The following is a 55,740-nucleotide window of genomic DNA, read 5'->3' as shown; positions in this document are numbered from 1 at the left end:
CAAGTTGCGCCGCCAGGAAGGTGACTGGTACGTCATCCACTCCTACGCCGGCTACGAAAACCGCGTGAAGGCCAACCTGGAGACCCGCATCCAGACCCTGGACATGGAAGATTACATCTTCGAAATCCAGGTGCCCATGGAAGAAGTCGTGGAGATCAAGAACGCCCAGCGCAAGGTGATCAACCGCGTCCGCATCCCCGGCTACGTCCTGGTCCGCATGGACCTGACGGACGCCTCCTGGGGCGCCGTCCGCCACACCCCCGGCGTCACCGGCTTCGTGGGCAATGCCCACAACCCGGTCCCGCTGCGTTTGGATGAAGTCTTCTCCATGCTCGCCCCCGTCTTCGAAGAGGAGCAGGCCGAGAAGGGCAAGCCGGTCAACAAGCAGAACCAGGTTCCCGTGGCTGTTGACTTCGAGGTCGGCGAGTCCGTCATCGTCAAGGAAGGCCCGTTCGAGACCCTTCCCGCCACGATCTCCGAGATCAAGCCCGAGTCCCAGACTCTCGTGGTGCTGGTCTCCATCTTCGAGCGCGAAACGCCCGTCACCCTGGCGTTCAACCAGGTCACCAAGATCTGAGATTCCTAGAATTCGTTCCGGCGCCGCCCGCTTAGCTGCACCGGAACGGCCGGCCGCCTTGCCATGGCGGCCAAAAACCTGAGGCACGCTCCTGTGCCCCAGGACGTTATTGAGAGAAGGACCCTACATTGGCTCCCAAGAAGAAGGTCACCGGCCTCATCAAGCTGCAGATCCAGGCAGGTGCCGCCAACCCGGCCCCGCCGATCGGTCCTGCACTTGGCCAGCACGGTGTCAACATCATGGAATTCTGCAAGGCGTACAACGCTGCGACGGAAGCCCAGCGCGGAAACGTCATCCCCGTGGAAATCACGGTCTACGAGGACCGTTCCTTCACGTTCATCACCAAGACCCCGCCGGCTGCAGAGCTCATCAAGAAGGCTGCAGGCGTTGCCAAGGGTTCATCCACTCCGCACACCGTCAAGGTTGCCAAGCTGACCCAGGCCCAGGTCAACGAGATCGCCTCCACCAAGATGGAAGACCTCAACGCCACCAGCCTCGAAGGCGCAGCGAAGATCATCGCCGGCACCGCCCGCTCCATGGGCATCACCGTCGAGGGCTAATACCCTTTACCGCTGTCCAGCGTCAGTGCAATTGACGACGACGGGCGGCACCGCCGGGACACCGGCACCAAAATAATTGAAATGTTGGTCATCCGGCCCGGATAACGAACCGGATCACCGACTGTGGCAGGGCCCAGCGCGGTCCGCAGACCACAACTGCACAAGGAGAAATAAGCAGCATGGCAAAGCGCAGCAAAGCATATGAGGCAGCAGCCGCCAAGATCGATGCGACCAAGCACTACGCACCGTTCGAGGCAGTAACGCTGGCCAAGGACACCAGCCCGTCCAAGTTCGACGCCACCGTTGAGGTTGCTTTCCGCCTCGGCGTGGACCCCCGCAAGGCTGACCAGATGGTCCGCGGCACGGTCAACCTGCCCCACGGCACCGGTAAGACCGCCCGCGTCCTGGTCTTCGCCACGGGTGACAAGGCTGAGGCTGCAATCGCAGCCGGCGCCGACTTCGTTGGTTCCGACGACCTGATCGAAAAGATCGCCGGCGGCTGGACCGACTTCGACGCCGCCGTTGCCACCCCTGACCTCATGGGCAAGGTTGGCCGCCTCGGCAAGGTCCTGGGTCCGCGTAACCTGATGCCGAACCCGAAGACGGGCACCGTGACCCCCGATGTCACCAAGGCCGTCAACGACATCAAGGGTGGCAAGATCGACTTCCGCGTCGACAAGCACTCCAACCTGCACTTCATCATCGGCAAGGTTTCCTTCGACGCCGTGAAGCTGGCCGAGAACTACGCAGCAGCACTGGAAGAGGTCCTTCGCCTCAAGCCGTCCGCTGCGAAGGGCCGCTACATCCAGAAGGCCACCGTCGCCACCACGTTCGGCCCGGGCATCTCCGTTGACCCCAACGTCACCAAGGTGCTCACCGAGGCGTAGTCCTCAATGAAGTCCCTGCCCGGGAATTGATTCCCGGAGCACCCGAAGACCGTCCCTGCGCCACCGCGCCGGGGCGGTCTTCTTTTCGTCCCACTGGCGCCGCCGCGCTCGGTTTTGACATGGAATGCCAGCGGAAACCAGCATATGCTGGCCCTAAATACCGCACTCGGATTCAGGCCCGCCGGCTTTGAAGGTGAGCGGCAGAAACAGCTGGGATGATGCCCGAATGGCAATAGACGTGAAGATCGAGCAGCTCTGGATTCCCGACTCACTGGACACCCCGGACGCTGCGGACTTCCTGGCCGCCGTCGAGGTGGGCCGCAAAGTGCGGATGCAGACCTGGGGGAGTGACGACCTCGCTTACGGTCCCATGGAAAAGCTCCTGGAGTTCGAGGACCCGTATGAGCGGCAGCTGATCCTGGTGGCCAAGGTGGACGGCGCCATCGTGGGTACTGTGGACATCGCGTTGCCCCTCACCGATCACCTGGATCTCGCCGAGCTCACCCTGGACATCCTGCCCGAGTTCCAGCGGCAGGGAGTGGGGCGGCGCTTGCTCGAGGCCGCCGAGCAGCTGGCCAGGGGCGAAGGCCGGACCATGATCCTGGTGGACACGAACCATCCCGGCGCCTCGCTGCACGAGTTTGAACAGGCCCAGTTGGTTCCCGGCTCGGGGCAGGGGTTCGTGCCGCTGGAAAGCCGTGAGGTGGAGTTCGCACAGAAGACCGGATACACGCTTCAGCACATTGAGCAGTTCAGTTCATGCCTCCTGCCGCTGGACACCAAGCTGGTGGCCGACCTCCAGGCCGAAGCGGAGGAAGCGAACAACGGCCGGTACCGGCTCCACCACTGGACGGACCGGTGCCCCGACCGGTGGCTGGAAGCCGTGGCCGTCCTCGAGAACCAGGCGGGGGCGGACGTGGATCCGTCCCTGGATGTGCCGGTTGAGCAGGACATGGTGTTCGACGGCGGCATCCTGCGCGAGGCCGAGGACGTCGCCATTGCGCAGGGCAGGAGAACGGTGGTCACCGCCGTCGAGCACATTGCCACGGGGTCCCTGGTGGGACTGACCACGATTACGGTGCTGGCGCACCGTGCGGACGTTGTATTCCAGGACGACACGCTGGTGCTGCAGGAGCACCGCGGCAACAAACTGGGGCTGCTGATCAAGGTGGCGAACATGGTGCGGCTCAGCGAGCAGTTTCCGGACGCCCGCATTATCTACACCTGGAACGCACCTGAGAACCGTTACCTCCTGACGGTCAACAGGCAGCTTGGGTTCCAGACAGCCGGAGTGACGGGCATCTGGCAGAAGGAACTGCCAACGCTGCACACGAGCACCAGCTGAACCCCGATTTGGCGCAGTGGCAACGCCTCGCGTAAGCTGGGACTACCAAAGACCGTCGGTTGTTGGAAATCCACTCTCCTGAGCATGGCTCAACTCTGCAGATGTGCGCGGGGGATTCCAGTGGTTTTCCGGACGAAGGACCCTCAACGCAGGGCGGCCGGCGCAGGTGAACGAAGCAAAGCTCCACGGTAAAGCCGTGTTGAGCCAAGCCCCGTGCATCTGCGCGGGGCGTTTTTAGTTTTAGCTCTCTTGAGCGGGGACCGTCGAATACCGGCACTATCCCCGGAAGGAGGGTTATGGCAACGCCTACCAAGGTTTCAGCAGTAGCTGAGATCACTAACGATTTCAAGGAATCGAACGCCGCTGTCCTGACCGAATACCGCGGGCTCACCGTTGCACAGCTCAAGCAGCTGCGTGTTTCTCTCGGCCAGGACACCAAGTTCGCGGTCGTCAAGAACACCCTGACCGCCATTGCAGCCAAGGAAGCCGGCGTCGAAGCATTCGACGGCCAGCTTGCCGGCCCCACTGCAATCGCGTTCATCAAGGGTGACGCAGTTGCCGCTGCCAAGAGCCTGACGGATTTTGCCAAGGCCAACAAGCAGCTGGTCATCAAGACCGGTTACTTCGAGGGCAAGGCGCTGGACGCCACCGAGGTTGCAGCCCTGGCTGCCCTCGAGTCCCGTGAGCTGCAGCTCGCCAAGGTTGCAGGTGTCCTCAAGGCGCCCGCCGCCGCAGCTGCCCGCATCATCGACGCACTGCGCCTCAAGCTTGAAGAAGAGAACGGTGCACCGGCAGCTGCCGAAGCGCCTGCCGCTGAAGAAGCTCCCGCCGCTGAAGCCGAGGCACCCGCCGAAGCTCCGGCTGCCGAAGAGAACTAATTCTCTTACCCCCACCAGACTCCGGTGCCGGAACAGCCACGCGCCGTTCGGACACCAACAACAGGAAGGACGCCTACCATGGCGAAGCTCAGCAACGAAGAGCTCATTGAAGCTTTCAAGGAACTGACCATCATCGAGCTCTCCGAGTTCGTCAAGCTCTTCGAAGAGACCTTCGAAGTTACCGCTGCTGCTGTAGCTGTTGCCGGCCCCGCTGCCGGTGGCGCTGCTGAAGAGGCTGAAGAGAAGACCGACTTCGACGTCATCCTCGAATCTGCCGGCGACAAGAAGATCGCGGTCATCAAGGAAGTTCGCGCCATCACCTCCCTCGGCCTCAAGGAAGCCAAGGACCTGGTTGACAGCGCCCCCAAGGCTGTTCTCGAAGGCGCCAACAAGGAAGCTGCCGAGAAGGCCAAGGAGCAGCTCGAGGCTGCAGGCGCCACCGTTACCCTCAAGTAACAACGCCTTTTCCTCAGGAAACCCCGTCCACTTCGGTGGGCGGGGTTTCCTGCTTTTAAGGCGCTTGGGGGATTCAGGAGGGTTCGCTGATGTCCGCCACCACGGCGTCCAGGGCTGCGGTCAGTGCGTCAGCGTCGACGAAGGCGCTGTAGCCGTGGGCACCGGCGCCCATGGAGATGCGGCGCCCGGTGATGGTGGCGTCGGCGTAGACCGGCCAACTGGTCGTGCTGCCGAGAGGGGTGATGGTGCCCCGCTCATAGCCTGTCGCTTCAAGGGCGGTCCCGGCGGCCGGGAGGGAGAGCTTGTTCACGCCCACCAGGGCACGGAGCTTTGGCCAGGAGATCTGCCGGTCGCCGGGGATCAGGGCGAACAGGAAGGTCCCGTCCTTGTGCTTGACCACGAGGGACTTTACGATGTCCGCCGGCCTGATGCCCAGGATCTCGGCAGCCTCGTCAAGGCTTCGCGCAGGGGGCCGCTCCACTACCTCCACCTTCAGCCCGCGTGCCTGGGCGTCGGCCAGGAACCGTTCCCGACCGGCGCCCCCCGTGCCGTTTCCGGCTGGTCCCGCCATCAGTCGCGGTACAGCAGGAGGGCCTCGCCCTGCCCGCCCCCGCCGCAGAGGGACACCGCCGCCTTACCGGTTCCCCGCCGCTTTAGCTCGTGGGCCGCATGCGCGGCCAGGCGGGCCCCCGAAGCTCCAATGGGATGCCCCAGGGCGATGGCACCGCCGTGGATGTTGCACTTCTCCAGCGGGTAGTCGAGGTCCTTGAGGGACTGCACGGCAACGGACCCGAAGGCCTCGTTGATTTCGACGAAGTCCAGGTCCCCCGTGCTCCAGCCGGCCTTGCCGAGGGCATTCATGATCGCGTTCGACGGCTGCGAATGGAGGGTGTTGTCCGGTCCCGCCACCTGCCCGGGCTTGCCCACCACAGCCAGGTATTCCAGGCCATGCTCTTCCGCATAGCCGCGTGAGGCGAGGACCAGTGCGGCGGCGCCGTCGGACAGGGGAGAGGAGTTGCCGGCAGTGATGGTGCCGTCGGTGACGAACGCTGCACGCAGGCCTGCCAGTGATTCAACTGACGTGTTGGGACGGACCCCCTCGTCGGTGTCGACCACCAGGGGCTCACCCTTCCGCTGCTTGACGCTGATAGGTGCGATCTCGCCGTCGAACGTTCCGTTCTTTGCCGCCAGCGCAGCCCGCTGGTGCGACTGGGCCGCAACGTTGTCCTGGGACGCGCGGTCGATACCCAGGGTGAGGTTCCGTGTCTCCGTGGACAGGCCCATGGACTGCCCGTCGAAGGCATCGGTCAGGCCGTCATGGGCCGCCGCGTCCAGCGCCTGAATGGATCCATAGGCCCAGCCTTGGCGCGATCCCGGGAGCAGGTGCGGCGCGCGGCTCATCGACTCCTGGCCGCCCGCAACCACCACCGAAGCCTCTCCGGCGCGGATCATCCGGGCGGCGTCAATCACCGCCGTCAGGCCGGAAAGGCACACCTTGTTGATTGTCACCGCAGGGACGTTCCAGCCGATGCCTGCGCCGATGGCGCTTTGCCGTGCGGGATTCTGCCCCGCGCCCGCCTGGAGCACCTGGCCCATGATCACCGCCTCGACGTCGGAGGCGTCCACACCACTGCCCGCCAATGCGGCCTTGATGGCGTGGGCCCCCAGGTCCACTGCCGTGAGGCTGGAAAGTTGGCCGTTGATCCGGCCCTGCGGAGTCCGCGCGGCCCCGACGATGACAACGTCATTGCTGTCTGGAGAGTTGGCCATGGTTCCCACTTTCAGTCCGGTTCCGTTGTAAGCCACCAAGGCTATCGTGAGCCCGGTCACCCAACTATTCAAACGCTGGAACGGCTATGTGCATTCCATGGCGATGGGGGGCAAGCCGGCACAGGCTTGCCAGGACGCGGTCCGGGATGCGGTGTTGGCGAATGCCGGCGCCTGCACTGCAGCGGGCGTGACGCTTCGGCTCTAGGATGCGGCGGGTCTCTGCCGCCCAAAATCAGCTGCTTGCAATCCGGCCGGTTGTGGGGTAGACACGTAGGTTATTTTGCCGTATCGTAGATATTTGCGTCTTCCCTGTTTACCTTCAGCCTTCATATAGCGGTGGGCTTTGCCCGGCAGCTGGCAATCAACGTGCCGTAACCACGGTCACAGCATAGTCAGTTCCGGGCCCCGGGTCATATAGCGGAACCGGATGGTAGCGCTGCGGAGTCACTTCGCAGGGTGCACAGCGGGGGAGATCTGAAAACGCCTGAAGGTCTGTGGAAGGATCCCTCTTGGTCGCCTCGAGCACCTCTAATAACGAAACCGCTAACACTGCCGACAGCACTGATGGTGCCACTCGCCGGCTCTCATTCGCAAAGATTCACGAACCCCTTGACGTTCCGAATCTGCTTGCCCTGCAGACGGACAGCTTTGACTGGCTGGTCGGCAATGAGCGCTGGCAGGCACGCGTGGCAAAGGCTGTCGAAGAAAACGATCTCAGCGTCGCCACCACGTCCGGCCTGTCGGACATCTTCGAAGAGATCTCCCCGATCGAGGACTTCCAGGGCACCATGTCCCTGAGCTTCTCCGATCCGGAGTTCGCTGACCCCAAGTACACCATGGCTGAGTGCAAGGACCGGGACGCCACCTACTCGGCTCCGCTGTACGTCAAGGCCGAGTTCATGAACAACAACACGGGCGAAATCAAGCAGCAGACCGTGTTCATGGGTGACTTCCCGCTGATGACCGAGAAGGGCACCTTCGTCGTCAACGGCACCGAGCGTGTCGTCGTCTCCCAGCTGGTCCGTTCGCCGGGCGCCTACTTCGAGCGCGCTGCCGACAAGACCAGCGACAAGGACATCTTCACCGCCAAGATCATCCCGTCCCGCGGTGCATGGTTCGAGCTCGAGATCGACAAGCGCGACCAGGTCGGCGTCCGCCTCGACCGCAAGCGCAAGCAGTCCGTAACCGTGCTGCTGAAGGCCCTAGGCTGGACCGAAGGCCAGATCCTCGAAGAGTTCGGCCAGTATGACTCCATGCGGGCAACCCTGGAGAAGGACGCCACCGAAACCCGCGAAGACGCCCTGCTTGACATCTACCGCAAGCTGCGTCCGGGCGAGCCGCCCACCGTCGAGGCTGCCCAGTCGCTGCTGGACAACCTGTACTTCAACTCCAAGCGCTACGATCTGGCCAAGGTTGGCCGTTACAAGATCAACCGCAAGCTGGGCATCGATCGCTCCCTTGGCGACAAGGAAGCGTCAGTCCTGCACGTTGAAGACATCGTTGCCATGATCAAGTTCCTCGTCGCGCTGCACGCCGGCGAGAAGACCATCAAGGGCACCCGCGATGGCCAGGAAGTGGACCTGCGCGTCGAAATCGACGATATCGACCACTTCGGCAACCGCCGCATCCGCGCCGTCGGCGAGCTCATCGAGAACCAGGTCCGCACCGGCCTGTCCCGTATGGAGCGCGTTGTCCGCGAGCGTATGACCACCCAGGACGTCGAGGCCATCACGCCGCAGACCCTGATCAACATCCGCCCCGTGGTTGCAGCCATCAAGGAGTTCTTCGGAACTTCCCAGCTGTCGCAGTTCATGGACCAGAACAACCCGCTCTCGGGCCTGACCCACAAGCGCCGCCTGTCGGCCCTGGGCCCCGGTGGTCTGTCCCGTGACCGCGCCGGCATGGAAGTCCGTGACGTGCACCCGTCCCACTACGGACGTATGTGCCCCATCGAAACTCCTGAAGGCCCGAACATTGGCCTGATCGGTTCGCTGGCATCCTACGGACGCATCAACCCGTTCGGCTTCATCGAGACCCCGTACCGCCTGGTCAAGGACGGCGTCGTTTCCGACGACGTCCAGTACTTGACGGCCGACGACGAGGCTGAAGTGCTGATCGCCCAGGCCAACGCGCCGCTGGACGAGAACAACAAGTTCGCCGAGGACACCGTGCTGGTCCGTGCCCGTGGTGGTGGAGGCGAGCCTGTGCTCGTGCCCGCCGAGGACGTCGAGTTCATGGACGTTTCCCCGCGCCAGATGGTGTCCGTGGCTACCGCCCTGATCCCGTTCCTGGAGCACGACGACGCCAACCGTGCACTCATGGGTGCCAACATGCAGCGCCAGGCCGTGCCGCTGGTCCGTTCCGAGGCCCCCTTCGTGGGCACCGGCATGGAGCGCGCCGCAGCCGTTGACGCCGGCGACGTCGTCATCGCCAAGAAGGCCGGTGTGGTCACCGAGGTGTCCGCCGAGCTCGTCATCATGCTCAACGACGACGGCACGGAGACCAACTACCGCATCAACAAGTTCGCCCGCTCGAACCAGGGCAACTGCTACAACCACCGCGTCCTGGTCAACGAAGGCCAGCGCCTGGAAGTTGGCGGCATCATCGCCGACGGCCCGGCAACGGACCAGGGTGAGCTCGCCCTCGGCAAGAACCTGCTCGTGGCATTCATGTCATGGGAAGGCCACAACTTCGAGGACGCCATCATCCTCTCGCAGCGCATTGTTGCCGAGGACGTTCTTTCCTCCATCCACATCGAGGAGCACGAGATCGATGCCCGCGACACCAAGCTTGGTGCCGAGGAAATCACCCGTGACATCCCCAACGTGTCCGAGGAAGTCCTGGCAGGCCTGGACGAGCGCGGCATCATCCACATCGGTGCCGAGGTTGAAGCAGGGGACATCCTGGTCGGAAAGGTCACCCCGAAGGGTGAAACCGAACTGACTCCGGAAGAGCGCCTGCTGCGCGCCATCTTCGGCGAGAAGTCCCGCGAAGTGCGTGACACCTCCCTGAAGGTTCCCCACGGCGAGTCCGGCACCGTCATCGGCGTCCGCGTCTTCGACCGTGACAACGACGACGAGCTGCCACCGGGCGTCAACCAGTTGGTCCGCGTGTACGTTGCCGCCAAGCGCAAGATCACCGACGGCGACAAGCTCGCCGGCCGCCACGGCAACAAGGGTGTTATCTCCAAGATCCTCCCCGTGGAGGACATGCCCTTCCTCGCCGACGGCACCCCCGTTGACATCGTCCTGAACCCGCTGGGTGTTCCGGGCCGTATGAACGTGGGCCAGGTGCTCGAAACCCACCTTGGCTGGGTTGCCAAGACCGGTTGGAAGATCGAAGGCGAGCCCGAGTGGGTCAAGCAGCTGCCCAACCTGCCGCGCGAGAGTGGTCCCACCACTGTTGCAACGCCGGTGTTCGACGGCGCCCGCGAAGAGGAAATCACGGGCCTGCTGGATTCCACCAACGTGACCCGCGACGGTGACCGCCTGATCAACTCCTCCGGCAAGACCCGTCTGTTCGACGGCCGCTCCGGCGAGCCGTTCCCGGATCCGATCTCGGTCGGCTACATGTACATCCTGAAGCTCCACCACCTGGTGGACGACAAGATCCACGCACGCTCCACCGGTCCGTACTCCATGATCACGCAGCAGCCGCTGGGTGGTAAGGCACAGTTCGGTGGCCAGCGCTTCGGTGAAATGGAAGTGTGGGCGCTCGAAGCCTACGGCGCCGCCTACACGCTCCAGGAACTGCTCACGATCAAGTCTGACGACATCCACGGTCGTGTGAAGGTCTACGAAGCCATCGTCAAGGGCGAGAACATCCCCGAGCCGGGCGTTCCCGAATCCTTCAAGGTCTTGATCAAGGAAATGCAGTCGCTGTGCCTGAACGTGGAAGTCCTTTCCACGGACGGAACCACGATTGAAATGCGTGACTCTGATGACGCAGTCTTCACGGCTGCGGAGGAACTGGGCATCGATCTGTCTCGTGCAGAGCCCAGCTCCGTAGAAGAGGTCTAGAAGGTAAGCGTTCGACGGCGGGTGCGCACCCGCCGTCGAACGCCACCTCCCTCATCCCGCACCTAAGACTTCAGAATTTAGAGAACAAGAGAGAACAGGGACCATATGTCCAGCGAATCCTCCTTCGGCCTCATGCAGATCGGCCTCGCCACCGCGGAAGACATCCGCGGCTGGTCGTACGGCGAGGTTAAGAAGCCGGAAACCATCAACTACCGCACGCTCAAGCCCGAGAAGGACGGCCTCTTCTGCGAGAAGATCTTCGGCCCGTCCCGCGACTGGGAATGCTACTGCGGCAAGTACAAGCGCGTGCGCTTCAAGGGCATCATCTGTGAGCGCTGTGGCGTCGAAGTCACCCGCGCCAAGGTCCGCCGTGAGCGCATGGGCCACATCGAGCTCGCCGCTCCCGTCACCCACATCTGGTACTTCAAGGGTGTTCCCTCCCGCCTGGGCTACCTCCTTGACCTGGCACCGAAGGACCTCGAAAAGGTCATCTACTTCGCTGCTTACATGATCACCAGCGTTGACGAGGCCGCCCGCCACGAGGAACTGCCCAACCTGCAGGTTGAGCACGACATCGAGAAGAAGCAGCTCATCGACAACCGCGATGCCGACATCGCCGCGATCGCCCGCGACCTCGAAGGCGAAATTGCACGCCTTGAGGGCGAAGGCGCCAAGGCTGCCGACAAGAAGAAGGCCCGCGACTCCGCCGACCGCCAGATGGCCAACGTCCGCAAGCGTGCCGACGCCGACATCGAGCGCCTCGAGCAGGTCTGGGACCGCTTCAAGAACCTGAAGGTCGCCGACCTCGAAGGTGACGAAGGCCTGTACCGCGAACTGCGCGACCGCTACGGCATGTACTTCGAAGGCTCCATGGGTGCCGAAGCCATCAAGAAGCGCCTTGAGAACTTCGACATGCAGGCCGAGTCCGAAGCACTGCGCGACGTCATCGCCAACGGCAAGGGCCAGCGCAAGACCCGTGCCCTGAAGCGCCTGAAGGTGGTCAACGCATTCCTGACCACCAACAACAGCCCGCTTGGCATGGTCCTCGACGCCGTCCCGGTGATCCCGCCGGAACTGCGCCCTATGGTCCAGCTCGACGGTGGCCGCTTCGCGACCTCCGACCTCAACGACCTGTACCGCCGCGTGATCAACCGCAACAACCGCCTCAAGCGCCTGCTTGACCTTGGTGCTCCGGAGATCATCGTCAACAACGAGAAGCGCATGCTTCAGGAAGCTGTTGACAGCCTCTTCGACAACGGCCGCCGCGGCCGTCCGGTCACCGGACCGGGCAACCGTCCGCTGAAGTCCCTGAGCGACATGCTCAAGGGCAAGCAGGGCCGTTTCCGCCAGAACCTCCTCGGCAAGCGCGTCGACTACTCCGGCCGTTCGGTCATCGTCGTCGGCCCGCAGCTGAAGCTGCACCAGTGCGGCCTGCCCAAGCAGATGGCCCTGGAGCTGTTCAAGCCGTTCGTGATGAAGCGCCTGGTTGACCTCAACCACGCCCAGAACATCAAGTCCGCCAAGCGGATGGTGGAGCGCTACCGCCCGCAGGTCTGGGACGTGCTCGAAGAGATCATCACCGAACACCCGGTACTGCTCAACCGTGCACCTACCCTGCACCGCCTGGGCATCCAGGCGTTCGAGCCGCAGCTTGTTGAAGGCAAGGCAATCCAGCTGCACCCGCTGGTTTGTGGCGCGTTCAACGCCGACTTCGACGGCGACCAGATGGCAGTGCACCTGCCGCTGAGCCCCGAGGCGCAGGCTGAGGCCCGCATCCTGATGCTGTCCTCGAACAACATCCTGAAGCCGTCCGACGGACGTCCGGTCACCCTGCCCTCGCAGGACATGATCATCGGCCTGTACCACTTGACCACCAAGCGCAAGGGTTCAGCCGGTGAAGGCCGCATCTTCGGTTCGGTCTCCGAGGCCATCATGGCGTTCGACGCCCGCGAGCTGCACCTGAACTCGCAGGTCAAGATCCGCCTCGAAGGCTTCGTGCCGTACGCCGGCTGGGAAGCTCCGGAAGGCTGGGAGCAGGGTCAGCCCGCACTCGTCCAGACCTCCCTGGGCCAGGTCCTCTTCAACGAGACCCTGCCCGAGGACTACCCTTGGGTTGAAGCTGTTGCCGACAAGGGCGAACTGTCCCGCATCGTCAACGACCTCGCCGAGCGCTACCCGAAGGTTGTTACCGCGGCAACGCTGGACAACCTGAAGGACGCCGGTTTCTACTGGGCCACCCGTTCGGGCGTCACCGTTGCCATCTCCGACATCGAGGTTCCTGCTGCCAAGCCGGAAATCCTCGCCGGGTACGAGGAACGCGCCGCCAAGATCCAGGGCCAGTACGACAAGGGCCTGATCGACGACGACGAGCGCCGCCAGGAACTGATCGAAATCTGGAACAAGGCCACCAACGACATCGCCTCGGTGATGCGCGAGAGCCTGTCCCCGATGAACACCATCAACCGCATGGTGTCCTCCGGTGCACGTGGTAACTGGATGCAGGTCCGCCAGATCGCGGGTATCCGTGGCCTGGTGGCCAACCCGAAGGGTGAGATCATCCCGCGCCCCATCAAGTCCTCCTACCGTGAGGGCCTGTCGGTGCTGGAATACTTCATCGCCACGCACGGTGCCCGTAAGGGTCTGGCCGATACCGCCCTGCGTACCGCCAACTCGGGTTACCTGACCCGTCGTCTGGTGGACGTCTCGCAGGACGTCATCGTCCGTGAAGAGGACTGCGGCACCGAGCGCGGCCTGGTCACGCCCATCGCCGTCGCCGATTCCAACGGTGAGCTCGTCCTGGACGAGAACGTGGAGAACAGCGCCTACGCACGTACGCTGGCGGTCGACGTCGTGGACTCCGAGGGCAACGTCCTCGCAGCTGCCGGCACCGACTGCGGCGACGTGGTGATCGCTGAGCTCTTCAAGGCAGGCATCACCGAGGTCAAGGTCCGCTCCGTACTCACCTGTGAGTCCAGCGTCGGTACCTGCGCCCTGTGCTACGGCCGTTCGCTGGCCACCGGCAAGACCGTGGACATCGGCGAGGCCGTGGGCATCATCGCCGCACAGTCCATCGGTGAACCCGGTACCCAGCTGACCATGCGTACGTTCCACACCGGTGGTGCTGTCTCCGCCGGCGGTGGTGACGACATCACCCAGGGTCTGCCCCGTATCCAGGAGCTCTTCGAAGCCCGTACTCCGAAGGGTGTTGCACCGATTGCTGAAGCAGCCGGCCGCATCACCATCGAAGAGTCCGAGCGCCAGATGCGCTTGGTCATCACCCCGGACGACGGATCGGAAGAGATCGCTTACCCGGTCCTGCGCCGTTCTCGCCTGCTGATCGAAGACGGCGACCACGTCGCCGTCGGACAGAAGCTGATCAACGGCCCGGTGGACCCCAAGCAGGTCCTGCGCATCATGGGCCCGCGTGCGGCACAGAAGTTCCTGGTGGACGAGGTCCAGGGCGTGTACCGCAGCCAGGGCATCGGTATCCACGACAAGCACGTCGAGGTTATCGTCCGCCAGATGCTGCGCCGCGTCACGGTCATCGAATCCGGTGAATCCGACCTGCTGCCCGGCGAGCTCGCCGAGCGCAGCCGCTTCGAGGAGGCCAACCGCCGCGTTGTGTCCGAGGGCAAGACTCCGGCTTCCGGACGTCCCGAGCTCATGGGCATCACCAAGGCGTCGCTGGCCACCGAGTCCTGGCTGTCGGCAGCTTCCTTCCAGGAGACCACCCGCGTCCTGACGCAGGCGGCCATGGAAGGCAAGAGCGATCCGCTGCTGGGCCTGAAGGAAAACGTCATCATCGGTAAGCTGATCCCGGCCGGCACGGGCCTCCCGCGCTACACCGAGGTCACCGTGGAGCCCACTGAGGAAGCAAAGGCCAACCTGTTCACCGGCCCCAGCGCATTCAGTGACTTCTCGTACGACACCCTGGGCGGTGATGGAGCTCCCGAGTTCCACGCCATCCCGCTGGATGACTACGACCTGGGCAACGACTTCCGCTGATCCGCTGAAGCCGGCTTAGCCGCAGGGATGGTCCCGCACCGTACGGTGGGGGACCATCCCCGTTTAACCCGTCGATTAAGGCATGGAGCCTGTCCATGCTAGACTTGTTACCAATTGTTATTGTGGCAGTGGATGAGTGCGCCGGTATCAGCTGAAAGGCTGGACCAGAGCGACGTTTCCGGTTTGCAGGGTTCTTGTGCAACGTATGCCACATTTTTGCATGCCTGGGGAACTGTTGGAATGAAGGTTCCGCCCGGTGTGCGATCCGACTATTAAAGGCTTCGCCTTCGCCGTCATGGAGATTTCCTTCAGGGCCCGGGCGGCGGGGCAACGCAACAGGAGAGTGGCCGGAAACAGCCACTCCGGATAAAACGGAGAACACGAGAGTGCCTACGATTAACCAGCTGGTCCGCAAGGGCCGCACGCCTAAGGTCTCAAAGACCAAGGCTCCCGCGCTTAAGGGCAGCCCCATGCGCCGCGGTGTTTGCACCCGCGTCTACACCACCACCCCGAAGAAGCCGAACTCGGCTCTGCGTAAGGTGGCACGTGTGCGCCTCAACGGCGGCGTGGAAGTTACCGCCTACATCCCCGGTGTTGGCCACAACCTGCAGGAGCACTCCATTGTGCTCGTTCGCGGTGGTCGTGTTAAGGACCTCCCGGGTGTCCGCTACAAGATCGTCCGTGGCGCCCTCGATACCCAGGGCGTGAAGAACCGTAAGCAGGCCCGCAGCCGCTACGGCGCAAAGATGGAGAAGAAGTAATATGCCTCGCAAGGGTCCGGCCCCCAAGCGGCCGCTCGTTTCGGATCCGGTATACGGTTCCCCGCTGGTAACCCAGCTCATCAACAAGGTGCTTGTTGACGGCAAGAAGTCCACGGCAGAGCGCATCGTCTACGGTGCACTCGAAGGCGCACGCGCCAAGTCCGGCGGCGACCCCGTTGCAGCCCTGAAGAAGGCCATGGACAACGTCAAGCCTTCGCTCGAGGTCCGCTCCCGCCGTGTCGGTGGCGCCACCTACCAGGTTCCGGTTGAGGTCAAGCCGGGCCGCTCCACCGCACTCGCCCTGCGGTGGCTGGTCGGCTACTCCAAGGCCCGCCGCGAAAAGACGATGACCGAACGCCTCCAGAACGAAATCCTGGATGCGTCCAACGGTCTCGGTGCCGCTGTGAAGCGTCGCGAAGACACCCACAAGATGGCCGAGTCCAACAAGGCCTTCGCACACTACCGCTGGTAATACTCCCCGGACGCCGCCGGCTCAACCGAGCCGGCGGCGAACGTGTAGTCCATCCCAAAAGGAGACCCCGTGGCACAGGACGTGCTTACCGACCTTAGCAAGGTCCGCAACATCGGCATCATGGCCCACATTGATGCCGGCAAGACCACCACAACCGAGCGCATCCTGTTCTACACGGGTGTGAACCACAAGATCGGCGAAACGCACGACGGCGCTTCGACCACCGACTGGATGGAACAGGAAAAGGAACGCGGCATCACCATCACGTCTGCCGCCGTGACCTGCTTCTGGGAAAACAACCAGATCAACATCATCGACACCCCCGGCCACGTGGACTTCACGGTTGAGGTTGAGCGCTCCCTGCGCGTCCTCGACGGTGCAGTTGCCGTCTTCGATGGCAAGGAAGGCGTTGAGCCGCAGTCCGAGACCGTTTGGCGCCAGGCTGACAAGTACAACGTCCCGCGTATCTGCTTCGTCAACAAGATGGACAAGCTGGGTGCTGACTTCTACTTCACCGTAGACACCATCATCAGCCGCCTCGGTGCCAAGCCGCTGGTCATGCAGCTGCCTATCGGTGCCGAGAACGACTTCATCGGCGTCGTCGACCTGCTCTACATGCGCGCCCTGGTGTGGCCCGGCGATGCCAAGGGTGACGTCACCATGGGTGCCAAGTACGAGATCCGCGAGATCCCGGCTGACCTTCAGGAAAAGGCTGAGGAATACCGCGCGAACCTCGTTGAGACCGTCGCCGAGTCGTCCGAGGAACTCATGGAGAAGTACCTCGAGGGTGAAGAGATCTCGATCGACGAGCTCAAGGCCGGCATCCGCAAGATGACCATCAACTCCGAGCTCTACCCGATCTTCTGCGGTTCCGCATTCAAGAACCGTGGCGTTCAGCCCATGCTCGACGCAGTTGTGGACTACCTGCCGAACCCGCTGGACGTCCCCCCGATGGTCGGCCACGACCCCCGCGACGAAGAGAAGGAACTGACCCGCAAGCCTTCCGCCGAGGAGCCGTTCTCGGCCCTGGCATTCAAGATTGCTGCTCACCCCTTCTTCGGCCAGCTCACCTTCATCCGCGTGTACTCCGGTCACGTGGAAGCAGGCGCCCAGGTGGTCAACTCCACCAAGGGCAAGAAGGAGCGCATCGGCAAGCTGTTCCAGATGCACGCCAACAAGGAAATGCCCGTTGAGGGCGCTACCGCCGGCCACATCTACGCAGCCATCGGCCTGAAGGACACCACCACGGGTGACACCCTGTGTGATGCCAACAACCAGATCGTGCTCGAGTCCATGAGCTTCCCGGAGCCCGTGATCTCGGTTGCCATCGAGCCGAACACCAAGGGCGACCAGGAGAAGCTCTCCACGGCCATCCAGAAGCTCTCCGCTGAGGACCCCACCTTCCAGGTGTCCCTCAACGAAGACACCGGCCAGACCATCATCGCCGGCATGGGCGAGCTCCACCTGGACATCCTGGTGGACCGCATGCGCCGCGAATTCAAGGTCGAGGCAAACGTGGGCAAGCCCCAGGTTGCCTACCGCGAAACCATCAAGCGCGCCGTCGAACGCCACGACTACACGCACAAGAAGCAGACCGGTGGTTCGGGTCAGTTCGCAAAGATCCAGATCGCGATCGAGCCGCTGGACACCGCCGAGGGCGAGCTGTACGAGTTCGAGAACAAGGTCACCGGTGGCCGCGTTCCCCGTGAGTACATCCCGTCTGTTGACGCGGGCATCCAGGACGCACTGAACGACGGCGTCCTGGCCGGATACCCGGTTGTCGGCATCAAGGCCACGCTGATCGACGGCGCATACCACGATGTTGACTCTTCGGAAATGGCGTTCAAGATCGCCGGCCGTATGGCTTTCAAGGAAGCTGCACGCAAGGCGAACCCTGTACTGCTTGAACCGCTGATGGATGTAGAGGTCCGCACCCCTGAGGAATACATGGGTGAAGTTATCGGTGACCTCAACTCCCGCCGTGGCCAGATGCAGTCCATGGAAGATGCACAGGGCGTCAAGGTCATCCGTGCGCACGTTCCGCTGTCCGGCATGTTCGGCTACATCGGTGACCTGCGCTCCAAGACCCAGGGCCGCGCTGTGTACTCCATGACCTTCAACAGCTACGCCGAGGTCCCGAAGGCAGTTGCCGACGAGATCATCCAGAAGACCCGCGGCGAATAGTCTCCGGACTTCTCAAAGCAACAAACTCGGGTGCGCTTGCCGGCAACGGAAAGCACAGCCGGTGCAGGTGGCCGGCTACGGTCCAGACCGGATTCCGGCCATCTGCACGAACAGGCTCTAGGGACTAGTATTAGTTCCTGAATCTGCAATTTCACCAATCCAAAGCCCCCCAAGTAGACTTACCTGAGTTTCTGCCGCGACAAGAGCGGCAGGAGGGTATGTCATTTGAAAACGTTCTAGGAGGAACCTGTGGCAAAGGCAAAGTTCGAGCGGACTAAGCCGCACGTCAACATCGGCACCATTGGTCACGTTGACCACGGTAAGACGACGCTGACGGCCGCCATTTCCAAGGTGCTGTACGACAAGTACCCGACTCTCAACGAGAAGCGTGACTTCGCGTCGATCGACTCTGCACCCGAAGAGCGTCAGCGCGGTATTACCATCAACATCTCCCACGTGGAGTACCAGACCGAGAAGCGTCACTACGCACACGTTGACGCCCCCGGCCACGCTGACTACATCAAGAACATGATCACCGGTGCTGCCCAGATGGACGGCGCAATCCTCGTGGTTGCTGCTACCGACGGCCCGATGGCTCAGACCCGTGAGCACGTTCTGCTCGCCCGCCAGGTTGGTGTTCCCTACCTGCTGGTCGCTCTGAACAAGGCTGACATGGTTGACGATGAGGAACTGCTGGACCTCGTCGAAATGGAAGTTCGTGAGCTCCTGAGCTCGCAGGGCTTCGATGGCGACAACGCTCCGGTTGTCCGCGTTTCCGGCCTCAAGGCCCTGGAAGGCGACCCGGAGTGGGTCAAGTCCGTTGAGGACCTGATGGCTGCTGTCGACGAGTCTGTTCCGGACCCCGTACGTGACCGTGACAAGCCGTTCCTGATGCCGATCGAGGACGTCTTCACCATCACCGGCCGTGGCACCGTTGTTACGGGCCGCGCCGAGCGTGGAACCCTCGCCATCAACTCTGAGGTCGAGATCGTTGGTATCCGCCCGGTCCAGAAGACCACGGTTACCGGTATCGAGATGTTCCACAAGCAGCTCGACGAAGCATGGGCCGGCGAGAACTGTGGCCTCCTGCTCCGTGGCCTGAAGCGCGACGATGTCGAGCGTGGCCAGGTTGTCGTCAAGCCGGGTTCCATCACCCCGCACACCGACTTCGAGGCCAACGTCTACATCCTCTCCAAGGACGAAGGCGGACGTCACAACCCGTTCTACTCCAACTACCGCCCGCAGTTCTACTTCCGTACCACGGACGTAACCGGCGTTATCACCCTGCCCGAGGGCACGGAAATGGTTATGCCCGGCGACAACACTGAGATGACCGTTGCGCTCATCCAGCCCATCGCTATGGAAGAGGGCCTCGGCTTCGCAATCCGCGAAGGCGGCCGCACCGTTGGTTCGGGACGCGTTACCAAGATCATCAAGTAGTCCTTGTTGATCAAGGTTCTGCCGGGCCACGGCCCACGCTGAATCCACAGGAAAGCCCCGCTGCTTCGAGCAGCGGGGCTTTCTTTTTGCCCTGATACTGTTGCAGCACCGAAAGGAGCTCATTATGGGATGGCTGATATTCCTCATTATCGCGGTTGCCGTCGTGGCCGGGGTGTTCTGGGTCAGACGAAACTTCCGCCACGAGATCGACCGTGCCAAGCGGATCAACCGGGCAAACAAGAACCAGTAGCTGCAGCCGGCGCCCCGGTACAGGTGTGCCTTATTCCTACTTTTCGGTACACCTAAATTCGCGGTATCCTCGTCTTAGTAACGCCCCCAACGACGAGGACACCTGATGGCTGTTCCAACCATGACGGCGAAACCCGCCACCAAGAAGGCCTGGTCACGCCTCCTGCTGCTCGGGCCGGCGTTCGTGGCAGCTATCGCCTACGTGGACCCGGGAAATGTCGCGGCGAACCTGACCGCAGGAGCGAACTTCGGATACCTGCTGGTGTGGGTCCTGGTGGGCGCCAATGCTATGGCCGTACTGATCCAGTACCAGTCCGCCAAGTTGGGACTTGCCACCGGGATGAGCCTGCCGGAGATCCTGGGCAGGCGACTGGGAACCAAGCGCCGCCGCGCCTACTGGCTGCAGGCCGAGGTGGTTGCCGGAGCCACCGACATGGCCGAGGTCATCGGCGGGGCCGTGGCGCTCAACCTGCTGTTCGGCCTGCCCCTGCTGGCTGGCGGCGTCGTGATTGGAGCGGCCTCCATGGTGCTCCTGACGCTGCAGTCGCGCCGCAGCCAAAGGTCTTTTGAGCTCGCTATCCTGACCCTTCTGGGCGTGATCGCCGTGGGCTTCGTCTCGGGCCTGTTCGTAGCTCCGCCGGACGTCGCCGGCGCCCTGGCCGGACTCGTCCCCCGCTTCGAGGGATCCGACACCGTCTTGCTTGCAGCGAGCATGCTTGGAGCTACCGTCATGCCACACGCCATCTACCTGCACTCCGCCCTCGCGCGTGACCGGCACGGATTTTCCAGCGACCCCCGGGTAAGGACCCGACTAATCCGCGCTACGCGCGTTGATGTCGCAGGCGCCCTGGTGCTTGCCGGCGTCGTGAACGTCGCGATGCTGCTGTTGGCTGCCACCAGCCTCCGGGGCGTGGAGGGGACCGATACTATCGCCGGTGCGCACGCAGCTGTCACGTCGGCACTCGGGCCGGTTATCGGCGTCGTCTTCGCTGTAGGTCTCCTGGCTTCAGGGCTGGCATCCACGTCGGTGGGATGCTACGCCGGGGCCACCATCATGGGCGGCCTGCTGAAGACGAGGATCCCGCTGATGGTCCGCCGCACCGTCACGCTGGTTCCGGCGCTGGTGGTCCTGGGTGCCGGCGTCGAGCCCACACTGGCGTTGGTCCTCAGCCAGGTTCTCCTGAGTTTTGGTATCCCGTTCGCCCTCATTCCGCTGATCCGCCTCACGGGCAGCCGGGAAGTGATGGGGATACACGCCGACTCCAAGCCGCTGCGGATTGCCGGTTGGACAAGTGCCACCCTGATCGTGGGCCTGAACTGCGTCCTGATCTTCCTCACGCTGATGGGCCGCGGCTGACGGGGGCTAGCCCTGCCGCTTGCTGCGCGCGCGGGACAGCGCCTGGTACCAGTAGAAGGACCTCTTCGGAGTTCGCTGCAGCGAATCGAAGTCCACGTGGACCAGGCCGAAACGCTGCGAATAGCCTGCGGCCCACTCAAAGTTGTCCATGAGCGTCCACACGTAATAGCCGCGCAGGTCCACGCCTTCCGCGTTGCCGCCGGGGGCAGTGGCCTCAAGCGCTGCGCCAAGGTGCGTGGCGAGATAGTCCACGCGGTCCGAATCTTCGAGCGTCCCGGAAACGCGGTCTGGTTCCGGGAAGCTCGCGCCGCCCTCGGTGATGTACACCGGGGGAAGGGCCTGCCCGTAGCGGTCCCGCATTTCCTGGAGCACGATGCCCAGGTGCTCCGGTGCCACAGGCCAGCCGAACCCCGTGCTGCCGAACTCCGGGTAGCCCACCTGATGGAAGGGCAGCTTGGCGAGTTCCTGGTGCATGTCGGCTGGCATCGGGGTGATGCCCGGTCCCAGGGCCACCTTGACGGGGAAGTAGTAGTTGAGTCCGTAGAAGTCCAGGGGCTGGTGGATCGTCTTGAGATCCGCATCGGAGATTTTTCCAATGGAGCGCAGCCAGGGCTTGGCGTAAAGCGGCAACGAGGGGTACCGGCCCAGCAGGACGGGGTCGGCATAGACCCTGTTCATCAGCAGGTCGTAGAGGTGGGCAACGAGCCGGTCGCCGATTTTCCGGCTGGCGGGCCTGACGGGGGAGTGGAGGTTGGTGATGCCCACGCCGCCGGCTACGCCCGCTGCCCGCAGCGCCTGCACTCCGAGCCCGTGTGCCAGGAGCTGGTGGTGGACGGCGGGAAGTGCATTGAACATCAACCGGCGGCCCGGGGCATGCACGCCCAGTGCATATCCGTTCAGGGTGACCGAGACGGGTTCGTTGAGGGTGACCCATTGGGCCACGCGGTCCCCGAACCGTTCCCCGGCCGCACTGGCATACTCGCCAAACCGTTTGGCCGTATCACGGTTCAGCCAGCCGCCGCGGTGCTCGAGCGGCAAGGGGGTGTCCCAGTGGTAGAGGGTTGCCATGGGAGAGATGCCGGCGTCAAGGAGCTGGTCAATCAGGCGGTCGTAGAAGTCCAGGCCTTCCGTGTTGAAGCCGCCCTGACCGTCCGGCTGGATCCGTGGCCACGACAGGGAGAACCGGTAGGAATCGACCCCCAGCTCCTTGAGCAGGGCTACGTCCTCCGGCAGCCTGTTGTAATGGTCGCAGGCCACGGCGGGGGAGTGCCCGTCCATGATCGTGCCGGGTTTCTCCGCGAACGCATCCCATCCCGAGGGGCCGCGGCCCCCTGCTTTGACTCCGCCTTCGATCTGGAACGCCGCAGCAGCGACGCCAAGGGTGAACGACGGCGGCATGCGCCCGGCCAGTTCCGTCACCGATTCAGTGCCTTCCAGGGTCATGCCCCTATCATCCAGCCCGTTCCTGCCCACGGCAATGGCCGCAGGAGGGTGGTGCTGGAGCCGATTCGCATCTGCTGTGGTTTTCCGGCATACTAGATGAGTTGTTCAAGCGCTTCTTCGCGTCCCGATCCGGATAATGCCGGGTGCAGGGTCCAAGTTGAAGACCAAACATAACCCACCCCAATGGATTTGCGGATTTGTATGCGTGTTCAGCGCGACACGCCCGACCGCGGGGGTCGGTTGCGCCGGCAGGTTGAGGAACCCGGATTTATCCGGATTCAGCTTGTGCGGCGGATGGTGGTTACGACCTCAAATGCTTCGGCAGCCATACAACGAGAAAGTGAACAGGGCAGCCCTAAACCGGGGAAGCACAGACTGAAAGAGAGTCAGGCGACATGGCGGGACAAAAAATCCGCATCCGGCTGAAGTCATACGACCACGAGGTCATTGACGTTTCAGCACGGAAGATCGTTGAGACGGTCACGCGCGCAGGCGCAACGGTAGTTGGCCCCGTGCCGCTGCCCACGGAGAAGAACGTGTACTGCGTAATCCGCTCTCCGCACAAGTACAAGGACAGCCGCGAGCACTTTGAAATGCGCACGCACAAGCGTCTTATCGACATCATCGATCCCACGCCGAAGGCTGTTGACTCGCTCATGCGTCTCGACCTGCCGGCTGACGTGAACATCGAAATCAAGCTGTAGGGAGGTGCTGAGAAACTATGACCGCAACCCGTAACGTAAAGGGCCTGCTGGGCACGAAGCTCGGCATGACCCAGGTCTGGGACGAGAACAACAAGCTCATCCCCGTCACTGTGGTCCAGGCAGACTCGAACGTCATCACCCAGCTGCGCAACGCAGAAGTTGATGGTTACGTCGCCGTTCAGATCGGCTACGGCCAGATCGATCCCCGCAAGGTCACCAAGCCGCTGGCTGGTCACTTTGAGAAGGCAGGCGTCACGCCTCGCCGCCACGTCGTCGAACTCCGTACCGCAGATGCTGCCGAGTACGAGCTGGGCCAGGAGCTCTCCGTAGAGCTTTTCGAAGCCGGCCAGAAGATCGACGTCATCGGCACCACCAAGGGTAAGGGCTTCGCCGGTGTTATGAAGCGTCACGGCTTCCACGGCGTTGGTGCTTCCCACGGTGCCCACAAGAACCACCGTAAGCCCGGTTCAATCGGTGGCGCATCCACCCCGAGCCGCGTCTTCAAGGGCATGAGAATGGCCGGCCGCATGGGCGCCGTTCGTCACACCACGCTGAACCTCACCGTTCACGCGGTTGACGTCGAGAAGTCGCTGCTCCTGATCAAGGGTGCCGTTCCCGGTGCCCGCGGCCAGGTCGTCTTCGTACGTACCGCCGTGAAGGGAGCCTAGTTCAATGGCTAACACTGTCCAGGTTGACCTGCCTGCAGAGATCTTCGACGTTCAGACCAACGTGCCGCTGCTGCACCAGGTTGTCGTTGCCCAGCTCGCTGCTGCCCGCCAGGGAACCCACAAGACCAAGACCCGCGCTGAAGTTTCCGGTGCAGGACGCAAGCCGTTCAAGCAGAAGGGCACCGGCCGCGCCCGTCAGGGTTCCGTCCGCGCTCCGCACATGACCGGCGGTGGCATTGTCCACGGTCCCACCCCGCGTGACTACAGCCAGCGGACCCCCAAGAAGATGATTGCTGCTGCACTCCGCGGCGCACTGTCTGACCGGGCCCGCAACGGTCGTATCCACGTTGTCTCCGAGCTGGTTGCGGGCGACGAGCCGTCCTCCAAGACCGCTCTGGCGACGCTTCGCGGTGTCTCCGACCGCAAGAACCTGCTGGTCGTCATCGAGCGCGATAACGACGTTGCTGCACTCTCCGTGCGCAACCTCGCCGGCGTTCACGTTCTGTACGCAGACCAGCTGAACACCTACGACGTTCTCGTCTCTGATGACGTTGTCTTCACCAAGGCTGCCTACGACGCATTCGTTGCCGCTAAGGCAGCAAAGAACGAGGAGGATGCCAAGTGAGTGCAGCCACCATCAAGGATCCCCGCGACGTCGTGCTTGCACCCGTCGTATCGGAAAAGAGCTACGGCCTGATCGACGAGGGCAAGTACACCTTCCTGGTGGACCCCCGTTCGAACAAGACCGAGATCAAGCTGGCCGTGGAGAAGATCTTCTCCGTCAAGGTCGAATCGATCAACACCATCAACCGTGCCGGTAAGCGCAAGCGCACCAAATTCGGATGGGGGACCCGCAAGAACACCAAGCGTGCGATTGTCACCCTCAAAGAAGGCACCATCGACATCTTCGGCGGTCCGCTCGCGTAGCGGAGACCACTTTAACGAGGAAATAAATTATGGGAATCCGTAAGTACAAGCCGACTACCCCGGGCCGTCGTGGCTCGAGCGTAGCGGACTTTATCGAAATCACGCGGTCGACGCCGGAAAAGTCGTTGGTACGTCCGCTGCCCAAGAAGGGCGGCCGTAACAACACCGGTAAGATCACCACCCGTCACAAGGGTGGTGGACACAAGCGCCAGTACCGTCTGATCGACTTCCGTCGTCACGACAAGGACGGCGTCAACGCCCGCGTTGCCGAAATCGAGTACGATCCGAACCGCACGGCTCGCATCGCCCTCCTGCACTACGTTGATGGCACCAAGCGTTACATCATCGCTCCCAACAAGCTCTCCCAGGGGGACGTTGTTGAAGCAGGTGCCGGTGCTGACATCAAGCCCGGTAACAACCTGCCGCTGCTCAACATCCCGGTGGGTACTGTCATCCACGCAGTTGAACTGCGTCCCGGTGGCGGCGCCAAGATGGGCCGCTCCGCCGGCGCATCGATCCAGCTTGTTGCCAAGGAAGGCCGCTTCGCCCAGCTGCGTCTGCCTTCCGGCGAAATCCGCAACGTTGACGTGCGCTGCCGCGCAACCGTCGGCGAGGTGGGCAACGCCGAGCAGTCGAACATCAACTGGGGCAAGGCCGGCCGTATGCGGTGGAAGGGCGTCCGCCCGACCGTCCGTGGTGTCGCCATGAACCCGGTTGACCACCCGCACGGTGGTGGTGAAGGTAAGACTTCCGGTGGTCGTAACCCCGTGAACCCGAACGGTAAGCGTGAAGGCCGCACCCGCCGCCCCAACAAAGAGAGCGACAAGCTTATTGTTCGTCGCCGTCGTACTGGCAAGAACAAGCGATAGGAGCCTGGACACATGCCACGCAGCCTGAAAAAAGGTCCTTTCGTTGACCAGCACCTCTTTGTGAAGGTAGCCAGGGAAAACGAAAAGGGCACCAAGAACGTCATCAAGACCTGGTCCCGCCGTTCGATGATCATCCCCGACATGCTCGGACACACGATCGCCGTACACGACGGACGCAAGCACATTCCGGTGTTTGTCACTGAGTCGATGGTCGGGCACAAGCTCGGCGAATTCGCTCCCACGCGGACATTCCGCGGCCATGTCAAGGACGACCGTAAGGGCAAGCGCCGCTAGGCGCCTGCGTTTACGTCAAAGACGAGAGAAGGAAAGCAATGGAAGCCAAGGCAATTGCGCGCCACATCCGCGTAACGCCTATGAAGGCCCGGCGCGTCGTCAACCTTGTTCGTGGATTGCAAGCGAATGAGGCTCTGGCAATTCTGAAGTTTGCCCCGCAGGCAGCTTCGGAGCCGGTATTCAAGGTAGTTCAGTCGGCAATCTCCAACGCCCGGGTCCTCGCGGACCGTGATGGCGTTGCGTTTGACGAAGGCGACCTCATCATCAGCGAAGCGTTTGTTGATGAAGGCCCGACCATGAAGCGGTTCCAGCCGCGTGCCCAGGGTCGTGCATTTCAGATCAAGAAGCGCACCAGCCACATCACCGTGGTAGTCGCTACCCCGGAGAAAGAGGAGGCTCGCTAAGTGGGACAGAAAGTAAACCCGCACGGGTTCCGACTCGGCATCACCACCGATCACGTATCGCACTGGTTCGCTGACAGCACCAAGGCCGGCCAGCGGTACAAGGACTTCGTTCGCGAAGACATCCGCATCCGCCAGCTCATGTCCACGGGCATGGAGCGCGCCGGCATCGCCAAGGTCGAGATCGAACGCACCCGTGACCGCGTCCGCGTGGACATCCACACGGCACGTCCCGGCATCGTCATCGGCCGCCGTGGAGCAGAAGCAGACCGCATCCGCGGCGAGCTCGAAAAGCTCACCGGCAAGCAGGTTCAGCTGAACATCCTCGAGGTCAAGAACCCCGAGATGGAAGCCCAGCTTGTTGCCCAGGGCGTTGCAGAGCAGCTGACTTCCCGCGTGGCATTCCGCCGTGCGATGAAGAAGGCCATGCAGTCCGCACAGCGTGCAGGTGCCAAGGGCATCCGTATCGCCTGCTCGGGCCGCCTGGGTGGCGCTGAAATGTCCCGCTCGGAGTTCTACCGCGAAGGCCGTGTGCCCCTGCACACCCTCCGCGCGAACATCGACTACGGCTTCTACGAAGCCAAGACCACCTTCGGCCGCATCGGTGTGAAGGTCTGGATCTACAAGGGTGACGTCACCGCCAAGGAACTGGCCGCACAGGCTGCTGCCGCACCGTCCCGCGGTGGACGTGGCGAGCGTCCCGGCCGCCCGGGTGGCGCTGACCGCGGTGACCGCCGCCGTCGCAACGACCGTCCGGTCGCTGAAGCAGCTCCTGCTGCCGAAGCACCGGCAGTTGAAGCAGCACCTGCTGCTGCAGAAGGAGGACAGGCTTAAATGCTTATCCCACGTCGAGTAAAGCACCGTAAGCAGCACCACCCGGGTCGTTCCGGCGCTGCTACGGGCGGCACCCAGGTCTCCTTCGGTGAGTACGGCATCCAGGCACTGAGCCCGGCATACGTCACCAACCGTCAGATCGAGTCCGCTCGTATCGCCATGACCCGCCACATCAAGCGTGGCGGTAAGGTCTGGATCAACATCTACCCGGACCGTCCGCTGACCAAGAAGCCGGCCGAAACCCGCATGGGTTCCGGTAAGGGTTCACCGGAATGGTGGGTCGCCAACGTCAAGCCGGGCCGGGTTCTCTTCGAACTCTCCGGTGTCAATGAAGAGGTAGCTCGCGAGGCCCTGCGCCTGGCAATCCACAAGCTGCCGTTGAAGGCACGCATCGTGCGTCGCGAGGGTGGTGAATAGAAATGGCAGTAGGATCCAAGGATCTGGCTCCCGCACAGCTGGACGGTTTCGACAACGAGCGTCTCGTTGAAGAACTCCGCAAGGCCAAGGAAGAGCTGTTCAACCTGCGTTTCCAGTCCGCCACCGGACAGCTGGAGAACCACGGTCGCCTGCGCGCGGTAAAGAAGGACATCGCACGCATCTACACCGTTCTCCGCGAACGCGAGCTGGGCATTCGTGCCGAGGTTGCCGCACCGGTTGTGGAAGCCAAGGAAGAGAAGAAGTCCAAGAAGGCTTCAACCAAGAAGGCCGACAAGGCTGAAAAGGCTGAGACCGAGGAGGACGCCAAGTGAGTGAAAAGGACCAGAACGTGACCGAAACTGCTACCGAAGCCAAGGCTGGGCAGCGCGGTTACCGCAAGACCCGTCGCGGTTACGTGGTCTCCGACAAGATGGAAAAGACCATCGTTGTCGAGGTTGAAGACCGCGTGAAGCACGCACTGTACGGCAAGGTCATCCGCCGCACCTCCAAGGTCAAGGCACACGACGAAGAGAACACCGCCGGCATCGGCGACCTCGTAGTCATCGCCGAGACCCGTCCGCTGTCCGCCACGAAGAACTGGCGGCTCGTGGAAATCCTCGAGAAGGCCAAGTAGCACCTGCTGCTTAGCTTGTGGCCCCTGCTCCCTTCACGGGAGCGGGGGCTTCCTCGTTTAACCGGTCCGTCCCACCTCCTCCACGCCCCATCACCTCCTGCCCCGTTTAGACGAACGCCCCATCAGGTTCGGCGCAGCTTTCTTGAACGCCCCATCACCTACCGGAAGGGTCAGCTGGCAGGTGATGGGGCGTTGGTGGTTTTCGTGCAGGAGGTGATGGCGCGTCCTGGGAGCGGTCGACGGCGGGTGGCCCGGATTGTGGGGGAGCGGCACCCCTGGCGGGGCGAAAGACCGCCTTGGCTGCCGCCGTCGTCCGTCCAATCCCGACGCCGTCTTGCGGGCAGGGGAGCGTGCTTGCGGGGCGGGGGACGGTGGTGATATGGGGACTGGCCGAAACCGTGCTAGGATATTGAGTTTGTATGGCGCCTTTCGCGCGCCATCATCAACCTCGTAAACAAGCGTGCCACAGCATAGTGCCCCTGTGCGCCCGGGATCCGTCCCGGACCGGATGGGAGCAACTGCTTCTGGCACGGGCGTTTAGGCCTGGCCTGGCAAAATCCAGGCAGGTCAAGAGACACCCCGATCAACCGTTCCGCAAGGCTCATTCCGTAGCAAGACCACGGCCTGAGAACCGGCGCGACGCAAGGAGTAAATAGTGATTCAGCAGGAGTCGCGACTGAAGGTCGCCGACAACACGGGTGCTAAGGAAATCCTTACCATTCGCGTTCTCGGTGGATCCGGCCGTCGCTACGCAGGCATCGGTGACGTCATTGTCGCCACCGTCAAGGATGCAATCCCGGGCGGCAACGTAAAGAAGGGCGATGTGGTCAAGGCCGTCATCGTCCGTACCAAGAAGGAACGCCGCCGTGCGGACGGTTCCTACATCAAGTTTGACGAGAACGCAGCTGTGATCCTGAAGAACGACGGTGACCCCCGCGGTACCCGTATCTTCGGACCGGTTGGTCGTGAACTGCGTGACAAGAAGTTCATGAAGATCGTTTCTCTGGCTCCGGAGGTGCTCTAGTCCATGGCTGCAAAGATCAAGAAGGGTGACCTGGTTCAGGTCATCACTGGCGCCAAGGCTGAGCGCGGCGGCGACCGCGGCAAGCAGGGCAAGGTTCTGCGCGTTTTCACCGACACCAACCGCGTGCTGGTTGAGGGCATCAACCGCGTCACCAAGCACACCCGGGTTGGACAGTCGCAGCGCGGCACCAAGACCGGCGGCATCGAGGTCGTAGAGGCCCCGATCCACATTTCCAACGTGGCCCTGGTTGACCCGTCGACCAAGAAGCCGACCCGCGTGGGCTTCCGCCTCGACACCGTGGAGAAGAACGGCGTCAAGAAGACCGTCCGTATCCGCGTGTCCAAGAGCACCGGGAAGGACATCTAATGACTGAGACCATCGAGACTCCGGCAACGAAGATCGTTCCCCGTCTGAAGACCAAGTACGCCGAAACCATCAAGGGCCAGCTCCAGGATGAGTTCAAGTACGCCAACGTGAACCAGGTTCCCCGTCTGGTCAAGGTTGTTGTGAACATGGGTGTTGGAGATGCCGCCAAGGACTCCAAGCTGATCGACGGCGCTGTCCGCGACCTCACCCAGATCACCGGCCAGAAGCCGCAGGTTACCAAGGCCCGCAAGTCGATCGCACAGTTCAAGCTGCGCGAAGGCATGCCCATCGGTGCACACGCAACCCTGCGTGGCGACCGCATGTGGGAATTTGTGGATCGCCTGGTCACCCTGGCACTGCCCCGTATCCGCGACTTCCGCGGCCTGAGCGGCAAGCAGTTCGATGGCAACGGCAACTACACCTTCGGTCTGACCGAGCAGGTTATGTTCCACGAAATCGACCAGGACAAGATCGACCGCGTCCGCGGTATGGACATCACGGTTGTGACCACCGCCAAGACCGACGACGAAGGCCGCGCGCTGCTCAAGGCGCTTGGTTTCCCGTTCAAAACCGAAGCTTAATTAACTACGTAAAAGGTCCGGCCGCTCCGCTCCGCAAAGGACGGGACGGCGGAAACCGTTACGAGGAAGGGCATGAGCCCACATGACAATGACAGATCCTGTCGCAGATATGCTTACGCGCCTGCGTAACGCAAACTCGGCATACCACGACTCCGTGTCTATGCCTTACAGCAAGCTCAAGGCACGCGTTGCCGACATCCTCAAGGCCGAAGGTTTCATCGCCGGCTGGAAGGAAGAGGACGCTGAGGTTGGCAAGAAGCTGACCCTCGAACTCAAGTTCGGTCCGAACCGCGAGCGTTCCATCGCCGGCGTACGCCGCATCTCCAAGCCGGGTCTCCGCGTTTACGCGAAGTCCACCAACCTGCCGCACGTCCTGGGTGGCCTGGGTATCGCAATCCTGTCCACCTCTTCCGGCCTCCTGACTGACAAGCAGGCCGGCAAGAAGGGCGTGGGCGGCGAAGTCCTCGCGTACGTCTGGTAACGGGAAAGGAAGAGAATAATGTCACGTATTGGACGTCTCCCCATCACCGTTCCTGCCGGCGTTGAGGTCAAGGTTGACGGCTCTGTCGTCAGCGTCAAGGGTTCCAAGGGCGAGCTGACCCACACTGTGGCCAGCCCTATCGAGGTTGCCCTGGAAGACAACACCCTGACCGTTACCCGCCCGAACGACGAGCGCGCCTCGCGTTCGCTCCACGGCCTGACCCGCACCCTGATCGCCAACATGATCCAGGGCGTCACCGCAGGCTACGAGAAGAAGCTTGAAATCGTCGGTACCGGTTACCGCGTTCAGGCCAAGGGTTCTGACCTTGAGTTCGCTCTTGGCTACAGCCACCCGGTCAACGTTTCGGCTCCGGCCGGCATCACCTTTGCAGTAGAGGGACCGACCAAGCTCTCTGTCTCAGGTATCAATAAGCAGCAGGTCGGCGAAGTTGCTGCCAACATTCGTAAGCTGCGGAAGCCGGACCCCTATAAGGGCAAGGGCATCCGTTACGCCGGCGAAGTCATCCGCCGCAAGGTCGGAAAGGCTGGTAAGTAACCATGGCCATCTCCATTAACAAGAAGCGTACGAACAAGAGCAAGGCTGCTGGTCGCAGCCGCCGCCAGCTTCGTATCCGCAAGCGCATCTCCGGTACTGCTGCCCGCCCCCGTCTGGTGGTCAACCGTTCCGCACGCCACGTATTTGTCCAGGTTGTCGACGACACCATTGGCCAGACCGTAGCAAGTGCGTCCACTCTGGAAGCCGACCTCCGTGCATTCGAAGGTGACAAGACTGCCAAGGCCAAGCGCGTTGGCGAGCTCGTTGCCGAACGTGCCAAGGCTGCCGGCGTCGAGGCTGTCGTGTTCGACCGTGGTGGTAACAAGTACCACGGCCGGATCGCCGCCGTCGCCGACGGTGCACGCGAAGGTGGGCTGTCACTGTGACCGAAGCAAACAAGGAAAAGGACACTGTGTCTGCAGATCAGAAGGCCCCAGAGGCCGCAGCTGCTGAGACCACTGCCCCCGCTGCCGAGGACCGCCGTGGTGGCGCCCGTCGCGGCGAGCGTGGCGACCGCGGCCAGGGCCGCGGCGACCGCGGTGGCCGTGGCGGCCGCGACGGTGGCCGTGAAGCCGAGAAGAACCAGTTCGTAGAGCGCGTTGTCACCATCAACCGCGTTTCCAAGGTGGTCAAGGGTGGTCGTCGCTTCAGCTTCACCGCACTGGTCGTCGTTGGTGACGGTAACGGCATGGTCGGCGTGGGCTACGGCAAGGCCAAGGAAGTTCCCGCTGCTATCGCCAAGGGCGTTGAAGAGGCCAAGAAGTCCTTCTTCCGCGTTCCCCGCGTTGGCAACACCATCCCTCACCGCGTTCAGGGTGAAGCCGCTGCCGGCGTCGTAATGCTGCGTCCGGCTTCCGCCGGTACCGGTGTTATCGCCGGTGGTCCGGTCCGTGCAGTACTGGAGTGCGTGGGCATCCACGACATCCTCTCCAAGTCGCTCGGCTCTTCCAACGCCATCAACATCGTGCACGCGACCGTTGACGCCCTGAAGCGCCTCGAAGAGCCGGCATCCGTGGCAGCACGCCGCGGCCTGCCGCTGGACGAGGTTGCCCCCCAGGCACTGGTGAAGGCTCTCCTCGCCCCGAAGGCAGGTGTCTAGTCATGGCTAAGAACCTGGTCCCCTCCGACGCTCAGTTGGAGATCACTCAGATCAAGTCCGCCATTGGCGGCAAGCAGAACCAGCGCGACACCCTGCGGTCCCTCGGCCTGAAGCGGATCGGACACACGGTTGTCCGCACCGCCGACGCCGTGACCGTTGGAATGCTCAACACGGTTCCGCACCTGGTAAAGGTAGAGGAGGCGAAGTAAATGGCAGAGAACACTGCTGATAAGGCACAGGCTGCTGAGAAGCAGAACGCCCTGAAGGTTCACCACCTGCGTCCCGCTCCGGGTGCCAAGACCGCCAAGACCCGTGTTGGTCGTGGTGAGGCATCCAAGGGTAAGACCGCCGGCCGTGGTACCAAGGGTACGGCTGCCCGCTACCAGGTGAAGGCTGGCTTTGCCGGCGGCCAGCTGCCGCTGCACATGCGCCTGCCCAAGCTGCGTGGCTTCAAGAACCCGTTCCGGGTCGAGTTCCAGGTTGTGAACCTGGACAAGCTCAACGAGCTGTTCCCGGAAGGTGGCGCAGTCACCGTGGAGAACCTGGTCGAAAAGGGTGCCGTTCGCAAGAACCAGCCCGTCAAGGTGCTGGGCACCGGCGACATCACCGTCAAGGTTGACGTCACCGCCCACGCATTCTCGGCCAGCGCCGCTGAAAAGATTGCTGCAGCAGGCGGAAGCACCACCGCCCTGTAAAGGACGGCGCCAGCTGTTGAACTCCCGGTATCCGCGGGCTTCGGCCCCGGATACCGGGAGTTTGCCATATCCGCCGGGCGAGTTTTTCCCGCCATCCGGCGCACACCCGCCGCTGCGGATTGTTCGCAGGGCGTATCCAACCGTTAGACTCGGTTGTCGGGATTTATCACAATCCGACACCCCACCCTTATTGACACCACAGGAGGACGCTTGCTTAGCGCATTTGGCCGGGCCTTTCGCACGCCTGATCTGCGACGCAAGTTGTTGTTCACGCTGGGAATCATCACCATCTTTCGCTTGGGTGCTTTCATTCCCTCGCCAGGTGTGAACTACCAGAATGTCCAGCAATGCTTGCACAATGGTCAGACGGCCGGCGGGCTGTACCAGCTCGTCAACCTCTTCAGCGGCGGCGCGTTGCTCCAGGTGTCCATCTTCGCCCTGGGCATCATGCCTTACATCACGGCGAGCATCATCGTCCAGCTCCTGCGGGTGGTCATTCCCCGGTTCCAGGAGCTCTATGACGAGGGCGCGTCGGGCCAGTCCAAGCTGACCCAGTACACCCGCTACCTCACCATCGCCCTGGGCCTGCTGAACGCCACCACCCTGGTGTCCCTGGCCCGCTCCGGGCAGTTGCTCCCCGGCTGCCAGCTGCCGATCATCCCGGACAGCAGCATCATCACCACCATCCTGATCATCATCACCTTGACGGCGGGCACCGGCCTGATCATGTGGATGGGCGAGCTCGTCACCGAGAAGGGCGTGGGCAACGGCATGTCGCTGCTCATCTTCACGTCCATCGCCGCCCAGTTCCCCACCTCGCTGGGTGCCATCTGGACCGCGCAGGGTCCCGGAACCTTCTTCATCGTGCTGGCCGTGGGCCTGCTGACGGTGGCCCTGGTGGTCTTCGTCGAACAGTCCCAGCGGCGCATTCCGGTGCAGTATGCAAAGAGGATGATCGGGCGCCGCACCGTGGGCGGAACCAGCACCTATATTCCCATCAAGGTGAACATGGCCGGTGTCATTCCGGTGATCTTCGCTTCCTCCATGCTCTACATTCCCGGGTTGATCGCGCAGTTCAACCAGCCCCGGAACGGCGAGCCAATGCCATCGTGGGTTGAATGGATCAACAACAACCTGACCCGCGGTGACCACCCGATCTATATGGCGGTTTACTTCGTCCTGATCGTGTTCTTCACCTACTTCTACGTCGCGATCACCTTCAACCCTGAAGAGGTCTCGGACAACATGAAGAAGTACGGCGGCTTCATTCCAGGTATCCGCGCCGGCCGGCCGACCGCGGATTACCTGCAGTACGTGCTTTCACGGATCACGCTGCCCGGCGCCCTCTACCTGGGTTTCGTGGCGCTGATTCCGCTGGTGGCACTGGTACTGATCAACGCAAACCAGAACTTCCCGTTCGGTGGCACCTCGATCCTGATCATGGTGGGCGTTGGATTGGAGACCGTAAAGCAGATTGATGCGCAGCTACAACAACGTCACTACGAAGGGCTTTTGCGATGACGAGAATGCTGATTATTGGACCTCCCGGTTCCGGAAAAGGAACGCAGGCGGAGCGGATTTCAGAACGCCTCGGCGTTGTGGCCATCTCCACCGGCGACATCTTCCGTGCGAACGTGAAGGGCGAAACCCCGCTCGGCCTCGAGGCCAAGAAGTACATGGACAACGGTGACTTCGTTCCGGACAGCGTGACCAACAAGATGGTCCGCGACCGCCTGGGCGAGTCCGACGTCGAAAACGGCTTCCTGCTGGACGGCTACCCGCGCACCACTGCGCAGGTGGACTACCTTGACGAGATCCTCGCCGACGGCGACGAGAAGCTCGACGTGGTCCTCCAGCTCACCGCCGACGACGAGGAACTGGTGCACCGCCTCCTGGGCCGGGCCAAGGAAACGGGCCGGAGCGACGACAACGAAGCCGTCATCCGCCACCGCCTGGATCTGTACCACCAGCAGACCGAAGCCGTGGTGGCGAAGTACGCCGAGCGTGGCATCCTCACCCGGCTTGACGGGATCGGTCCCATCGACGAAGTAACCAACCGCGTGATGCAGGCCATCAAGGCCGCACAGGCAGCCTGATATCTAAGGCGCCCGGTTTATCGAGGCTCCCCCCGGCATCCGGGGGGAGCCTCAGCCATTTGAAAGGAAACACCATGGCCTTCGGCCAGCCCCGGATCGAATTCAAGAACAACGCCCAAATGCGCACCATGCACGAGGCGGGCCTGGTCCTCAGCCGCGCGCTGGACGCCGCCGTTGCCGCGGCGGTGCCGGGCGCTACCACCAAGCACCTGGACGACGTCTTCGCCGCCGTCCTGAACGAGGCGGGCGCCAAGTCCAACTTCCTGGGCTACCACGGCTTCCCGGCCACCATCTGCACGTCCGTCAACGAGGAAGTCGTGCACGGCATCCCGGGCGCCCGGGTGCTCCAGGACGGCGACATCATCTCGATCGACGGCGGCGCGATTGTGGACGGCTGGCACTCGGACTCCGCCCGCACGGTGATTGTGGGGACCGCCGATCCCGAGGACCAGCGGCTTTCCGACGTCACCCAGGCTGCCATGTGGCGGGGGATCGCCGCGCTGGCCACCGGCAAGCACGTGGGGGACGTTGGCGCTGCCATCGACGATTACGTCTCCTCCGTCCCCGGCAAGCCGCTGGGCATCCTGGAGGACTACGTGGGGCACGGCATCGGCTCCGAGATGCACATGGCGCCGGACGTCCTGAACTACCGCACCAGCCACCGCGGCCCCAAGATCAAGCCGGGCCTGTGCCTTGCCATTGAACCCATGCTGGTCCGTGGCGGCATCGAGACGGCTGTCCTGGAGGATGACTGGACTGTGGTCACCACCGACGGCAAGCGGTCCTGCCAGTGGGAGCACTCGGTGGCTGTGCACGAGAAGGGCATTTGGGTGCTGTCAGCGCCCGACGGCGGCGCGGAGCACCTGGTGCCCCTCGGCGTCACCCCGGTGCCGATCCCGTAAGGGACGCGCACGCTCGCCTGCCGCACGGAAAAGCCCTGGCGACCCCTGAATACAGGGGTCGCCAGGGCTTTTGCGTGTCGACTGCGCCTTAGGCCGTAGGCCCTAGTCCCTAGGCCTTCAGCTTCGGCTTTACGTCGTGGTCGTAGATGCCCTGCAGGGTGCTCTTGAGGTCCGTCATGGTGGACTTGACGTCGCCCTGCTGGGTGAGGATCTTGGCGGCGGCCTTGGCCATCTCCTGGTCCGCGCCCGGCAGGAATACGCGTGCGTTGTCCTGGACCTTGGTGACGGCGAGCTGGTCAACTGCCGTCTTGATCTGCGGTGTCTTGGCCAGGACGGCGGACATGTCCGCCGACTTGCGGATGGGCATGTAACCCGTGGCGGCGGAGAACTCGACGGTGCTCTCGGGCTGGGTGACGAAGTCCAGGAACATCCCGGCGGCGAGCTGTTCCTCTTTGGTGATCCCGCTGGGGATGCCCAGGCCTGCGCCACCAGTGGGGCAGACGTTGGTGGTGGCTTTGGGGCCGCCCGGCAGGAAACCGACACCGACGTTGAACTTGGCCGACTTCAGGATCCCCAGCAGCGAGCCGGTGGAGGCAATGGTGGCTGAGGTCAGCCCGGCCGAGAAATCGTCCGCTGCTTCCTTGGAGGACACTCCCGCCCACTTGTCCTTGAAGATCGAGTCCTGCGCCCACTGCAGTGCGGCCACTGATTCGGGGGAGTCACAGGTGATGTCCCAGTCCTTGGACCAGCCGCCGCCCCAGCCCCACAGCATGTTCTGCAGGGTCCAGCCCGCATAGCCTGCAAGGGCCGGGTAGATGTAGGCGTACTGGGCGCCGGAGCTGGCCTTCAGCTTGGGGGCCCACTGGCCGAACTCATCCCAGGTCTTGGGTGCGCGGTCCGGTATGCCAGCAGCGGCAAAGTGGTCCTTGTTGTAGTAGAACAGCGGCGTGGAGCGGCCGTAGGGGAGTGCCCAGTGCTTTCCGTCGTACTTGTAGTCATCCACCAGTGACTGCTGGAAGTCGTCCATCTTCATGTTCAGCTGCTTGGTGAGGCTGTCCACCGGGATGATGCTGCCGTTGGTGTAGTAGCGGAACCACCACACGTCCGAGAGGACCACGACGCCCGGGAGGCCGGACTTGGCCGCCTGCGCCGTCTGGAACTTCTGGGCGATTTCCTCGTAGTTGGCGCCGGCCGTCACCAGGTTGACCGTGATGCCGGGGTTCTTTGCCTGGAACTTCTCGATCAGGCTCTTCTCCACGTCCTGCGACTGGCCGGGGTGGCTGGACCAGAAGTCGATCTTGGCCGCAGGCTTCACGCCGCTGAAGTCGATGTCGGCAGCCTGGGTGGTTGCCTGGCCGCCGCCGGTGGTTGAGGGTCCGCCGCATGCGGCCAGGGCAGCGGCGGAGGCGGTCAGCCCTGCCAGGCCCAGGAAATGCCTCCGGTCCAGATGAAGTGTCATGACAGTTCCTTTCGGTTGTTGCCTTTGGAAGTTTGGAATTCGAGGGTGTGAAAGTACGACGGCGGCCGGCTGCTTAGCCGGTCACGCTGCCCTGGGTGAGGCCCGCCACGATGTAGCGCTGCAGGGCCGCGAAGATGATCAGGATGGGGACGATGACCAGGACCGCGCCGGCCATGAGGACACCCCAGCCGGCGGCGTTGCTCTCGCTGTTCTGGAGGAGGGTCAGGCCCACCGGCAACGTCATGGTTTCCGGCCGGTCCGTGATGATCAGTGGCCAGATGTAGTCATTCCATTCGGTCACGATCGTCACCAGCGCCACCGTGGCGATGGACGGCACCGAGACGGGGACCACGATCTGCCACAGCCGGCGCCAGTGGCCGGCACCGTCCATCTCGGCCGACTCCAGGATGGAATTGGGCAGGGTCCGGAAGTGCTGGCGCAGCAGGAAGGTGCCGAAGGCCGTGCCTAGGCCGGGCAAAATGATGCCCCACAAAGTGTTCTTTCCACCGATCCCCGCGATCAGGATGAAGTTGGGCAGGATGGAAACCTGCGGGGGCACCATGAGGGCCACCAGGATCAGCACGAAGATAAAGTTCCGGAACGGGAAGCGGACAAACACCAGGGCATACGCGGTCAGGATTGCCAGGATGACTTTGATGGTGGCCCCGGCCAGGGTGACGATGGTGCTGTTCAGGAAGAACTGCGCAAACGGGACCGTGGTCATGGCGGTCCGGTAGTTGTCCAGGTTCAGGCTCTCCGGCAGGATCTTCAGGTCTGTGGTGACGATCTCGCCGGACTGCTTGAAGGAGCTGAGCACCATCCACAGCAGGGGCAGGAACACCACCAGCGTCGCGATGAGCAGGGGCAGGTAGCCGCCCACGATTGTCTGGATGAGGTTGCGGCGCGACAACGGCCGGTCGCGGCCGAGGTCCGGGGCGGGTCCGGGAACGGCAGGAGCAGCGGGGTCCGGGTCCACCGGAGACAGGGAGGTCACGAGTAGTGCACCTTTCGTTCCACAAACCGCAGCTGGAGCACGGTGATTACCAGGAGGATGGCGAACAGGACCACGGAAATGGCTGCCGAGTAGCCGGCCCTGTTGTAGGCGCCGAAGGCCTGGAGGTAGGCCTCGTAGATCAGCGTGCTGGTGCCTGTGCCCAGCGGAGTCATGATCCGGATCAGGTCGAAGGCCTGCAGGGAGCTGAGCATGGTGGTGATCAGCAGGAAGAACGTGGTGGGGGACAGCAACGGCAGCGAGATCGCCATGAAGCGGCGGAAACCGTTGGCGCCGTCAAGGGAGGCAGCTTCCATGACTTCCTTGGGAAGGGACTGCAGCCCAGCCAGGTACACCACGGCGCAGTAGCCCAGGTTCTTCCATACGTAGACCAGGATCACCATGACCAGGGAGAGCTGGGGATCGTTGATCCACTGCGGGCTTTGCTGCCCTAAGCCCCGCAGCAGCCAGGCAAGGACCCCATAGCCGGGGTCGAAGATGAACAGCCAGACCAGGCCCACGCCGACTCCGGAGAGCACATAGGGGGCAAAGACGGCGGAGCGGGCGAAGGTGGTGCCGCGGACTTTCGCATTCAGTGCCAGCGCGACCAGCAGGCCCAGCACCATGGAGCCGCCCACGGTAACCAGCGTGAAGACCGCCGTGGTACCCAGGACCTTGGGCGCATCGCTGCTGCTGAAGAAGGTCACGTAGTTGTCCAGGCCCACCACCGTGGCGGTGGGGGAGCCCAGGGTCCAGTCCAGGGTCGAGTAATACATGTTGCTCAACAGCGGACGGTAGGTGAAGACGGCGATCAGCACCAGGTTGGGCAGCGCCATGGCAAGGAAAACGAAGAAGTCGCGACGGCTCCGGGCGGTCCATCGCCTGCGGGGTATCTTGGCGGTACCGGCCCCCGGGTCAGCGGGCCTGGTGGAGGGTCGTGGGGAGAGTTGACGTGTCATGCGGATCTCTCACGGGTTTCGGAGCCAGCTGTGGCCGGTCTCGCGGGTAAGGGGAATCAAGCTATTACTTCACCACATTGTTGGTGGGCGAAACCCCTGGAAAAGCCCTTCTCCTCCAATAGTTAACAAAGGCTTCGTTGCCCATTAACCCTGTGTTGTTTGCAGTCTCGCATAAAGTTCGCCGATGCGGCAGGGGCACGCCAGCGGAGGGACAATGGGGGGCATGGGAACCATTGCCGACGTACCGGGTATCTGTGTGGGGCATGTGCAGAACGACGCTGACGGCTGGTTGACAGGTGTCACGGTGGTCCTTGCGCCGCAGGGCACCGTGGGCTCGGTGGATGTCCAAGGCGGCGGACCGGCCACGCACGAAACCGATGCGCTGGACCCCACTACCCTGGTCAGCAAGGTGGATGCGGTAGTGCTCACGGGCGGCAGCGCCTACGGCCTCGCGTCCGCCGCCGGTGCCCAGCGATGGTGTGAGGAGCACGGCCGCGGATTTCCGGTCCCCGGCGGGGTGGTGGCCATCGTCCCCGCCGCCGCCATCTTCGACCTCGGCAGGGGCGGCGACTTTTCCGCACGCCCGACGCCGGACATGGGCTACGCTGCAGCCGCCGCCGCTGCCGCACAAAAGGAAGGGCGCGACGTCGGACGCGGCAACGTGGGTGCCGGCACCGGAGCGCTCATCGGCAGGGGGCAGTTCAAGGGTGGCGTGGGAACCGCATCGGTCACCATGGAGAACGGGGTGGTAGTCGGAGCCCTCGCCGTAGTCAACGCGTTGGGCCTGCCGCTGGGGTCAGCTGCGCCGGACCCGGCCGGCCGCGCTGATCCCGCGCCACTGAACACCACCCTTGTCGTGGTGGCCACGAATGCCGTTCTTGACGTGGCCGAATGTAAAAGGACTGCCTCGGCCTCCCATGCCGGGATCGCGCGGGCGTTAAATCCTTCCCATACGCTTGCCGATGGGGATACTGTTTTTTGCCTTGCAACCGGGACCTTGGGACTCGACCGTTCGGACGAGGCTGCCCGGCAGCTCAGCCTCATTACCCTGCAAAGCGCGGCAGCCGACGTCGTACGTTTGGCGATCCTTGACGGCGTTGCCAGCGCGGAAGGCATCATCACTCCTGCCGGTGAATATGGTGCATACCGCACCGCGTAGGCTACTATGGCCGATTTAACTTTTACCGGCCAAGAGGGTAGTGTTGTTTGTTGGTTGTCTGGACTGCCACGCCCTTTTGGGCCTGGAGCCGGCAATCGATCCAACAAAAACGTTCGTGGTCATGCCCGGTGCAATCCGGCGGGGCTGCGGCAACAACAGTTAGCGGAGGGTATGGCCAAGAAGGACGGGGTCATTGAGATCGAAGGCGTTGTGACCGAGGCGCTGCCTAACGCGATGTTTCGCGTTGAGCTCACCAACAAGCACATCGTTCTGGCACACATCTCTGGAAAGATGCGTCAGCACTACATCCGAATCCTCCCCGAGGACCGCGTAGTGGTGGAGCTGAGCCCGTACGACCTCACCCGTGGTCGTATCGTCTACCGCTACAAGTAAATTGCTGGGCGGCGTCAGTTCGAACTGGCGGCCGCTCCAGTTGACCAAACTGCTACACGCAAAGGAATGCCATGAAGGTCAAGCCGAGCGTCAAGCAGATCTGCGAAAAGTGCAAAGTGATCCGCCGTAATGGCCGGGTCATGGTGATCTGCGAGAACCCGCGCCACAAGCAGCGCCAGGGCTAATTTCCTTCCCTGAAGGAAATCCTGGGTTGCTAACCCACGCAAGTAAATAAAGGCAGCACAAGCTGATCTGGAACATTGAGCTCGAAAGAGTCCGGACAGCTAACCCCCGGTCGGAGGCTGGGGCCGCACGGACCGTGCGGGTGTACTGCCTACGACCTCCGGTTTATCAAGGAGTACTGCCACTATGGCTCGTCTCGCTGGCGTAGACATTCCCCGCGAAAAGCGGCTGGAAATTGCGCTTACTTACATCTACGGCGTGGGCAAGACCCGTGCACACGAAACCCTGGCTGCCACGGGCATCAGCGCTGACGTTCGCGTCAAGGACCTGACTGACGCCCAGCTGGTTGAGCTGCGTGACTACATTGAAGGCAACTACAAGGTTGAGGGTGACCTTCGCCGCGAAGTAGCAGCTGACATCCGCCGCAAGGTTGAAATCGGCAGCTACGAAGGCCTGCGCCACCGCAAGGGCCTGCCCGTACGCGGTCAGCGTACGAAGACCAACGCACGTACCCGCAAGGGCCCGAAGCGTACCGTCGCCGGCAAGAAGAAGGCCCGCTAAAAATCCCGTCCGGGATTTTTGACGGAGCTTTCCCCAATAACTTTCTGTAGGAGAAAAAATGCCCCCGAAGACTCGTGGCGCGGTTCGCAAGCCGCGTAAGAAGGACAAGAAGAATATCGCGCTTGGCCAGGCGCACATCAAGAGCACCTTTAACAACACCATCGTTTCCATCACGGATCCGACCGGCGCTGTTATTTCCTGGGCTTCCTCTGGCGAGGTTGGCTTCAAGGGCTCGCGCAAGTCCACCCCGTTCGCTGCCCAGATGGCTGCCGAAGCCGCTGCCAAGCGTGCGCAGGAGCACGGCATGCGCAAGGTAGACGTTTTCGTCAAGGGACCGGGTTCCGGACGCGAAACCGCCATCCGTTCGCTGCAGGCCGCTGGCCTCGAGGTTGGCTCCATCCAGGACGTCACCCCCGCAGCCCACAACGGCTGCCGCCCGCCGAAGCGCCGCCGCGTCTAATTCTTTCCGTAGCAGGAGCTTGCCCGGACCAGCGATGGTCCGGGCAAGCCCAGCGCGTTAAGTCTTCAGACCGAATTTCCACCACCTGTGTTGCGTCATATAGCGGATGCTCGCCGAAAGGAAACCTAAGTGCTCATTGCACAGCGCCCCACCCTCTCCGAAGAGGTAGTCTCCGAAAACCGTTCGCGTTTCGTCATTGAACCGCTGGAACCGGGCTTCGGCTACACCCTCGGAAACTCCCTCCGCCGTACCCTGCTCTCCTCCATCCCCGGTGCTGCCGTAACCAGCATCCGGATCGATGGTGTGCTGCACGAGTTCACCACGGTTCCGGGTGTCAAGGAAGATGTCACCGAGATCATCCTGAACATCAAGAACCTGTCGGTTTCCTCCGAGCACGACGAGCCCGTCGTTGCCTACCTGCGCAAGCAGGGCCCCGGAGTCGTCACCGCCGCGGACATCGCTCCGCCGGCCGGCGTCGAATTCCACAACCCGGATCTGCACATCGCCACGCTGAACTCGAAGGGCAAGTTCGAACTCGAGCTCACCATCGAGCGCGGCCGCGGCTACGTTTCGGCAGCTCAGAACAAGTCCGGCGACGCAGAGATCGGCCGCATCCCGGTCGACTCCATCTACTCGCCGGTGCTGAAGGTTACTTTCCGCGTGGAAGCAACCCGTGTTGAGCAGCGCACCGACTTCGACAAGCTGATTGTCGACGTCGAGACCAAGCAGGCCATCGCCCCGCGCGATGCCGTAGCTTCCGCAGGCACCACCCTGGTGGAACTGTTCGGTCTGGCCCGTGAGCTGAACACCGCAGCTGAAGGTATCGAGATCGGCCCCTCGCCCACCGACGCTGCCCTGGCAGCGGACATGGCACTGCCGATCGAGGATCTGGACCTCACCGTCCGTTCCTACAACTGCCTCAAGCGTGAGGGCATCCACACCGTGGGTGAACTCGTTGCCCGCTCCGAGGCTGACCTGATGGACATCCGCAACTTCGGTGCCAAGTCCATTGACGAGGTCAAGGCAAAGCTGGTTGAACTGGGCCTGTCCCTCAAGGACTCGCCTCCCGGTTTTGACCTCGCAGCACGCGCCGCAGCAATCGAAGAGGACGACGCCGCCTTCGGCGACGACGAACTCTAAACCAGACCTTGGCCGGCGGGCAGCACCATGGTGTGCCGCCCACGGCTTCCACATGAGGAGAAACAATTATGCCTACCCCCACTAAGGGTCCGCGCCTCGGAGGCGGCCCGGCTCACGAGCGCCTCATGCTCGCGAACCTGGCAGCATCCCTGTTCGAGCACAAGCGGATCACCACCACGGTCACCAAGGCCAAGCGCCTGAAGCCGTACGCAGAGCGCCTGGTGACCTTCGCCAAGCGTGGCGACCTCGCTTCCCGCCGCCGCGTGCTCGGCCTGATCAGCAACAAGGGCGTCGTCCACGAGCTGTTCACCGACATCGCGCAGGCAGTGGAGAACCGCGACGGCGGCTACACCCGCATCACCAAGATCGGCAACCGCAAGGGCGACAACGCTCCTATGGCTGTCATCGAACTGGTCCTCGAGCCGGTTTCCGCCAAGCAGGCCGTCGTAGCCGAGGCTACCCAGGCTGCTGCCAAGGCTGCTCCGGCCGCCGAGGAAGCTCCCGTTGAAGAGGCTCCGGCCGCTGAGGAAGCTGCTGCAACCGAAGAGGCACCTGCTGCTGAGGAAGCTGCAACCGAAGAGGCACCCGCCGCTGAGGAAGCTGCCGAAGCTCCCGCAGCCGAGGAGAAGGACGCGAAGTAATTCGCTGATTTCCTTCGCATAGACTTAGGTCTGTGAACCACCAAAAACCCGCGGCCCCCGTTCCAGGGGGCGGCGGGTTTTTGCGTATCCGGCTCGATCTTTCCTACGACGGCGGCCCGTTCAGCGGGTGGGCAGTGCAGCCAGGGCTGCGGACCGTCCAAGGCGTCCTGGAGGAGGCGATCCAGCTCCTGGTGCGCCGGGCGGTGCGGGTCACCGTTGCCGGCCGCACCGACGCTGGCGTCCACGCGCGTGGCCAAGTGGTCCATCTGGACCTCACTGAAGCCGAGTGGCTGGGACTGCCGCGCGGGCACGAGCTGGATCCCGCCGTCGCCATGCTGCGCAGGCTCCGCGGAGCCTTGAACCGTGCCCTGGGGGACCTGCCCGGGGCTGTCGAGGTGCATGCGGTTACGCTTGCTCCCGAAGGTTTCGATGCCCGTTTCTCCGCCCTCTGGCGGCGGTACAGCTACCGCATCGCGGACGGACCGGCCCTGTGGGATCCGCTGGAGCGGTACTTCACCCTGTGGCATAAGAACCCATTGGATGTTGAGCTGCTCAACCAGGGGGCGTCGCAGCTGCTGGGCCTGCAGAACTTCCTGTCCTTCTGCAAGCCGCGCGAAGGGGCCACTACCATCCGCGAGCTGCAGCGCTTTGAGTTCCGGCGCGGCGAGGACGGCGTCATCGTAGCCACCGTCCAGGCTGATGCGTTCTGCCACAACATGGTCCGCGCGCTGATCGGCTCAGCCCTGTACGTGGGGGAGGGAGCCGTGGAGCCGGGCTGGTTGTACGAGCGGCTCCTCCTGCAAAAGCGGGACGCGAAGTCCGTCCTTGCCGCCCCGCATCCCCTGGTGCTGGAGGAAGTGGCGTACCCTTCGGAAGGCGAACTGCTCGCCCGCGCCGAGCAAACCCGGGCTGTCCGCGATTCGCCGGCCGCCCCCTAGCCTCACAGGTTCGGCCAGGGCACCCTGCGGGACCGACTCATCGACTGCGCCCCACCGGCTCCCAGCCCTCGCAAGCTCGGGCCGGGGCCCTCGCCGGCGTTGGCCCGCTGCCGTTTTCGGCGCTCAAAACGACAGTTACTCAACAATGGAAGGTCCTAGAATGCCGGTGGAGGACCTTCTGCCGGCAGCGTCACCGTGAAGGTGCTGCCCTGGCCCTCGCCGCTCTCGCACATGATGCTGCCCCCATGCCGCTCCACGATCATTCGGGTGATGGAAAGTCCCAGCCCTGCCCCCGGAATGGCTGCCCTCCGGGCAGATTCGGACCGGAAGAAGCGGTTGAAGGCCTTCGCGGCGTCCTCGGTGGACATACCCATCCCGGTGTCCGTAACGCTCAGCCGGACCCACTGATTGTCTGCCCGGGCGCTGATACTGACCCTGCCGCCGTCGGGGGAGTACTTGATGGCATTGGACACCAGGTTGTCCAGCACCTGTCCGATCCGCAAGGGATCGGCGTAGGCCCACAGCGGTGACGGGACGTCCGCGGCGATCTCCACATGGGACCGTTCGGCCGAGGCCTGGGCGGAGCTCAGGCTGGTCTCCACCAGGCTGGCCAGGTCCGTGCGCTTGGGGTGGACGTTCAGCGTGGCGGAGGCGGAGGTGGTGAGGTCGGCCACCATGTCCAGCAGCCGTTCAGCGTTGCGCTGCACCACCAGCAGGCGCCGGGTGATGTGGGGAGGCAGGAGTTCGGCGTCGTCCAGCACAAGGTCCATATTCCCCACGATCGAGTTCAGGGGGTTCTTGAATTCGTGCGAGACGTTGGAGACCAGTTCCTGGTTGGCAGCAAGGGACTCCACCCAGCCGGTCACGTCGCTGTAAACCACGACTGCGCCCGTGAGGCGGCCACCTTCGCTGACCAGCGGGCGCGCGGCGGTGGACACGGCGCGCTGGTCCGGGCCTTCGCCCGCCCAAACCAGGTAGTCGGCGAAGGACTCCCCGGCCATGGCCCTGCTGATGGGGCGCCGGTCCGGCGGAAGAAGGGTGACGCGGTCCTGGCCAAAGATGAGCTGGTGTCCCTGCCCGGGAATGGCCTCATCGGCGCCTGTGGCGCGGCGGAAGTTGCGCTGCCTGCTGTTGGAGACCAGGAAGTGCCCGGAGCGGTCGACGGCGGCAATACCTACGTCCGTAGCGTCCAGCACGGTTTCAAGAAGCTTCTCCCGTTCCCGGCTGGCGGCCAGAAGGTCCCGGAGTTCCCGGTCCTTGTCCGCCAATTCAGCCTGCTGCTGGCGGAGGCTCACGCTGGCGAAGCGGATGGCCAGCGACACGGCGAGCATCATGAGGGGAAACAGGACTGCGCTGGTGATGTCCCCGGCGGTGACGGCAGGGAAGTCTTCGGCCACTGAGGGAAGCATGATCAGCAGGGGGCCCAGGAAGCTGAGCACCAGGCTGCTGCGGGCCAGCATGCCGGAGGCAGAGAGCCAGATGACCGGGAAAACCACCAGCACTGCCAGGCCCGGCAGGAGGGGCGCCGCCCCGTTGCGCAGGAGCCCGATGGCGACGAAATCCAGGACCGGAATCAGCAAATATGGGCGGTGGGCCAGACGTTCCCACGGGACCAGGAAGCAGCCAAGGAACAGGATGGCGTGCAGGACGATCCCGGCCAGGTAGAGCGGGCTGTGGGTGAGGGAAGGCCACGCAAAGGGGGTGGCAACGGCAATTGCGGCCACAAGGAGGGAAAGGGGGAGCTGGCACAAAACCACCTGGGCGCGCGTCCCCAGCCGGCGGAAGATGCGGCCGGGTCCACGGCGGAACAACGGCTCGGCCATGTTTTTGACTCGTACCCCTTTGCGTCTGGAAAGTAAGCGCTGCCAAGGTTATCCATTACCCAGTAGTTGCCCCGGACAACCAGCGTTTCCTTCGGATATTGCACATGTCTTGTCATAATAATTGACTTTTCAATTTCCGGGGCAGATTGGGGTGTCATCAGCCCGGCTTACTAGTAGCGTATAAATGGTTGGAGCGGGAGTGGCATTGGCGCTGGGCCAATGGGGGGCCATCTCCGCCTGGCGCAGGGATAGTAATGGACGATCTTGGTGTAGCTGTAGTCATCGAAGATGATGCCGATGTGCGTAACCTCCTTGAAGGAGTGCTGACGCAGGCAGGCTTCGAAGTGCATACAGCAGTTGATGGGCGCTCCGGGGTTGAGGTGGTTCGCGGCAAGCAAGCCAACGTTGTGACGCTGGATATCGGTTTGCCGGATATTGACGGGTTTGAGGTTCTGCGGAGGATCCGGAATTTCAGCAACGCCTATGTGGTGATGCTGACCGGCCGGACTGATGAACCTGACCTGCTGTCGGCGCTCAATGCCGGGGCGGACGATTACATTGCCAAACCTTTCCGCCCCAGGGAACTGCGGGCGCGGGTGGCGGCGATGATGCGCAGGCCCCGCCATGAAGCGGACGGGCAGGAACCGTCTCCTGCACAGCGGGGACCAGGGCAGGCGCCTGCGGCCCACCATCCCGAACCCGGGGTCCTTCAGCACAACGGTCTCCTGCTGAACCACCGCACCCGCACGGTGGAAGTCAAGGGTGAACCGCTGGGCCTGACGCGCAGCGAGTTCGACCTGCTCCACGTGCTGCTGAAGGGCGGGGGCGCGGTGTGCACCAGGGCGGACCTGGTGCGCGCGGTCCGCGGTGATTTCTACGACCGGGACACCTACATCAGCGAGGCCGACGAGCGTGCCGTGGAGGTCCATGTGGGAAACCTGCGGCGCAAACTCAAGGAAGACCAGCTGTCGCCGCGGTGGCTGCAGACAGTCCGCGGTGTGGGCTACCGCCTGGCGCCGCGGCGTCCGGACGACGCTTAGGGGCTGCCCCCTTACGGCGCACACGTTCCTTCTGCCGTGCCGCTGGCCGTTTCCAGGATGTACGTCGCCTGCAGTTCGGAAACAGTCAGGGCGCCGTCCTGGGCTATATCCGCCATCATGGCCTGGCTCCGGGCGAAGTCGCCCTGCCGGATCAGGCCTTCGAGGAGTTCGGCGAGCCGGGCCAGCCGTATGCCGCCCACCATGGCGGAGCTGATCTTGAGGCTGATGACAGCGTCCAGGGCGGAGGCTTCATCCTCGCTGTCCACGGCTGTTCCCAGCCGGGCCAGGCGGACGTCCCACATGGCGGCGTAGTCGCGGGCGAAGCGGCGGGCCAGTCCGGATCCTGCGAGTTCGTCTTCCAGTTCATCCAGTACGGCAGCATCAATGAGCGGCAAAAGTCCGGCCGCTTCCAGGGAATGGGCCTTGCCTGGGTCCGGAGTTGGCGGGGCTGGCAGAGTGACCCCGGGGAGCGGTGAGTCCGCAGCGGGGCTCTTTCCGCTGGTGCCGGGATCTGGACTGTGCATTGTTCAAGGCTACTTCCTGGAAATCCTTCGCGGTTCAATTTCTGCTCATTCTGTGTAAACCTTGAGGCAACCTTGCCGCCCCCCTGCGTATCCCTTACTGGCCGCTGAAGGTCATCACCGTGTTGATGACGGCCGGTCCCAGAATGGCGATGAAGAGGACCGGGAAGATGAAGAACAGCAGCGGGAAGAGGATCATGACGGGAAGCTTCATGGCCTTTTCTTCAGCGCGTTGGCGCCGTTTGACGCGCATGACCTTGGCCTGGACGCGCAGCACCCGGCTGATGGCGATGCCGTAGGTATCGGCCTGCACCACGGCCTGCACAAAGCTGCGCAGTTCCGGGATGTTGGTCCGTTCGGCCAGGGCGATGTAGGACTCCCTGCGGCTGCGTCCCACCTGCATGTCCTGCAGCGTGCGGACCAGTTCCTCCGCGAGCGGACCCTTGCCGTTCTCGCCTGCCCGGGCCATGGCCCCTTCGAATCCCAGCCCGGCTTCCACCGAAATCAGCATCTGGTCCAGCGTGTTGGCGAGTTCCAGCTGCATGGCCTTCTGCCGCTCCTGGCCTTTGCTGTACAGGAGCAGGTCCGGAATGAAGTAGCCCAGGACCAGGACGAAGAGTCCCGCGAGTTTCATGATCGGTGAGCTGCCGATGGAGGTCAGGTAGAGTCCAACGGCCGCACCCGCTAGACCAAGGCCGAGCTTCGATCCGAGTACCTTGCCCAGCGGCATGGAGGCGGGGCGGCCGGCAAGGGACAGCAGCCGGTCGAGGAAGGCCACGTACGCCGGGGGAGTAAGCCGCCGGCTGATTCCTTCCAGCAGGCCGGCCTTGGAAGCGGGGGCGGCGGTAGCGGGCGGGGCGCCGCGGGAGAGCAACTCGGTCACAGCGAGGCGCCCCTGTTTGTCCACGGTGAGCACGGACCAGGCCAGCAACCCCACAGGTACACACACCAGCAGCACGGCGAGCAAAACGGTCAGGTTCATGGCGTCCTCAGAACTTCAGGTCAATGATCTTGCGCATCCACAGCGCGCCGATGGTCATGAGGACGAAGGAGGCGCCGATCATCACCCAGCCCAGCGGATGGGTGAACATCGCGTTCATGTAGTTGGGGCTTGCAGTCAGCAGCATGGCCACGATGCCGAACGGCATGGCGATCAGGATGTAGGCGGAGAACTTGCCTTCCGCGGCCAGGGCCTTGATGTGGCCCTTGATTTCGGCGCGTTCGCGGATCGTTTCGTTCACCTGGTCCAGTACCTCGGCCAGGTTGCCGCCCACCTCGCGGTTGATCTGGATGGCCTGGGAGATCCAGACGAAGTCCTCGTTCTTCATCCTGTCCGCCGTGTCGTTGAGGGCGGCCAACAGGTCGCGGCCCAGGCTGGTTTCGGTAATGACCCGCCGCATCTCCTCGGACGTTGGCTTTTGGGACTCGGCGGCAGCGGCGTCGATGGCGCGCAGGATGCTGTGGCCGGCCCGCAGGCCCCCCGAGAGCAGCTGCAGCGTGTCGCCCAGCTGGCTGTCGAAGGCGGCGCGGCGCTTGCCGGCCAGGAAACCGAGGACGAGTTTGCCCACGAACGGTGCCAGCAGGGCCAGCAGCAGTCCCATCACGGGACCCACGGTGACCACACCCACCAGCAGTCCCACGCACGCGCCGATGCCCACGAGCAGGAAGAATTCGGCCTGGCTGAGGCGGAGGCCGGCGTGTTCCAGTTCCGCGCGGGAAAACAGTCTGACGTTCCGGCCGCCGAGGACACGTTCGAAGGACCTCACCCCGGACAGCGCCAGGCGGGAGAGCGAGGACGGAGGCTCGGGTTCGAATGGACGACGGCGCTCCAGCGGCACCGAGGGTGCGCCGGGAAGAAGAACGGCCACACCGAGGAGGCAGATGGCTGCCAGGAGGATGACGCTTCCGAGGGCGATGAGCATGGCCGCGTCCCTACTTGCCGCCGGGCGTCAGTGATCCGGCGAATACCGCGGGAGAGACATGGATACCCAGGTCCTCGAACCGGTCGATGAAGCGGGGCCGGATCCCCGTGGCGACTGGCCGCCCGAGGAAGCGCCCCTGTGCGTCAACGCCTGCGGAGTAGTCGAAGACGAAGGCGTCCTGGAGGGTAACAATGTCGCCTTCCATGCCCTGTACCTCGGTGACGTGGGTGATGCGGCGGGAGCCGTCGCGGAGCCGGGATATCTGGACGATGAGGTTCACTGCGGAGGCGATCTGCTCGCGGATGGCGCGCAGCGGAAGGTCCATGCCGGCCATCAGCACCAGGGTTTCGAGGCGGGCCACCGCGTCGCGGGGAGAGTTGGAGTGGACGGTGGAGAGGGAGCCGTCGTGGCCGGTGTTCATGGCCTGGAGCATGTCCAGTGATTCCCCGCCGCGGACCTCGCCCACCACAATGCGGTCCGGCCGCATGCGGAGGGAGTTGCGGAGGAGCTCGCGGATGGTGACCTCACCCTTGCCCTCGGTGTTGGGCGGCCGGCTTTCGAGCCGGACCACGTGTTCCTGCTGGATCTGCAGTTCCACCGCGTCCTCGATGGTGACAATGCGTTCGTCATGCGGCAGGAAGGAGGAGAGGACGTTGAGGAGCGTGGTCTTGCCCGTGCCGGTACCGCCGGAGACGATGATGTTGAGCTTGGCTTTGACGCAGGCATTCAGCAGTTCGGCCATTTCGGGGGTCAGCGTGCCGAAGTCGATGAGGTTGCGGACCGTCAGCGGTGTCTTGCTGAACTTTCGGATGGTGAGGGATGAGCCGCCCACGGCCAGTGGCGGGATGACCGCGTTGACGCGCGAGCCGTCCTCCAATCGTGCGTCCACCAGCGGAGATGACTCATCAATGCGGCGTCCCACCTTGGACACGATCCGCTCGATGACCTTGCGCAGGTGCTCCTCAGAGCCGAACCGCGACTCCGTCAGCGTGAGCTTGCCTTTGCGTTCCACATAGATCTGGTCCATGCGGTTGACCATGATCTCGGTGACCGCGGGATCGTCCAGCAGACGCTGGAGCGGGCCGTAACCCAGCACGTCGTCGGCGACGTCCTGGACCAGGCGGGCGCGTTCCTCTGGCGTCAGCGGCACCTGTTCGGCGTCGACGATGCGGGTGAGTTCCTCCTTGGCGGTGCTCCGCAGTTCCTGCTCGGTGACGGCGGCGTCGTTGAAGCGGGTCCCCATGCGCTCAAACAGTGCGGTGGCCGCCCTGTCCTTCATGGCTGCGAAGACGTCCACCTTGGGTGCCGGGGGCACCTGCTGGGGGCCGGCGTCGTGCGTTGAATGCACGACGGCGGCGTGCGCGGGAAGGTGCCGCTCCGCGCTGTCCGCCGGGGCCGGCGAGGGCGCCGGGAGGGGCGCGTCGAGCAGCGCCGTGCCAGCACCGGTTGCCGGGGTCCGGTTCTGGACCGCGTTGATGCGTTCGGAGAGTTTCATCAGATAACCACCCTTCGGTGAAGCTTCCGCTGGGCCTGTGTGCGCCATGCCGGGTTGAAGCGCTCCACCAGCTGGCGGAGGCTTTTGACGGCGGGGTCTTTCTTGGATTCCTGCAGGAGGGGTATCCCGCGGTTGGTGGACAGGGCCACGGCGCGGGAGCGGGGGACGCTGACGTCCACGGGCGCGCCGATGGTCGATTCGACGTCCTGCACGTTCAGGCCGGTTTTGGTGTCCGCCATGTTGAGGACCACATGGCGGGATTCGGGCATGATCTCCAGCTGGCGGAGCACCTCCAGACCGGAGCGCAGGCCGCGGAGGCTGGGTATGTCCATGGCGCTGACCCAGACCACGTCCGTACACTGTTCCATGGCGGCGAGGCCGATTTCCGGCATGCCGGGGGCGGTGTCGATCACTACGTACTGGAACTCCTGCGCGAGCTGTTCGAGCAGGCGGCTGACCTGGTCCGGGGTGATGTGGTCCGCGTCCACGGGGTTGGGCGGCGCGCACAATGCGTAGATCCCGGCAGGATGCACGGTGAGGAAAGCCTTGAGGACCAGGGAGTCCTGTGCGGCGGCCGGGGTGACAGCGTCCGTCACGGTGTGCTGCGGGTTGAGGTAGAGGCCGGAGGCGACGTCGCCGAACTGCAGGTCCAGGTCCACGATCACCACGCTCATGGGTGCGATCTGGCCCAGGCCGATGGCGATGTTGGTGGCCAGGGTGGTTTTGCCGACGCCGCCCTTGGGGGAGAAGACGCCGATGACCACACCCTTGGTGTTTGCTTCGGCCTGCTGTGATTCCGGGCTGCGGTGCCTGGTGGCGAAGGACTGGCAGGCGCGTTCCAGCAGCACCCTGATTTCGGCGGCGTCCGCCTGCGGGCTGAGGATGTCGCGGATGCCGGCCCGCATGGCGTGGAGGAGGAAGGACGGGTCCACGTCGCTGACCAGGACCAGGCTGAGGCCCGGGAGCTGGACGTCGAAGACTTTCGCGAACCGCAATACCTCTTCATAGGGGACGTCCGGGCCGATGATCAGCACCTCGGGCTGCTCCTGGTTGAGGAGGCCGAACAGTTCCGCCGGGCCTGCGGGGAGGATGTCACTGGCGATGGTTTGGACGGTGCCGCGCAGGCCGTTGGCGACGGCGGCCCGCAGCTTCTGGTCGAACTCGGCGTTGGGGGAGAGGAGGACGAAGCGGCTCACTTGTACACCGTGTCCTTCCTGGCGATGAAGCCGCCGTTGTCCTGGGCGTCGAGGGGCTCCTTGGTGAGCCAGAGGTCGCCGTTATTGGAGGAGTAGATGATCTTTGTGGCGTCGATGTCGTTGACCGCCACGGTGACCATGAATGATCCCTGCGGGAGGGTGGTGTCCTGGGGATTGGTACCGTCGGTCGGCTTAGGGGTTGGTTGCGGGGCCCGCTGAACCGCGGTGACGAGGACCTTGCGAAGGGTGAGCTGGGTAGTCGACTCTCCTGCTTTTGCCTTGTCTGGAGCAAAGCTGAACCCGATACCAACATGGTCACCGGCCTCGATTCGGCCGCCCACCACGCGTTTGGCCTCAAGTTCGAAGGTGATTTCCTGCAGTCCAGCCGGAACCTTGACGGCGCCGCTGGTCTTGGCATCCGTTGGGGCGACGAGGCGTTCGGCGAGGAGCTGCTCACCAGGGACGAGGTCTACGGCGGCCACCTTGCCGGCCGAATCATCGAGGTTCTTTAGGGCGGTTTTCGAAACAGCGGTGGCGGGAACCTGCTGGACTGCCACCGAGGCCCTCACGATATCGAGGGACGAACCTGCCGGGACAGCCTTGGTAACCACCAGTACGTCAGTTGGATCCATGTCCTTCATGGCCCGCTGATCGGCACCTTGGGCGTAGGTGACGATGAGGACCGCTCCGATGATGGCCAGCACTACGGCTGATACACCGGCCAACATACGAGACTTCACTGAATGCTCCTGTTGCTTTCAAACCACTTGATGGTGCGGGGCTAGCTGCTGAGGGCGACGACGGTAGTGCCGTCCGGATTCACAGGGCCCAGGGTGTACCCATTGGCCAAGGAGACGTATTTGACGAAGGTTCCAATGATCCCTCTGCAGGGTTCACGACACTCCAGCGCTGCAGGTACATCCGGCGTCCTGTTGCGGAACGTGTATGGCAGGCCTGTCGGACCGAACTTCCAACCGGCAACCTTGAAGGCGGCGAAGGTAGTGAGCCCAAAGATGGCATTGGTTCCGGTACCGGTGACAGCATTGAAGATGGGGATCAGCACAATGACGTCTTTTCCGGCCGTCATGTTCGCCGCCCACGAGTTAAGGAGCGTGTCGCAATAGGGCGGGGGATTGTTGCCGGTGTCGCCTCCGGCAGTGCTTTTTGAGATGTCGATCGTTGCACCACAGGAATTAGGGTCCTGCTTGAGTCCGCCGAAGCCGCCGTCCACTGCAGCACCGGAGGGTCCGTAGTTGCAGGAGGGGTTGGCTCCTGTTCCATGCATCTGCAGAAGTTGCATGACTCCGTATTGGCCGCGGACCTGGCAAATCGAAATGGTGATGGGGAAGGCGGCCAGACCTTTAGTTGGGCTGCCCCACTGGACGGACGCGGGCGCGTTGACCTCCGCGGTGTTCAGTCCCAAGGCGCGGGCGAAGAAGAGGGAGACCTGATTTGGGGTGTGGCCTGCTTCCTGGGATGCTACGGAAACCGTCACAGTACGATTAGTCTTGTCCAGAACCACGGACTTGACGTTGCTGAGGCTGTCGTTGGCGTTGTTGTTCGCCAGATTCGCCGCCAACGTTGATGTGGTCGAGCAGTCCGGATCTGTCAGGTTGCTGGCGCACTTTTGGGCAATTGCCAGGGCGGCGGCGTCGGCTCCGTTGTGCAGTTGGGTGCGTTCCGCGTACATCATCGCCACGTCTACAGCCATGGCACCAAAGCCCAGGAGGACCACCAGCATCATTGCGACGATGACGCTAACGGCGCCTCGTTCGCCGCGGAGTTTCAGCCTCCGCACAGCATGGCTCCTTGGCCAGTCATCGAGAAAGGTCCCGCTATCCCAGTGAGTGTGGACAAGGTGTACGTGATGGTTATTGACATACGGTTGCCTGTCGCGCAGGTCGTCGTGCCCGTATCGAGGTTTTTGAAGGTGATGTTTGAACCAGCGAGAGCGGGATTTAGCGAGACAGCCGTGTTTTCGGCTGCTGCCCGAGACGCCCCCGGATCATTGGTGATAGCCATTACCCGGACCCCCTCACGGGCCGCGGCCGAAAGCGATGCCTGGGCGTTGTAGGCCCGGCTGAATTCCATGATGCCAAGGAGCAGCGTGATGAGGACAGGCACGACGATGGCGAACTCAACGGCCGCCGCCCCGCGTTCTGATGGCCTCGGCATCTGCTGCCTTTCTTTCGAGTCTCTAATGCGATGCATCGATTTTTAGACGTGAAACAGTTTGTGCGGTGCAGTTGAGCTGCACCGCACAACAGCCGGGCGTAATGTGCCTCGGATCTTGCTGCTTTAGCGGGCGGGCTTCAGAGATTGGCCGTCACACTTGTAAACATCGAGTTGAGCTGGCCGCCCAGGGTGGTTACAGCGACGATGATGACGACTGCGATGAGTCCGACCATGATGCCGTATTCGACAGCTGTTGCGCCCTTTTCGTCGTGGAGGCGGTTCTTGATGTCGATGCCGAGGGTCTGAAGGGTGGCGATGAGAGAAAGCATTATGAACTCCTGAGCGAGTAAGTTTGGCTGGCCCTGCACCAGCACTAAAACGAAGTTAGCAAGGCTTGATGCGGTGTTGACCGGGTCTTACAGGAGCCTGTGGAAAGCCTTTTCAAGGTGCACCTTTCCTGCGGGACTACCCGGCAAGCCCTGCGAAACCGGAAGGCCTGCAGATTGGGAAGGCGAAGCCGGAACCAGGAATGGACGTGTTGTTTGCTGTGTCCGCTCTTGTTGCGGTCACGCCGGCCTGCGCCCTGGGGATTCGTCGCCTGGACCGTGCCCGGGAACCTGAGCTGTTTCTTTGGTGAGGGCCCTGCGCAAGTGTAGGCGCTCACGGCAACAGCCGCTCCGCTCGGGTCACTTCCACAAGACGGCTTCCGGCGACGTTGGGCAGACAGTCCCAGC

Annotated in this window: 62 protein-coding genes and 1 pseudogene (1 of these 63 only partly in view); 47 read left to right on the top strand and 16 right to left on the bottom strand. The window is 63.2% G+C overall.

What is annotated here, in order from left to right:
* The 7 genes and pseudogenes from nusG to rplL all read left to right on the top strand — a co-directional run.
* Positions 1-577: the 3' portion of a transcription termination/antitermination protein NusG gene (gene nusG / locus AB0313_RS04795; RefSeq protein ID WP_366303946.1), read on the top strand. It extends 236 nt beyond the left edge of the window; 577 of the gene's 813 nt are visible here — the last part of the coding sequence; the start codon falls outside the window, past its left edge; its stop codon occupies positions 575-577.
* A 128-nt stretch (positions 578-705) separates the two neighbouring features.
* Positions 706-1,137, top strand: coding sequence for a 50S ribosomal protein L11 (gene rplK / locus AB0313_RS04790; protein ID WP_018760472.1), 432 nt, complete (start codon positions 706-708; stop codon positions 1,135-1,137).
* A gap of 179 nt (positions 1,138-1,316) precedes the next feature.
* A complete protein-coding gene (rplA, locus tag AB0313_RS04785; protein WP_366303943.1) occupies positions 1,317-2,024 on the top strand; it encodes a 50S ribosomal protein L1 in 708 nt (235 codons plus the stop codon).
* Positions 2,025-2,129: 105 nt separating this feature from the next.
* Positions 2,130-2,243, top strand: a pseudogene (locus AB0313_RS04780) (GNAT family N-acetyltransferase); the annotation flags it as partial.
* A gap of 7 nt (positions 2,244-2,250) precedes the next feature.
* Complete coding sequence (locus AB0313_RS04775) at positions 2,251-3,369, top strand: GNAT family N-acetyltransferase (protein ID WP_141942698.1); 1,119 nt, start codon at positions 2,251-2,253, stop codon at positions 3,367-3,369.
* A 296-nt stretch (positions 3,370-3,665) separates the two neighbouring features.
* Entirely contained in the window at positions 3,666-4,247 is a 582-nt protein-coding gene (gene rplJ, locus AB0313_RS04770; protein WP_141942696.1) for a 50S ribosomal protein L10, read from the top strand.
* Between the two features lie 78 nt (positions 4,248-4,325).
* On the top strand, positions 4,326-4,703 hold the full coding sequence (rplL, locus tag AB0313_RS04765) for a 50S ribosomal protein L7/L12 (RefSeq protein ID WP_141942694.1): 378 nt from the start codon (positions 4,326-4,328) through the stop codon (positions 4,701-4,703).
* Between the two features lie 73 nt (positions 4,704-4,776).
* Here the strand turns inward: rplL and AB0313_RS04760 are convergent, their stop codons facing one another.
* Complete coding sequence (locus AB0313_RS04760; RefSeq protein ID WP_366303940.1) at positions 4,777-5,274, bottom strand: YbaK/EbsC family protein; 498 nt, start codon at positions 5,272-5,274, stop codon at positions 4,777-4,779.
* Positions 5,274-6,473 (bottom strand): acetyl-CoA C-acetyltransferase, encoded by a 1,200-nt coding sequence (locus AB0313_RS04755; RefSeq protein ID WP_366303938.1) that lies wholly within the window; start codon positions 6,471-6,473, stop codon positions 5,274-5,276. Before AB0313_RS04755 ends, AB0313_RS04760 begins: the two co-directional genes overlap by 1 nt.
* Positions 6,474-6,982: 509 nt before the next feature.
* On the opposite strand from AB0313_RS04755, the gene rpoB reads away from it, so the two are divergent.
* The 8 genes from rpoB to AB0313_RS04715 all read left to right on the top strand — a co-directional run bounded on the left by rpoB (position 6,983) and on the right by AB0313_RS04715 (position 20,960).
* Entirely contained in the window at positions 6,983-10,492 is a 3,510-nt protein-coding gene (gene rpoB, locus AB0313_RS04750) for a DNA-directed RNA polymerase subunit beta (protein WP_141942688.1), read from the top strand.
* A gap of 105 nt (positions 10,493-10,597) precedes the next feature.
* Positions 10,598-14,497: a DNA-directed RNA polymerase subunit beta' gene (locus tag AB0313_RS04745; RefSeq protein WP_141942686.1), complete on the top strand. Its 3,900-nt coding sequence runs from the start codon at positions 10,598-10,600 to the stop codon at positions 14,495-14,497.
* 386 nt (positions 14,498-14,883) lie between these two features.
* Positions 14,884-15,258, top strand: coding sequence for a 30S ribosomal protein S12 (gene rpsL, locus AB0313_RS04740; protein WP_009358312.1), 375 nt, complete (start codon positions 14,884-14,886; stop codon positions 15,256-15,258).
* A 1-nt stretch (position 15,259) separates the two neighbouring features.
* The gene (gene rpsG / locus AB0313_RS04735) at positions 15,260-15,730 is read left to right on the top strand and encodes a 30S ribosomal protein S7 (RefSeq protein WP_003803829.1); all 471 of its coding nucleotides are present in this window, start codon (positions 15,260-15,262) and stop codon (positions 15,728-15,730) included.
* Between the two features lie 69 nt (positions 15,731-15,799).
* Entirely contained in the window at positions 15,800-17,914 is a 2,115-nt protein-coding gene (fusA, locus tag AB0313_RS04730) for an elongation factor G (protein ID WP_141942684.1), read from the top strand.
* Positions 17,915-18,163: 249 nt separating this feature from the next.
* On the top strand, positions 18,164-19,354 hold the full coding sequence (tuf, locus tag AB0313_RS04725; RefSeq protein ID WP_018760460.1) for an elongation factor Tu: 1,191 nt from the start codon (positions 18,164-18,166) through the stop codon (positions 19,352-19,354).
* A gap of 124 nt (positions 19,355-19,478) precedes the next feature.
* Positions 19,479-19,604: a hypothetical protein gene (locus AB0313_RS04720; RefSeq protein WP_256398176.1), complete on the top strand. Its 126-nt coding sequence runs from the start codon at positions 19,479-19,481 to the stop codon at positions 19,602-19,604.
* Positions 19,605-19,709: 105 nt separating this feature from the next.
* On the top strand, positions 19,710-20,960 hold the full coding sequence (locus tag AB0313_RS04715; protein ID WP_366303934.1) for an Nramp family divalent metal transporter: 1,251 nt from the start codon (positions 19,710-19,712) through the stop codon (positions 20,958-20,960).
* Between the two features lie 6 nt (positions 20,961-20,966).
* Here the strand turns inward: AB0313_RS04715 and AB0313_RS04710 are convergent, their stop codons facing one another.
* Complete coding sequence (locus AB0313_RS04710; protein WP_366303932.1) at positions 20,967-22,403, bottom strand: GH1 family beta-glucosidase; 1,437 nt, start codon at positions 22,401-22,403, stop codon at positions 20,967-20,969.
* A 395-nt stretch (positions 22,404-22,798) separates the two neighbouring features.
* Here AB0313_RS04710 and rpsJ point away from each other — a divergent pair, with 395 nt between their 5' ends.
* From rpsJ to map, 23 genes are all read left to right on the top strand, one after another.
* The gene (gene rpsJ / locus AB0313_RS04705) at positions 22,799-23,107 is read left to right on the top strand and encodes a 30S ribosomal protein S10 (protein WP_003803825.1); all 309 of its coding nucleotides are present in this window, start codon (positions 22,799-22,801) and stop codon (positions 23,105-23,107) included.
* Positions 23,108-23,124: 17 nt separating this feature from the next.
* Positions 23,125-23,775: a 50S ribosomal protein L3 gene (gene rplC, locus AB0313_RS04700; protein ID WP_141942678.1), complete on the top strand. Its 651-nt coding sequence runs from the start codon at positions 23,125-23,127 to the stop codon at positions 23,773-23,775.
* A gap of 4 nt (positions 23,776-23,779) precedes the next feature.
* On the top strand, positions 23,780-24,400 hold the full coding sequence (rplD, locus tag AB0313_RS04695; RefSeq protein WP_366303930.1) for a 50S ribosomal protein L4: 621 nt from the start codon (positions 23,780-23,782) through the stop codon (positions 24,398-24,400).
* Positions 24,397-24,702: a 50S ribosomal protein L23 gene (rplW, locus tag AB0313_RS04690; protein WP_011692807.1), complete on the top strand. Its 306-nt coding sequence runs from the start codon at positions 24,397-24,399 to the stop codon at positions 24,700-24,702. Before rplD ends, rplW begins: the two co-directional genes overlap by 4 nt.
* 29 nt (positions 24,703-24,731) lie before the next feature.
* A complete protein-coding gene (rplB, locus tag AB0313_RS04685) occupies positions 24,732-25,571 on the top strand; it encodes a 50S ribosomal protein L2 (protein WP_026264302.1) in 840 nt (279 codons plus the stop codon).
* 12 nt (positions 25,572-25,583) lie between these two features.
* Positions 25,584-25,865, top strand: a complete 282-nt coding sequence (rpsS, locus tag AB0313_RS04680; RefSeq protein ID WP_003803803.1) for a 30S ribosomal protein S19 — start codon at positions 25,584-25,586, stop codon at positions 25,863-25,865.
* Positions 25,866-25,903: 38 nt separating this feature from the next.
* Positions 25,904-26,269, top strand: a complete 366-nt coding sequence (gene rplV, locus AB0313_RS04675; protein WP_009358304.1) for a 50S ribosomal protein L22 — start codon at positions 25,904-25,906, stop codon at positions 26,267-26,269.
* Positions 26,270-27,100 (top strand): 30S ribosomal protein S3, encoded by an 831-nt coding sequence (gene rpsC, locus AB0313_RS04670; RefSeq protein WP_366303927.1) that lies wholly within the window; start codon positions 26,270-26,272, stop codon positions 27,098-27,100.
* The gene (rplP, locus tag AB0313_RS04665) at positions 27,101-27,517 is read left to right on the top strand and encodes a 50S ribosomal protein L16 (protein ID WP_043454603.1); all 417 of its coding nucleotides are present in this window, start codon (positions 27,101-27,103) and stop codon (positions 27,515-27,517) included.
* 2 nt (positions 27,518-27,519) lie between these two features.
* A complete protein-coding gene (gene rpmC / locus AB0313_RS04660; RefSeq protein WP_018769136.1) occupies positions 27,520-27,849 on the top strand; it encodes a 50S ribosomal protein L29 in 330 nt (109 codons plus the stop codon).
* Positions 27,846-28,151 (top strand): 30S ribosomal protein S17, encoded by a 306-nt coding sequence (gene rpsQ / locus AB0313_RS04655; RefSeq protein ID WP_043454607.1) that lies wholly within the window; start codon positions 27,846-27,848, stop codon positions 28,149-28,151. The genes rpmC and rpsQ overlap by 4 nt, the downstream gene beginning before the upstream one ends.
* Before the next feature lie 655 nt (positions 28,152-28,806).
* Positions 28,807-29,175, top strand: a complete 369-nt coding sequence (rplN, locus tag AB0313_RS04650; RefSeq protein WP_003803789.1) for a 50S ribosomal protein L14 — start codon at positions 28,807-28,809, stop codon at positions 29,173-29,175.
* A 3-nt stretch (positions 29,176-29,178) separates the two neighbouring features.
* Positions 29,179-29,541: a 50S ribosomal protein L24 gene (gene rplX / locus AB0313_RS04645; protein ID WP_043454610.1), complete on the top strand. Its 363-nt coding sequence runs from the start codon at positions 29,179-29,181 to the stop codon at positions 29,539-29,541.
* Positions 29,541-30,122 (top strand): 50S ribosomal protein L5, encoded by a 582-nt coding sequence (gene rplE / locus AB0313_RS04640; protein ID WP_043454613.1) that lies wholly within the window; start codon positions 29,541-29,543, stop codon positions 30,120-30,122. The genes rplX and rplE overlap by 1 nt, the downstream gene beginning before the upstream one ends.
* An 82-nt stretch (positions 30,123-30,204) precedes the next feature.
* On the top strand, positions 30,205-30,603 hold the full coding sequence (gene rpsH / locus AB0313_RS04635) for a 30S ribosomal protein S8 (RefSeq protein ID WP_018769139.1): 399 nt from the start codon (positions 30,205-30,207) through the stop codon (positions 30,601-30,603).
* An 18-nt stretch (positions 30,604-30,621) separates the two neighbouring features.
* Complete coding sequence (gene rplF, locus AB0313_RS04630; RefSeq protein WP_141942671.1) at positions 30,622-31,158, top strand: 50S ribosomal protein L6; 537 nt, start codon at positions 30,622-30,624, stop codon at positions 31,156-31,158.
* 2 nt (positions 31,159-31,160) lie between these two features.
* On the top strand, positions 31,161-31,544 hold the full coding sequence (rplR, locus tag AB0313_RS04625; RefSeq protein WP_141942669.1) for a 50S ribosomal protein L18: 384 nt from the start codon (positions 31,161-31,163) through the stop codon (positions 31,542-31,544).
* Positions 31,541-32,257, top strand: coding sequence for a 30S ribosomal protein S5 (gene rpsE, locus AB0313_RS04620; RefSeq protein WP_141942667.1), 717 nt, complete (start codon positions 31,541-31,543; stop codon positions 32,255-32,257). Before rplR ends, rpsE begins: the two co-directional genes overlap by 4 nt.
* A gap of 2 nt (positions 32,258-32,259) precedes the next feature.
* Positions 32,260-32,466 carry a 50S ribosomal protein L30 gene (gene rpmD / locus AB0313_RS04615; protein ID WP_009358731.1) on the top strand — a complete coding sequence of 69 codons (207 nt, stop codon included), beginning with the start codon at positions 32,260-32,262 and terminating at the stop codon, positions 32,464-32,466.
* Positions 32,467-32,952 carry a 50S ribosomal protein L15 gene (rplO, locus tag AB0313_RS04610; protein WP_013601817.1) on the top strand — a complete coding sequence of 162 codons (486 nt, stop codon included), beginning with the start codon at positions 32,467-32,469 and terminating at the stop codon, positions 32,950-32,952. It begins immediately after the preceding gene.
* Between the two features lie 210 nt (positions 32,953-33,162).
* The gene (secY, locus tag AB0313_RS04605) at positions 33,163-34,473 is read left to right on the top strand and encodes a preprotein translocase subunit SecY (RefSeq protein WP_331324681.1); all 1,311 of its coding nucleotides are present in this window, start codon (positions 33,163-33,165) and stop codon (positions 34,471-34,473) included.
* 5 nt (positions 34,474-34,478) lie between these two features.
* On the top strand, positions 34,479-35,048 hold the full coding sequence (locus AB0313_RS04600; RefSeq protein WP_366304252.1) for an adenylate kinase: 570 nt from the start codon (positions 34,479-34,481) through the stop codon (positions 35,046-35,048).
* Positions 35,049-35,122: 74 nt separating this feature from the next.
* The gene (map, locus tag AB0313_RS04595; protein WP_366303921.1) at positions 35,123-35,950 is read left to right on the top strand and encodes a type I methionyl aminopeptidase; all 828 of its coding nucleotides are present in this window, start codon (positions 35,123-35,125) and stop codon (positions 35,948-35,950) included.
* A 109-nt stretch (positions 35,951-36,059) separates the two neighbouring features.
* Here the strand turns inward: map and AB0313_RS04590 are convergent, their stop codons facing one another.
* The 3 genes from AB0313_RS04590 to AB0313_RS04580 all read right to left on the bottom strand — a co-directional run bounded on the left by AB0313_RS04590 (position 36,060) and on the right by AB0313_RS04580 (position 39,359).
* Positions 36,060-37,409, bottom strand: a complete 1,350-nt coding sequence (locus tag AB0313_RS04590) for an ABC transporter substrate-binding protein (RefSeq protein ID WP_366303919.1) — start codon at positions 37,407-37,409, stop codon at positions 36,060-36,062.
* Between the two features lie 73 nt (positions 37,410-37,482).
* Positions 37,483-38,403: a carbohydrate ABC transporter permease gene (locus AB0313_RS04585; RefSeq protein ID WP_307304328.1), complete on the bottom strand. Its 921-nt coding sequence runs from the start codon at positions 38,401-38,403 to the stop codon at positions 37,483-37,485.
* Positions 38,400-39,359 (bottom strand): sugar ABC transporter permease, encoded by a 960-nt coding sequence (locus AB0313_RS04580; protein ID WP_186338483.1) that lies wholly within the window; start codon positions 39,357-39,359, stop codon positions 38,400-38,402. Before AB0313_RS04580 ends, AB0313_RS04585 begins: the two co-directional genes overlap by 4 nt.
* A 223-nt stretch (positions 39,360-39,582) precedes the next feature.
* On the opposite strand from AB0313_RS04580, the gene AB0313_RS04575 reads away from it, so the two are divergent.
* From AB0313_RS04575 to truA, 8 genes are all read left to right on the top strand, one after another.
* Entirely contained in the window at positions 39,583-40,518 is a 936-nt protein-coding gene (locus tag AB0313_RS04575; protein WP_366303916.1) for a P1 family peptidase, read from the top strand.
* Between the two features lie 171 nt (positions 40,519-40,689).
* Positions 40,690-40,911 carry a translation initiation factor IF-1 gene (gene infA / locus AB0313_RS04570; RefSeq protein ID WP_009358723.1) on the top strand — a complete coding sequence of 74 codons (222 nt, stop codon included), beginning with the start codon at positions 40,690-40,692 and terminating at the stop codon, positions 40,909-40,911.
* 71 nt (positions 40,912-40,982) lie between these two features.
* Positions 40,983-41,096 carry a 50S ribosomal protein L36 gene (rpmJ, locus tag AB0313_RS04565; RefSeq protein ID WP_009358722.1) on the top strand — a complete coding sequence of 38 codons (114 nt, stop codon included), beginning with the start codon at positions 40,983-40,985 and terminating at the stop codon, positions 41,094-41,096.
* A 184-nt stretch (positions 41,097-41,280) separates the two neighbouring features.
* Complete coding sequence (gene rpsM / locus AB0313_RS04560; RefSeq protein ID WP_003803743.1) at positions 41,281-41,655, top strand: 30S ribosomal protein S13; 375 nt, start codon at positions 41,281-41,283, stop codon at positions 41,653-41,655.
* A gap of 58 nt (positions 41,656-41,713) precedes the next feature.
* The gene (gene rpsK / locus AB0313_RS04555) at positions 41,714-42,115 is read left to right on the top strand and encodes a 30S ribosomal protein S11 (protein ID WP_009358720.1); all 402 of its coding nucleotides are present in this window, start codon (positions 41,714-41,716) and stop codon (positions 42,113-42,115) included.
* Positions 42,116-42,244: 129 nt separating this feature from the next.
* Entirely contained in the window at positions 42,245-43,255 is a 1,011-nt protein-coding gene (locus AB0313_RS04550; RefSeq protein ID WP_009358719.1) for a DNA-directed RNA polymerase subunit alpha, read from the top strand.
* 68 nt (positions 43,256-43,323) lie between these two features.
* On the top strand, positions 43,324-43,896 hold the full coding sequence (gene rplQ, locus AB0313_RS04545; RefSeq protein ID WP_307304319.1) for a 50S ribosomal protein L17: 573 nt from the start codon (positions 43,324-43,326) through the stop codon (positions 43,894-43,896).
* Between the two features lie 32 nt (positions 43,897-43,928).
* Complete coding sequence (gene truA / locus AB0313_RS04540) at positions 43,929-44,834, top strand: tRNA pseudouridine(38-40) synthase TruA (RefSeq protein ID WP_366303913.1); 906 nt, start codon at positions 43,929-43,931, stop codon at positions 44,832-44,834.
* Positions 44,835-44,989: 155 nt separating this feature from the next.
* On the opposite strand, the gene AB0313_RS04535 is transcribed toward truA, so the two are convergent.
* Positions 44,990-46,657: a sensor histidine kinase gene (locus AB0313_RS04535; RefSeq protein WP_141942650.1), complete on the bottom strand. Its 1,668-nt coding sequence runs from the start codon at positions 46,655-46,657 to the stop codon at positions 44,990-44,992.
* 254 nt (positions 46,658-46,911) lie between these two features.
* Between AB0313_RS04535 and AB0313_RS04530 the strand changes: the two genes are divergently transcribed.
* Entirely contained in the window at positions 46,912-47,697 is a 786-nt protein-coding gene (locus tag AB0313_RS04530; RefSeq protein ID WP_141942648.1) for a response regulator transcription factor, read from the top strand.
* Positions 47,698-47,708: 11 nt separating this feature from the next.
* On the opposite strand, the gene AB0313_RS04525 is transcribed toward AB0313_RS04530, so the two are convergent.
* The 9 genes from AB0313_RS04525 to AB0313_RS04485 form a co-directional block, all read right to left on the bottom strand.
* Positions 47,709-48,221, bottom strand: coding sequence for an Hpt domain-containing protein (locus AB0313_RS04525; protein ID WP_366303910.1), 513 nt, complete (start codon positions 48,219-48,221; stop codon positions 47,709-47,711).
* A 94-nt stretch (positions 48,222-48,315) separates the two neighbouring features.
* Positions 48,316-49,200 (bottom strand): type II secretion system F family protein, encoded by an 885-nt coding sequence (locus tag AB0313_RS04520; RefSeq protein ID WP_366303908.1) that lies wholly within the window; start codon positions 49,198-49,200, stop codon positions 48,316-48,318.
* Between the two features lie 7 nt (positions 49,201-49,207).
* Positions 49,208-50,140, bottom strand: a complete 933-nt coding sequence (locus tag AB0313_RS04515) for a type II secretion system F family protein (RefSeq protein WP_366303906.1) — start codon at positions 50,138-50,140, stop codon at positions 49,208-49,210.
* Between the two features lie 10 nt (positions 50,141-50,150).
* Entirely contained in the window at positions 50,151-51,635 is a 1,485-nt protein-coding gene (locus AB0313_RS04510) for a CpaF family protein (protein ID WP_366303904.1), read from the bottom strand.
* A complete protein-coding gene (locus AB0313_RS04505; RefSeq protein WP_366303902.1) occupies positions 51,635-52,831 on the bottom strand; it encodes an AAA family ATPase in 1,197 nt (398 codons plus the stop codon). The genes AB0313_RS04510 and AB0313_RS04505 overlap by 1 nt, the downstream gene beginning before the upstream one ends.
* Positions 52,828-53,571, bottom strand: a complete 744-nt coding sequence (gene cpaB, locus AB0313_RS04500; protein WP_366303900.1) for a Flp pilus assembly protein CpaB — start codon at positions 53,569-53,571, stop codon at positions 52,828-52,830. Before cpaB ends, AB0313_RS04505 begins: the two co-directional genes overlap by 4 nt.
* A gap of 41 nt (positions 53,572-53,612) precedes the next feature.
* A complete protein-coding gene (locus tag AB0313_RS04495; protein WP_366303898.1) occupies positions 53,613-54,629 on the bottom strand; it encodes a pilus assembly protein TadG-related protein in 1,017 nt (338 codons plus the stop codon).
* A complete protein-coding gene (locus AB0313_RS04490; protein WP_366303896.1) occupies positions 54,617-55,006 on the bottom strand; it encodes a TadE/TadG family type IV pilus assembly protein in 390 nt (129 codons plus the stop codon). The genes AB0313_RS04495 and AB0313_RS04490 overlap by 13 nt, the downstream gene beginning before the upstream one ends.
* Positions 55,007-55,143: 137 nt before the next feature.
* Complete coding sequence (locus AB0313_RS04485) at positions 55,144-55,335, bottom strand: Flp family type IVb pilin (RefSeq protein ID WP_366303894.1); 192 nt, start codon at positions 55,333-55,335, stop codon at positions 55,144-55,146.
* Between the last annotated feature and the right edge of the window lie 405 nt (positions 55,336-55,740).

It is taken from the genome of Pseudarthrobacter sp. NPDC080039, assembly GCF_040702335.1.
GTDB classification, from domain to species: domain Bacteria; phylum Actinomycetota; class Actinomycetes; order Actinomycetales; family Micrococcaceae; genus Arthrobacter; species Arthrobacter enclensis_A.
The sequence above is the reverse complement of the archived record's forward strand: the minus strand, read 5'-3'. Positions and strand labels throughout refer to the sequence as shown.

Excerpts from the sequence above, each read along its gene's own strand:
- rpmC (WP_018769136.1), top strand. The coding sequence starts at position 27,520 with ATGGCAGTAGGATCCAAGGATCTGGCTCCCGCACAGCTGGACGGTTTC.
- rpsG (WP_003803829.1), top strand. The coding sequence starts at position 15,260 with ATGCCTCGCAAGGGTCCGGCCCCCAAGCGGCCGCTCGTTTCGGATCCG.
- AB0313_RS04715 (WP_366303934.1), top strand. The coding sequence starts at position 19,710 with ATGGCTGTTCCAACCATGACGGCGAAACCCGCCACCAAGAAGGCCTGG.
- AB0313_RS04530 (WP_141942648.1), top strand. The coding sequence starts at position 46,912 with ATGGACGATCTTGGTGTAGCTGTAGTCATCGAAGATGATGCCGATGTG.
- rplE (WP_043454613.1), top strand. The coding sequence starts at position 29,541 with ATGACTGAGACCATCGAGACTCCGGCAACGAAGATCGTTCCCCGTCTG.
- AB0313_RS04520 (WP_366303908.1), bottom strand. The coding sequence starts at position 49,200 with ATGAACCTGACCGTTTTGCTCGCCGTGCTGCTGGTGTGTGTACCTGTG.
- AB0313_RS04535 (WP_141942650.1), bottom strand. The coding sequence starts at position 46,657 with ATGGCCGAGCCGTTGTTCCGCCGTGGACCCGGCCGCATCTTCCGCCGG.
- AB0313_RS04490 (WP_366303896.1), bottom strand. The coding sequence starts at position 55,006 with ATGCCGAGGCCATCAGAACGCGGGGCGGCGGCCGTTGAGTTCGCCATC.
- rplC (WP_141942678.1), top strand. The coding sequence starts at position 23,125 with ATGACCGCAACCCGTAACGTAAAGGGCCTGCTGGGCACGAAGCTCGGC.
- rplL (WP_141942694.1), top strand. The coding sequence starts at position 4,326 with ATGGCGAAGCTCAGCAACGAAGAGCTCATTGAAGCTTTCAAGGAACTG.
- rplB (WP_026264302.1), top strand. The coding sequence starts at position 24,732 with ATGGGAATCCGTAAGTACAAGCCGACTACCCCGGGCCGTCGTGGCTCG.
- rplF (WP_141942671.1), top strand. The coding sequence starts at position 30,622 with ATGTCACGTATTGGACGTCTCCCCATCACCGTTCCTGCCGGCGTTGAG.
- AB0313_RS04485 (WP_366303894.1), bottom strand. The coding sequence starts at position 55,335 with ATGCTTTCTCTCATCGCCACCCTTCAGACCCTCGGCATCGACATCAAG.
- rplP (WP_043454603.1), top strand. The coding sequence starts at position 27,101 with ATGCTTATCCCACGTCGAGTAAAGCACCGTAAGCAGCACCACCCGGGT.
- AB0313_RS04745 (WP_141942686.1), top strand. The coding sequence starts at position 10,598 with ATGTCCAGCGAATCCTCCTTCGGCCTCATGCAGATCGGCCTCGCCACC.
- AB0313_RS04525 (WP_366303910.1), bottom strand. The coding sequence starts at position 48,221 with ATGCACAGTCCAGATCCCGGCACCAGCGGAAAGAGCCCCGCTGCGGAC.
- rplR (WP_141942669.1), top strand. The coding sequence starts at position 31,161 with ATGGCCATCTCCATTAACAAGAAGCGTACGAACAAGAGCAAGGCTGCT.
- map (WP_366303921.1), top strand. The coding sequence starts at position 35,123 with ATGGCCTTCGGCCAGCCCCGGATCGAATTCAAGAACAACGCCCAAATG.
- infA (WP_009358723.1), top strand. The coding sequence starts at position 40,690 with ATGGCCAAGAAGGACGGGGTCATTGAGATCGAAGGCGTTGTGACCGAG.
- AB0313_RS04755 (WP_366303938.1), bottom strand. The coding sequence starts at position 6,473 with ATGGCCAACTCTCCAGACAGCAATGACGTTGTCATCGTCGGGGCCGCG.
- rpmJ (WP_009358722.1), top strand. The coding sequence starts at position 40,983 with ATGAAGGTCAAGCCGAGCGTCAAGCAGATCTGCGAAAAGTGCAAAGTG.
- rpsS (WP_003803803.1), top strand. The coding sequence starts at position 25,584 with ATGCCACGCAGCCTGAAAAAAGGTCCTTTCGTTGACCAGCACCTCTTT.
- rplA (WP_366303943.1), top strand. The coding sequence starts at position 1,317 with ATGGCAAAGCGCAGCAAAGCATATGAGGCAGCAGCCGCCAAGATCGAT.
- AB0313_RS04760 (WP_366303940.1), bottom strand. The coding sequence starts at position 5,274 with ATGGCGGGACCAGCCGGAAACGGCACGGGGGGCGCCGGTCGGGAACGG.
- rplX (WP_043454610.1), top strand. The coding sequence starts at position 29,179 with ATGGCTGCAAAGATCAAGAAGGGTGACCTGGTTCAGGTCATCACTGGC.
- AB0313_RS04510 (WP_366303904.1), bottom strand. The coding sequence starts at position 51,635 with ATGAAACTCTCCGAACGCATCAACGCGGTCCAGAACCGGACCCCGGCA.
- AB0313_RS04580 (WP_186338483.1), bottom strand. The coding sequence starts at position 39,359 with ATGACACGTCAACTCTCCCCACGACCCTCCACCAGGCCCGCTGACCCG.
- rpsJ (WP_003803825.1), top strand. The coding sequence starts at position 22,799 with ATGGCGGGACAAAAAATCCGCATCCGGCTGAAGTCATACGACCACGAG.
- rplD (WP_366303930.1), top strand. The coding sequence starts at position 23,780 with ATGGCTAACACTGTCCAGGTTGACCTGCCTGCAGAGATCTTCGACGTT.
- rpsM (WP_003803743.1), top strand. The coding sequence starts at position 41,281 with ATGGCTCGTCTCGCTGGCGTAGACATTCCCCGCGAAAAGCGGCTGGAA.
- rpsH (WP_018769139.1), top strand. The coding sequence starts at position 30,205 with ATGACAATGACAGATCCTGTCGCAGATATGCTTACGCGCCTGCGTAAC.
- AB0313_RS04720 (WP_256398176.1), top strand. The coding sequence starts at position 19,479 with ATGGGATGGCTGATATTCCTCATTATCGCGGTTGCCGTCGTGGCCGGG.
- rplV (WP_009358304.1), top strand. The coding sequence starts at position 25,904 with ATGGAAGCCAAGGCAATTGCGCGCCACATCCGCGTAACGCCTATGAAG.
- AB0313_RS04575 (WP_366303916.1), top strand. The coding sequence starts at position 39,583 with ATGGGAACCATTGCCGACGTACCGGGTATCTGTGTGGGGCATGTGCAG.
- rpmD (WP_009358731.1), top strand. The coding sequence starts at position 32,260 with ATGGCTAAGAACCTGGTCCCCTCCGACGCTCAGTTGGAGATCACTCAG.
- rplO (WP_013601817.1), top strand. The coding sequence starts at position 32,467 with ATGGCAGAGAACACTGCTGATAAGGCACAGGCTGCTGAGAAGCAGAAC.
- AB0313_RS04710 (WP_366303932.1), bottom strand. The coding sequence starts at position 22,403 with ATGACCCTGGAAGGCACTGAATCGGTGACGGAACTGGCCGGGCGCATG.
- AB0313_RS04515 (WP_366303906.1), bottom strand. The coding sequence starts at position 50,140 with ATGCTCATCGCCCTCGGAAGCGTCATCCTCCTGGCAGCCATCTGCCTC.
- rplQ (WP_307304319.1), top strand. The coding sequence starts at position 43,324 with ATGCCTACCCCCACTAAGGGTCCGCGCCTCGGAGGCGGCCCGGCTCAC.
- AB0313_RS04600 (WP_366304252.1), top strand. The coding sequence starts at position 34,479 with ATGCTGATTATTGGACCTCCCGGTTCCGGAAAAGGAACGCAGGCGGAG.
- rpsK (WP_009358720.1), top strand. The coding sequence starts at position 41,714 with ATGCCCCCGAAGACTCGTGGCGCGGTTCGCAAGCCGCGTAAGAAGGAC.
- rplJ (WP_141942696.1), top strand. The coding sequence starts at position 3,666 with ATGGCAACGCCTACCAAGGTTTCAGCAGTAGCTGAGATCACTAACGAT.
- AB0313_RS04590 (WP_366303919.1), bottom strand. The coding sequence starts at position 37,409 with ATGACACTTCATCTGGACCGGAGGCATTTCCTGGGCCTGGCAGGGCTG.
- AB0313_RS04775 (WP_141942698.1), top strand. The coding sequence starts at position 2,251 with ATGGCAATAGACGTGAAGATCGAGCAGCTCTGGATTCCCGACTCACTG.